Source organism: Massilia sp. Root335, assembly GCF_001425685.1.
Lineage (GTDB): Bacteria > Pseudomonadota > Gammaproteobacteria > Burkholderiales > Burkholderiaceae_D > Telluria > Telluria luteola.
In genome coordinates this window covers 169,892-227,562 of the sequence record NZ_LMCY01000044.1, presented here as the reverse complement: position 1 = coordinate 227,562, position 57,671 = coordinate 169,892, and the positions used below count along the sequence as shown (strand labels likewise).

48 protein-coding genes and 1 pseudogene (2 of these 49 running past the window's edge) are annotated in these 57,671 nt (G+C 68.1%); 30 read left to right on the top strand and 19 right to left on the bottom strand.

The window, feature by feature from the left end:
• The 4 genes from ASC93_RS23435 to ASC93_RS23420 all read left to right on the top strand — a co-directional run.
• Window positions 1-567, top strand: partial view of a homoserine O-acetyltransferase gene (locus ASC93_RS23435; protein ID WP_082548287.1) — the final stretch only. Its footprint begins 576 nt before the window's first position; only the last 567 of its 1,143 coding nucleotides appear in the window; the start codon falls outside the window, past its left edge; its stop codon occupies window positions 565-567.
• Window positions 564-1,184: a methionine biosynthesis protein MetW gene (metW, locus tag ASC93_RS23430; RefSeq protein WP_056448166.1), complete on the top strand. Its 621-nt coding sequence runs from the start codon at window positions 564-566 to the stop codon at window positions 1,182-1,184. The genes ASC93_RS23435 and metW overlap by 4 nt, the downstream gene beginning before the upstream one ends.
• Before the next feature lie 87 nt (window positions 1,185-1,271).
• Complete coding sequence (locus tag ASC93_RS23425; RefSeq protein WP_056448163.1) at window positions 1,272-2,201, top strand: M48 family metallopeptidase; 930 nt, start codon at window positions 1,272-1,274, stop codon at window positions 2,199-2,201.
• 7 nt (window positions 2,202-2,208) lie between these two features.
• Window positions 2,209-3,150: an RluA family pseudouridine synthase gene (locus ASC93_RS23420; protein ID WP_056448161.1), complete on the top strand. Its 942-nt coding sequence runs from the start codon at window positions 2,209-2,211 to the stop codon at window positions 3,148-3,150.
• A gap of 226 nt (window positions 3,151-3,376) precedes the next feature.
• Here ASC93_RS23420 and ASC93_RS23415 read toward each other — a convergent pair whose 3' ends face one another.
• Both ASC93_RS23415 and ASC93_RS23410 read right to left on the bottom strand, forming a co-directional pair.
• On the bottom strand, window positions 3,377-8,209 hold the full coding sequence (locus ASC93_RS23415) for an Ig-like domain-containing protein (RefSeq protein WP_056448159.1): 4,833 nt from the start codon (window positions 8,207-8,209) through the stop codon (window positions 3,377-3,379).
• A gap of 159 nt (window positions 8,210-8,368) precedes the next feature.
• Window positions 8,369-9,139 (bottom strand): exodeoxyribonuclease III, encoded by a 771-nt coding sequence (locus ASC93_RS23410; RefSeq protein WP_056448157.1) that lies wholly within the window; start codon window positions 9,137-9,139, stop codon window positions 8,369-8,371.
• A 225-nt stretch (window positions 9,140-9,364) separates the two neighbouring features.
• Between ASC93_RS23410 and ASC93_RS23405 the strand changes: the two genes are divergently transcribed.
• The 7 genes and pseudogenes from ASC93_RS23405 (at window position 9,365) to ASC93_RS23380 (ending at window position 17,322) form a co-directional block, all read left to right on the top strand.
• Window positions 9,365-11,917, top strand: a complete 2,553-nt coding sequence (locus ASC93_RS23405; RefSeq protein WP_229412844.1) for an ATP-binding protein — start codon at window positions 9,365-9,367, stop codon at window positions 11,915-11,917.
• Window positions 11,918-12,048: 131 nt separating this feature from the next.
• Window positions 12,049-13,116 (top strand): annotated as a pseudogene (locus tag ASC93_RS32385) (MEDS domain-containing protein); the annotation flags it as partial.
• A 240-nt stretch (window positions 13,117-13,356) separates the two neighbouring features.
• Window positions 13,357-14,013 carry an orotate phosphoribosyltransferase gene (gene pyrE / locus ASC93_RS32380; RefSeq protein WP_056448283.1) on the top strand — a complete coding sequence of 219 codons (657 nt, stop codon included), beginning with the start codon at window positions 13,357-13,359 and terminating at the stop codon, window positions 14,011-14,013.
• A gap of 45 nt (window positions 14,014-14,058) precedes the next feature.
• Entirely contained in the window at window positions 14,059-14,298 is a 240-nt protein-coding gene (locus ASC93_RS23395) for a hypothetical protein (protein WP_056448155.1), read from the top strand.
• Window positions 14,295-15,047: a prolipoprotein diacylglyceryl transferase gene (locus ASC93_RS23390; protein ID WP_056448152.1), complete on the top strand. Its 753-nt coding sequence runs from the start codon at window positions 14,295-14,297 to the stop codon at window positions 15,045-15,047. The genes ASC93_RS23395 and ASC93_RS23390 overlap by 4 nt, the downstream gene beginning before the upstream one ends.
• Entirely contained in the window at window positions 15,044-15,847 is an 804-nt protein-coding gene (locus ASC93_RS23385) for a hypothetical protein (RefSeq protein ID WP_056448151.1), read from the top strand. Before ASC93_RS23390 ends, ASC93_RS23385 begins: the two co-directional genes overlap by 4 nt.
• Complete coding sequence (locus ASC93_RS23380) at window positions 15,844-17,322, top strand: radical SAM protein (protein WP_056448149.1); 1,479 nt, start codon at window positions 15,844-15,846, stop codon at window positions 17,320-17,322. The genes ASC93_RS23385 and ASC93_RS23380 overlap by 4 nt, the downstream gene beginning before the upstream one ends.
• Here ASC93_RS23380 and ASC93_RS23375 read toward each other — a convergent pair.
• The gene (locus tag ASC93_RS23375; protein WP_056448147.1) at window positions 17,282-19,219 is read right to left on the bottom strand and encodes an SPFH domain-containing protein; all 1,938 of its coding nucleotides are present in this window, start codon (window positions 19,217-19,219) and stop codon (window positions 17,282-17,284) included. The genes ASC93_RS23380 and ASC93_RS23375 overlap by 41 nt on opposite strands.
• A 100-nt stretch (window positions 19,220-19,319) precedes the next feature.
• Window positions 19,320-19,970 carry a glutathione S-transferase family protein gene (locus ASC93_RS23370; protein ID WP_056448145.1) on the bottom strand — a complete coding sequence of 217 codons (651 nt, stop codon included), beginning with the start codon at window positions 19,968-19,970 and terminating at the stop codon, window positions 19,320-19,322.
• A 106-nt stretch (window positions 19,971-20,076) separates the two neighbouring features.
• Between ASC93_RS23370 and ASC93_RS23365 the strand changes: the two genes are divergently transcribed.
• The 5 genes from ASC93_RS23365 (at window position 20,077) to ASC93_RS23345 (ending at window position 24,688) form a co-directional block, all read left to right on the top strand.
• Entirely contained in the window at window positions 20,077-20,727 is a 651-nt protein-coding gene (locus ASC93_RS23365; RefSeq protein ID WP_056448142.1) for a TetR/AcrR family transcriptional regulator, read from the top strand.
• Between the two features lie 131 nt (window positions 20,728-20,858).
• Window positions 20,859-21,554, top strand: coding sequence for a YIP1 family protein (locus tag ASC93_RS23360; RefSeq protein ID WP_056448139.1), 696 nt, complete (start codon window positions 20,859-20,861; stop codon window positions 21,552-21,554).
• A gap of 4 nt (window positions 21,555-21,558) precedes the next feature.
• On the top strand, window positions 21,559-22,782 hold the full coding sequence (locus ASC93_RS23355; RefSeq protein WP_056448135.1) for an efflux RND transporter periplasmic adaptor subunit: 1,224 nt from the start codon (window positions 21,559-21,561) through the stop codon (window positions 22,780-22,782).
• The gene (locus ASC93_RS23350) at window positions 22,779-23,471 is read left to right on the top strand and encodes an ABC transporter ATP-binding protein (protein WP_200958390.1); all 693 of its coding nucleotides are present in this window, start codon (window positions 22,779-22,781) and stop codon (window positions 23,469-23,471) included. Before ASC93_RS23355 ends, ASC93_RS23350 begins: the two co-directional genes overlap by 4 nt.
• Window positions 23,468-24,688: an ABC transporter permease gene (locus ASC93_RS23345; protein WP_056448133.1), complete on the top strand. Its 1,221-nt coding sequence runs from the start codon at window positions 23,468-23,470 to the stop codon at window positions 24,686-24,688. The genes ASC93_RS23350 and ASC93_RS23345 overlap by 4 nt, the downstream gene beginning before the upstream one ends.
• An 82-nt stretch (window positions 24,689-24,770) precedes the next feature.
• Here the strand turns inward: ASC93_RS23345 and gatB are convergent, their stop codons facing one another.
• From gatB to gatC, 3 genes are all read right to left on the bottom strand, one after another.
• Window positions 24,771-26,231, bottom strand: a complete 1,461-nt coding sequence (gatB, locus tag ASC93_RS23340) for an Asp-tRNA(Asn)/Glu-tRNA(Gln) amidotransferase subunit GatB (protein ID WP_056448130.1) — start codon at window positions 26,229-26,231, stop codon at window positions 24,771-24,773.
• A 128-nt stretch (window positions 26,232-26,359) separates the two neighbouring features.
• Window positions 26,360-27,835 carry an Asp-tRNA(Asn)/Glu-tRNA(Gln) amidotransferase subunit GatA gene (gene gatA / locus ASC93_RS23335; protein ID WP_056448277.1) on the bottom strand — a complete coding sequence of 492 codons (1,476 nt, stop codon included), beginning with the start codon at window positions 27,833-27,835 and terminating at the stop codon, window positions 26,360-26,362.
• Window positions 27,836-27,860: 25 nt separating this feature from the next.
• Window positions 27,861-28,160: an Asp-tRNA(Asn)/Glu-tRNA(Gln) amidotransferase subunit GatC gene (gene gatC, locus ASC93_RS23330; RefSeq protein WP_056448127.1), complete on the bottom strand. Its 300-nt coding sequence runs from the start codon at window positions 28,158-28,160 to the stop codon at window positions 27,861-27,863.
• Between the two features lie 307 nt (window positions 28,161-28,467).
• Here gatC and ASC93_RS23325 point away from each other — a divergent pair, with 307 nt between their 5' ends.
• The 8 genes from ASC93_RS23325 to lpxD all read left to right on the top strand — a co-directional run bounded on the left by ASC93_RS23325 (window position 28,468) and on the right by lpxD (window position 40,427).
• Window positions 28,468-29,511, top strand: a complete 1,044-nt coding sequence (locus ASC93_RS23325) for a rod shape-determining protein (RefSeq protein ID WP_025511657.1) — start codon at window positions 28,468-28,470, stop codon at window positions 29,509-29,511.
• 152 nt (window positions 29,512-29,663) lie between these two features.
• Window positions 29,664-30,986: a rod shape-determining protein MreC gene (gene mreC, locus ASC93_RS23320; RefSeq protein WP_056448124.1), complete on the top strand. Its 1,323-nt coding sequence runs from the start codon at window positions 29,664-29,666 to the stop codon at window positions 30,984-30,986.
• Entirely contained in the window at window positions 30,986-31,507 is a 522-nt protein-coding gene (mreD, locus tag ASC93_RS23315) for a rod shape-determining protein MreD (RefSeq protein ID WP_056448121.1), read from the top strand. The genes mreC and mreD overlap by 1 nt, the downstream gene beginning before the upstream one ends.
• 22 nt (window positions 31,508-31,529) lie before the next feature.
• Complete coding sequence (mrdA, locus tag ASC93_RS23310) at window positions 31,530-33,515, top strand: penicillin-binding protein 2 (protein WP_056448118.1); 1,986 nt, start codon at window positions 31,530-31,532, stop codon at window positions 33,513-33,515.
• A gap of 3 nt (window positions 33,516-33,518) precedes the next feature.
• Complete coding sequence (gene rodA, locus ASC93_RS23305; RefSeq protein ID WP_056448115.1) at window positions 33,519-34,634, top strand: rod shape-determining protein RodA; 1,116 nt, start codon at window positions 33,519-33,521, stop codon at window positions 34,632-34,634.
• A gap of 145 nt (window positions 34,635-34,779) precedes the next feature.
• Window positions 34,780-35,670 (top strand): septal ring lytic transglycosylase RlpA family protein, encoded by an 891-nt coding sequence (locus ASC93_RS23300; protein ID WP_229412843.1) that lies wholly within the window; start codon window positions 34,780-34,782, stop codon window positions 35,668-35,670.
• A gap of 412 nt (window positions 35,671-36,082) precedes the next feature.
• Complete coding sequence (locus ASC93_RS23295) at window positions 36,083-39,178, top strand: TonB-dependent receptor (RefSeq protein WP_056448112.1); 3,096 nt, start codon at window positions 36,083-36,085, stop codon at window positions 39,176-39,178.
• Between the two features lie 187 nt (window positions 39,179-39,365).
• Window positions 39,366-40,427 (top strand): UDP-3-O-(3-hydroxymyristoyl)glucosamine N-acyltransferase, encoded by a 1,062-nt coding sequence (gene lpxD, locus ASC93_RS23290; protein WP_056448108.1) that lies wholly within the window; start codon window positions 39,366-39,368, stop codon window positions 40,425-40,427.
• Window positions 40,428-40,439: 12 nt separating this feature from the next.
• On the opposite strand, the gene ASC93_RS23285 is transcribed toward lpxD, so the two are convergent.
• The 5 genes from ASC93_RS23285 to ASC93_RS23265 are packed head-to-tail and all read right to left on the bottom strand — an operon-like array spanning window position 40,440 to window position 44,422.
• On the bottom strand, window positions 40,440-41,471 hold the full coding sequence (locus ASC93_RS23285) for an alcohol dehydrogenase (RefSeq protein ID WP_056448105.1): 1,032 nt from the start codon (window positions 41,469-41,471) through the stop codon (window positions 40,440-40,442).
• 5 nt (window positions 41,472-41,476) lie between these two features.
• Window positions 41,477-42,601 carry an FAD-dependent oxidoreductase gene (locus tag ASC93_RS23280; RefSeq protein WP_056448102.1) on the bottom strand — a complete coding sequence of 375 codons (1,125 nt, stop codon included), beginning with the start codon at window positions 42,599-42,601 and terminating at the stop codon, window positions 41,477-41,479.
• Window positions 42,589-43,272 carry a cupin domain-containing protein gene (locus ASC93_RS23275; RefSeq protein ID WP_056448099.1) on the bottom strand — a complete coding sequence of 228 codons (684 nt, stop codon included), beginning with the start codon at window positions 43,270-43,272 and terminating at the stop codon, window positions 42,589-42,591. The genes ASC93_RS23280 and ASC93_RS23275 overlap by 13 nt, the downstream gene beginning before the upstream one ends.
• Before the next feature lie 5 nt (window positions 43,273-43,277).
• Window positions 43,278-43,622, bottom strand: coding sequence for a carboxymuconolactone decarboxylase family protein (locus ASC93_RS23270; protein ID WP_056448096.1), 345 nt, complete (start codon window positions 43,620-43,622; stop codon window positions 43,278-43,280).
• 26 nt (window positions 43,623-43,648) lie between these two features.
• Window positions 43,649-44,422, bottom strand: coding sequence for an SDR family NAD(P)-dependent oxidoreductase (locus ASC93_RS23265; RefSeq protein ID WP_056448092.1), 774 nt, complete (start codon window positions 44,420-44,422; stop codon window positions 43,649-43,651).
• 137 nt (window positions 44,423-44,559) lie between these two features.
• Between ASC93_RS23265 and gcvA the strand changes: the two genes are divergently transcribed.
• Window positions 44,560-45,498: a transcriptional regulator GcvA gene (gcvA, locus tag ASC93_RS23260; RefSeq protein ID WP_056448089.1), complete on the top strand. Its 939-nt coding sequence runs from the start codon at window positions 44,560-44,562 to the stop codon at window positions 45,496-45,498.
• 132 nt (window positions 45,499-45,630) lie between these two features.
• On the opposite strand, the gene ASC93_RS23255 is transcribed toward gcvA, so the two are convergent.
• The 7 genes from ASC93_RS23255 to argS are packed head-to-tail and all read right to left on the bottom strand — an operon-like array spanning window position 45,631 to window position 51,895.
• Complete coding sequence (locus tag ASC93_RS23255; RefSeq protein ID WP_056448087.1) at window positions 45,631-46,422, bottom strand: SPOR domain-containing protein; 792 nt, start codon at window positions 46,420-46,422, stop codon at window positions 45,631-45,633.
• Between the two features lie 10 nt (window positions 46,423-46,432).
• The gene (locus ASC93_RS23250) at window positions 46,433-47,203 is read right to left on the bottom strand and encodes a type III pantothenate kinase (protein ID WP_056448084.1); all 771 of its coding nucleotides are present in this window, start codon (window positions 47,201-47,203) and stop codon (window positions 46,433-46,435) included.
• Window positions 47,204-47,219: 16 nt separating this feature from the next.
• Entirely contained in the window at window positions 47,220-47,984 is a 765-nt protein-coding gene (locus tag ASC93_RS23245; protein ID WP_056448081.1) for a biotin--[acetyl-CoA-carboxylase] ligase, read from the bottom strand.
• Window positions 47,981-48,775, bottom strand: coding sequence for an SDR family oxidoreductase (locus ASC93_RS23240; RefSeq protein WP_056448078.1), 795 nt, complete (start codon window positions 48,773-48,775; stop codon window positions 47,981-47,983). Before ASC93_RS23240 ends, ASC93_RS23245 begins: the two co-directional genes overlap by 4 nt.
• The gene (locus ASC93_RS23235) at window positions 48,772-49,449 is read right to left on the bottom strand and encodes a thiol:disulfide interchange protein DsbA/DsbL (RefSeq protein ID WP_056448075.1); all 678 of its coding nucleotides are present in this window, start codon (window positions 49,447-49,449) and stop codon (window positions 48,772-48,774) included. Before ASC93_RS23235 ends, ASC93_RS23240 begins: the two co-directional genes overlap by 4 nt.
• A 15-nt stretch (window positions 49,450-49,464) precedes the next feature.
• Window positions 49,465-50,157, bottom strand: a complete 693-nt coding sequence (locus ASC93_RS23230) for an SPOR domain-containing protein (protein WP_056448072.1) — start codon at window positions 50,155-50,157, stop codon at window positions 49,465-49,467.
• Window positions 50,158-50,182: 25 nt separating this feature from the next.
• On the bottom strand, window positions 50,183-51,895 hold the full coding sequence (gene argS / locus ASC93_RS23225; RefSeq protein ID WP_056448069.1) for an arginine--tRNA ligase: 1,713 nt from the start codon (window positions 51,893-51,895) through the stop codon (window positions 50,183-50,185).
• Window positions 51,896-52,454: 559 nt separating this feature from the next.
• Here argS and rsmB point away from each other — a divergent pair.
• The 5 genes from rsmB to ASC93_RS23200 all read left to right on the top strand — a co-directional run.
• On the top strand, window positions 52,455-53,750 hold the full coding sequence (rsmB, locus tag ASC93_RS23220; RefSeq protein WP_229412848.1) for a 16S rRNA (cytosine(967)-C(5))-methyltransferase RsmB: 1,296 nt from the start codon (window positions 52,455-52,457) through the stop codon (window positions 53,748-53,750).
• A gap of 37 nt (window positions 53,751-53,787) precedes the next feature.
• Window positions 53,788-54,351: a DUF4390 domain-containing protein gene (locus ASC93_RS23215; RefSeq protein ID WP_056448066.1), complete on the top strand. Its 564-nt coding sequence runs from the start codon at window positions 53,788-53,790 to the stop codon at window positions 54,349-54,351.
• 3 nt (window positions 54,352-54,354) lie between these two features.
• Window positions 54,355-56,643 (top strand): ATP-binding protein, encoded by a 2,289-nt coding sequence (locus ASC93_RS23210; RefSeq protein ID WP_056448063.1) that lies wholly within the window; start codon window positions 54,355-54,357, stop codon window positions 56,641-56,643.
• A 92-nt stretch (window positions 56,644-56,735) separates the two neighbouring features.
• Complete coding sequence (locus ASC93_RS23205; RefSeq protein ID WP_056448059.1) at window positions 56,736-57,488, top strand: response regulator; 753 nt, start codon at window positions 56,736-56,738, stop codon at window positions 57,486-57,488.
• Window positions 57,478-57,671, top strand: the beginning of a protein-coding gene (locus ASC93_RS23200) for a hypothetical protein (RefSeq protein ID WP_056448056.1). It continues 211 nt past the right edge of the window; the window shows 194 of its 405 coding nt (coding positions 1-194); its start codon is at window positions 57,478-57,480; the stop codon falls past the right edge of the window. Before ASC93_RS23205 ends, ASC93_RS23200 begins: the two co-directional genes overlap by 11 nt.

Here is a 57,671-nt window from a genome sequence, read left to right as displayed (position 1 = left end):
CAGGCCATCCTCACCGATCCGGACTACCGCGGCGGCGACTTCTACGAACACGGCGTCGTGCCCAGGAACGGCCTGAAAGTGGCGCGCATGGTCGGCCACATCACCTACCTGTCGAACGACGACATGGCGGAAAAATTCGGCCGCAAGCTGCGCAACGCGGCCGAGCGCAACGAGTACAAATTCGACTTCGGCGTCGACTTCGAGATCGAATCGTACCTGCGCTACCAGGGCGATAAATTCTCGGAATACTTCGACGCCAACACTTACCTCCTGATCACGAAGGCGCTCGATTACTTCGACCCGGCGCGCGAACATGGCGGGGTGCTCGCCAAGGCGCTGGAAAACACGCGCGCCCAATACCTGATCGCCTCGTTCAGCACCGACTGGCGCTTCTCGCCGGAGCGCAGCCGCGAGATCGTCGAAGCGCTGCTGGCCAACCGCCGCAAGGTGACGTATGCCGAGATCGACGCGCCGCACGGCCACGACGCCTTCCTGCTGGAGGACGCGCGCTACATGAACATCGTGCGCGCCTACTACGAACGCATCTGGGCAGAGGAGGCCGCATGAAATTCGAAGACCTGAGCACCCTGCGCCCCGACCTGGCCTTCATCGCGCACTGGGTGGGCGACCGCGCGCACGTGCTGGACGTCGGCTGCGGCGACGGCGCCATGCTGCGCTACCTCGAACAGGCCAAGCGCTGCACCGGCTACGGCGTCGAGATCGCCGACGACAAGGTCCTGGAAAGCACGCAGCGCGGCATCAGCGTGATCCAGCACGACATGGAGCAGGGCCTCGGCCTGTTCGCGGACGATGCGTTCGACATGGTCCTGTGCCTGTCGTCGCTGCAGATGATGCAGCACGTGGAGGCGCGCCTGCGCGACATCGTCCGCGTGGGCAAGGAGGCGATCGTGTCGTTCCCGAACTTCGCCTACTGGCCGCACCGCGCCGCGCTGCTGAAAGGGCGCATGCCGGTGTCGCGCACGCTGCCTTACCAGTGGTTCGATACGCCGAACCTGCGCTACGCGACGATCTACGACTTCAAGGACCTGGCCGAGAAATGCGGCCTGGAAATGCTGGAATACGTCGCGCTGGCCGAGGGCAGGCCGGTGTCGTTCCTGCCGAACCTGCGCGGCAGCCTGGCCGTATTCCGCCTGCGCAAGCGCGATCTCGCCGGCAAGGCCTGAGCGTTTGCACTCGCATGCCCGCGTATCGTGTTGTACATACGTGCGTGTCGCGGGCATGATGTCGTCAGAACCCAGCAGGAGAACACCATGAATCCACTCTTCAAGCGCAGCGCGGCCGTGCTGTTTGCCGTGTGCGCCGCCACCCAGGGCGCGTACGCCGCGCGTCCCCAGGACGACCGCCCGAACCAGGGCCAGGTCGTGCAGGACGGCATCGCCGTCAAGCCGCTCAACCGCAACCGGATCGGCAGCGCATGGCGCGACATCGCCGCGCCCGAGGAAGCGGTCAACCAGCAGTCGGCCCAGCAATACCTGGCGCTGATGAGCAAGGCGAAGCAGGAGGGCGCGCTCGTGCCCGAATCCGATCCGCAGGTGCAGCGCCTGCGCGCGATCGCCAAACGCATCATCCCCAACACCATCCGCTGGAACCAGGACGCGCAGCAGTGGAAGTGGCAGGTCAACCTGCTGAAATCCGGTGAGGTAAACGCCTTCTGCATGCCGGGAGGGCGCATCGCCTTTTATACCGGCATCATCGACAAGCTGCGCCTGACGGACGACGAGATCGCGGCCGTGATGGGCCACGAGATCGCGCACGCGCTGCGCGAGCACGGGCGCGACCGCCAGAGCAAGGCGACGGCGACGGGCCTCTTCAGCCAGCTGGGCGGCACCGCGCTGTCGGCCTGGCTCGGCGTGGACGTGCGCGGCGCGGCGAATGCGCTCGGCCAGCTGGCCGTGCTGAAATTCTCGCGCGACGAGGAACGCGAGGCCGACCTCGTGGGCCTGGACATCGCCGCGCGCTCCGGCTACGACCCGCGCGCCGGCATCGCGCTGTGGAACAAGATGGCCGTCCTGAACCAGAGCGGCGCGCCGATCGAACTGCTGTCCACGCACCCGGGCGGCAGCGAACGCATCGAGCAGATCGAGAACCACATGAACGTCCTGCTGCCGCTGTACGCGCGCAGCAAGGGCGTGCCGCTCGACAGCCTGCCGCCGTACCGCAGCAACGTCGCACAGCGTTAGAGGACCGATGGCACGTTTCGTCAGGAAGGGCCACCAGGCCGCCGCCAATGCCGTCGTGCCGCTGCCGGTGAAGGACGGCGTGGCGCCCAGTTATCTGTGGATCACGGACACCCGCACCGGCGGCATGCTGGCCTTCCTGGAAGCGCGTTTTCCCGACGTCGCCGGCCCGTCCTGGGCCGAGCGCCTCGCGCGCGGCGACGTCGTCGACGGGCAGGGCGAGCGCCTCGGCGCCGACAGCCACGTGCGCCAGGGCATGCGCATCTGGTACTACCGCGAGCTGGAACACGAGACGCCGATCCCGTTCGAGGAATCGATCATCTTCCAGGACGAGCACCTGCTCGTCGTCGACAAGCCGCACTTCCTGCCGATGATCCCGACCGGACGCTTCCTGCGCGAGACGCTGCTCGTGCGCCTGAAGCAGGGATTCGACCTGCCGCACCTGACGCCGATCCACCGCCTCGACCGCGAGACGGCCGGCGTCGTCATCTTCTCGCACAACCTGGCCACGCGCGGGACGTACCAGTCGATGTTCCAGAAGCGCAGCATCCGCAAGGTGTACGAGGCGCTGGCGCCCGTGCTGGAAGGGCGGGCATTCCCGTTCACCTACCGGAGCCGCATGGTCGACGGCGACAAGTTCTTCGTGATGCGCGAAGAACCGGGCGAGCCGAATTCGGAGACGTTCGTCGAACTGCTGGAAACGCGCGGCGGCGTCGCGCGTTACCGGCTCCATCCGCACACCGGCCGCAAGCACCAGCTGCGCCTGCACATGGCGGCGCTGGGCGCGCCGATCCTGAACGATGCGTTTTATCCCGTCGCGCTGCCGTGCAAGGGCGACGATTTTTCCGCGCCGCTGCAACTGCTGGCGCGCGCCATCGCGTTCGACGACCCGCTCACGGGCGCGCCGCGCAGCTTCGCCAGCGCGCGCGCGCTGGACTGGCCGGCGCTGTAGAACCTGTCCGGCGGGCGCATGCATCCGCGTGGACGGGGGCCGCCCACCCTACTGTCCTGGTAGGGTGGGCACCCCGTGCCCACGCGGACGCGTGCGAAACCGGGTAGGATAGGCACCCCGCGCCCACGCGGACGCGTGCGAAACCGGGTAGGGTGGGCACCCCGTGCCCACGCGGACGCGTGCGAAAACGGGATACCCCCGAACCGGGACAGGTTCCCTGCGCCCGTCAGGCCAATCCGACCGAGAAGCTCGAGGTGCCGATGATGGCGACGTTGCCCGCCACGTCCTGGATCGCGTTGTCCGCCACCGCCAGGTGAAAGCTGCCGTTCAGCGTGCCGAGGTTGAGTTCCAGCGTGTTCTGCACACCCTGCGCGTTCGTCGTGATGTCCCAGTTGGTCAGGTCCCACGCATGGTGCGATTTGCCGACGTTGAGGCCGTCGAGCACGTCGATCGCGCTGTTCTTCACGAATACGACGTGTTCGCTGAATTCCAGGCTGTGCCAGTTCGCCGACGATTTCGTGTACGACTGGCTCACGGTGATGGTCGGCGCCGTCGTGTCGACGGTGATCGACAGCGGCGCCGAAGCGGCGCTCCGGTTGCCGGCCGCATCCACCTGGCGCGCGGTGAGCGTGTGTACGCCGTCCGCGAGCGCCTGGCTGGCGCCGGGCGTGAACGACCAGGCGCCGTCGGTGCCGACGTCGGCGTTGCCCAGCAGCGTGTCGCCGTCGTACACCTCGACCTTGCCGCCGGCCTCGAACGCGGTGCCGGCCAGGGTGGGCGTCGTGTCCATCGTGATGCCGTCGCTGGCCGAGACGCCGGTGTCGCTGCCTGCGGCCAGCAGCGGCGTGCCGGGCGCGTAGGGGGCGACGGCGTCGATCGTGAACGTGTACGGCGCCGACAGCTCGCGCGGCGTCACGTTGTTGTTGGCGTCGGCCAGTTCCAGCGTGATCGTGTGCTGGCCGTTCGCCAGGTCCCAGCCCGGCGCGAAATGCCAGGCGCCGTCGCCGCCGGCGGTGGTCGAGCCGAGCACCGTGCTGCCGTCCCACACGGTCACCGTCGTGCCGGCGGCCACGGTGCCCGTGAACCCGGGCCTGGTGAGGCTCGTGATGTTGTCGGTGGCGGACAGGCCGTTGTCGACGTCCGCGTCCAGTCTCGTCATCGCGATCGCCGCGTCGGCGACGGTGACCGCCAGCGGTTGCGACGGTGCGCTGGCATTGTTCGCGTTGTCATACTGGATGGCCGTCAGCGAATAGATGCCGTCGGTGCCCAGCACGACGGAATCGATGGCCCAGTTGCCGCTGCCGTCGGCCTGGCCGCTGCCGGCCAGGTGGTCGCCCGCGTACAGGTCGATCCTGGCCCACGCTTCGGCGCCGCTGCCGGTGATGGTGGGCGCCATGATGCTCGTGACGTCGTCGCCCACGGTGCCCGTGTCCGACCCGGCGGCCAGGTGCGGCGCGGGCGGGGCGTCGGGCGCATGCGCATCGATCTGGATGGAGTGGCCGTAGCCGTCGCCGTCGAGCAGGTACCCGAACGTGATGTGCGCCTGGTCGAGCAGGTGGCCCGCATCGTCGGCGAAATGGCCGGCCAGGTCGGCCCTGTTGGCGATGTCGAGACCGGCGACATCCTGGTCGCCGGCCGCCACCTTGTATTCGAACACGGCGGAGCGCCGGTCCGCGCTGGTGTTCACGAACGTGGCCGTGGCGCCGTTGTCGAGAAGGAGGACGGGCGTGCCGTCGCCGGCCACGTTGACCGGTTCGCTGAACGTCACGCTGATGTCGATGGTCGAGCCGATGCCGTACACGCCGCCGCTGCCTGCCGCCAGGCCGGTCGCCGACGGCGGCGTCACGTCGACGTAGGTGCCGGCCGTGTGGAACACGATGCTTTCGTACGCCACCTGATTGCCGGCCAGGTCGGTCAGCGAGTAGGGCAGGTAGAGGGTATAGTCGTTGCCCGAACCGAGGTGCAGCTCGTCGGCGGTGAGCGTGATGGTCTTGTGGTCGCTCGAGAAGTCGCCGTCCGCCAGGTCGAGATAGGTGCTGGCGCCGTCGTGGTCGTACAGCTGCAGGCCGTCGTAGGCGCCCTCGCCGTTCGTCCAGTACACGGCCTTGTCGAACGTGAGGACGAGGTTGCCCGCCACGTCGAACGCGGCGTTGCCGTCGGGGGAGCCGGTCAGGCGCGGGTTCGTCATGTCGACCGTGATCTGCTTCGATACCGTCACGCTGGCGTGGCCGTCGGCATCGACGATGCTCGCGGTGTACGTGTGCACGCCCGCCGGCATATAGGCTTCGCTCGCGTAGTACCACGCCGTCACGCCGCCGCTCGGCGTGCCGACGTGCAGGCCGTACGGGTCGACTTCCTGGCCGTCGTAGGTGACCCGCAGGTGCTGGGTGTCGGTCAGCGAGCCGACGAAATAGCCCTCGACGTATTCGTTGCCGGCATTCGTCACGCCATCGTCGGCGAACGGGCCGGCGTCGTTGACGTGGATGCCGGACACATACCCGGCCACCGCCGTATCGAACGTGTAGTTGCCCGAGCTGGCCGTGCCGCTGCCCGCATTGCCGAGCGTGTCGTGCACCTGGGCCAGGTCCACGCTGACGACGTTGGTGCCGTCGACGACGCCGGCGTCGGCCGCGGACAAGGTCGCGTACCAGGTCAGGTTGTCGGCCGAGTGGTGCAGGTCGGCGAGCGTGGCGTGCGGCGCGCTGATGGCGGCGGCGTCCAGTGCCGCCACCGGTGCCGAGAAGTGGATCGTGACGGCGACGCTGGCGCCGTTGACCAGCGCGGCGCCATCCAGGTCGACCGTGGCGCCGACGGGCTCCATGTTCAGGCCGTAATGCGACACCGACGTCGCGGTGCCCGTGCCCGCGTTGCCGGCCGCGTCGTGCACCTGGGTCAGGTCCACCGCGAGCGCGTTGTCGATGCTGCTCGTCGCGCCGGCGGCGGCCGTGAGCATGCCGGTCCACGTCCTGCCGCCGTCGAGCGTCGCGAGCCCGCTCACGTCGGCATGCGGGGCCTGCAGCGCGGCCGCCGTCAGGCCGCTCACGCTTTCCGAGAACGTGATCGTGAAGCCGATGCCGTGCGCCTGGCCGATCGTGGTGTCGTCGAACAGGATGTCCATCACGGTGGGCGGCGTGACGTCGACCGCGGACGTCGTGATGATGCCGCTGCCCGTGTTGCCGAGGGCATCGTGCACCTGCGCGAGGTCGAGGCTGGCGGTATTGCCGCCGTTATCGCCCTGCGGCGTCACCGTCGCCGTCCACGTCAGCCAGTCGGACGAGTGCTGCAGGTTGCCGAGCGTCGCGTCGGGCGCCTGCAGGGCGGCCGCCGTCAGGTCCGTCACGGCTTCGTTGAAGCGGATCGTCAGGTCGCTGCCGGCCAATGTCAGCGTGGCGGCCGGGCCTTGCGTGTCGACCGTGTACGCCGTGCCGGTTCCGGTGCCGTTGCCGCTGTTGCCGGCCAAATCGACAACCTTCGTCAGGTCGACGCTGACGGCATTGTCGGCCCAGGTGCCGCTGCCGTTGGGGGTGAGCGTCGCCGTCCAGGTCTTGCCGCCGTCGTTCGACCTGAGGTCGGCGACGTTCGCGTGCGGCGCGCTGATCGCGGCCAGCGGCAGGTCCTGCAGGCTTTCCGCGAACGTGAACGTGGCGTGGATGCTCCGCGCGCCGCCGAGGACGGCGCCGTCGAGGGCGATGGCGACCGTGTCCGGGGCCTGCGTGTCGACGGCGTAGTTGCCGGAAAACGTGCTGCCGCTGCCGGCATTGCCCGCCGCGTCATGGATCTGGGCGAGGTCGAGGCTGACCGCGTTGGTCGTGTCGGTGACGCCGGCCTGCGGGGTGAGCGTGGCCGTCCACGTCAGGTAATCGGACGAGTGCTGCAGGTTGCCGAGCGTCGCGCCCGGGGCATGCAGGGCGGCCGGCGTCAGGTCCGTCACGGCTTCGCTGAAATGCAGCGTCAGGCCGATGGTGCCGCCCGTGTGCAGGACGCCGCCGCTCAGTTCCAGCTTGGCGGTCGGCCCCTGGGTGTCGACCGTGTAGCTGCCCGAGGCGGCGGTGCCGCTGCCCGCGTTGCCGGCCAGGTCGCGCACCTGGGTCAGGTCGACGGCGAGGACGTTGTCGCCCGCGGTCGTGGCGGCATTGCCGCTCAGCGTGGCGAGCCAGGTCGTGCCGCCGTCGGAGGTGTGCAGGTTCGAGACCGTCGCGTGGCCGGCGCTCAGGGCGGCCGGCGTGAGGCCGGTGACGGCTTCGGAAAAATGGATCGTTGCGACGGCGTCGTGGCCGGACGCGAGCAGCGTGCCGTCCAGCGCGACGCTGGCCGTCGGCGCCTGGGTGTCGACCGCGTAGGTGGCCAGGGTGCCCGTGCCGCTGCCGTGGTAGCCGGACGTACCGACCAGCTGGCTCATGTCCAGGGTCAGGACGTTGCCGGCGGCCGTGGTGGCGCCCGCCGGCGCCCCCAGGTGCACCACCCAGGTGATGCCGCCGTCGGCCGTCGTGGCGCCGGTGACGGCCGCGTGCGGCGCGTCGAGGGCGCCCAGCGGCAGGTTCGTCACGGCTTCCGAGAACTTCAGCGTGACGGCGATGCTGCCGTCCGCCTTGAGGATGCCGCCGTCCGAACCGGCGGCGACGAGCGTCGGGCCGGCGGCCGGCGTGGGGAACGACAGCAGCGATGTGGAACGCACGCCCCCGAACGCCACGTGGTCGCTCGACTGCAGCGCGTCCGCGCCCATCACGACGCTGTACTTGTGGCCGGGCAGCAGGTTCGTGACGTGCAGCGTGACCTCGGCCCCGTCGATGACGAGGCTGGACGCGGCTATCGTGTGGGTGTCGGTCGCGCCGACCACGCGCATCGTGGGCAGGCCGGTCGCGCGGTCGATCACGGTCTGCACGGCGCCGTCCGTGACGATGATCGTGCCGTTGCCGGCCGCCATCGCCGTGTTGAAATCCATGACGATGCTCATGTCGCGCGCCGTGCCGAGTGCCTTGATGCCGGGTTGCAGGATCGGCGGCGTGAGGCTCGCGGTGGCGGGGGCGGTGGTGGTCGGGGCGGTGGGCTGAGTGGTCATGATCGTTCGCGGACAGTTTTTGGCGCCGTGGAAAAAGATTCCGTACGGAAAGCTTAGCGGACGATCATATCAACAAACCACCTCCTAATCTTCGGAAAGTGTGTAAGTTGATGTTTTTACGACATTCTCAGCGATAAATCCCCCCCGCCGGGGGGTAAATCAGAGGGCGTAATCGATGATCAGCGGCGCGTGATCCGAAAACCGCTCGTCCTTGTAGATCGAGACCGCGTGCGCCGTGGCGGCGATGCCCGGGGTGGCGACGTGGTAATCGATGCGCCAGCCCACGTTCTTCGCCCACGCCTGGCCGCGGTTGCTCCACCACGTGTACTGCTCGGGGCGCTGGTCGATGCCGCGATGGACGTCCACCAGCCCGAGTTCGTCGAAGATGCGCGTCATCCAGGCGCGTTCTTCCGGCAGGAAGCCCGAATTCTTCTGGTTGCCCTTCCAGTTCTTGAGGTCGATTTCCTTGTGCGCGATGTTCCAGTCGCCGCAGATCACGATCTCGCGGCCTTCGGCCTTTAGCTCCTGCAGGTGCGGCAGAAACACTTCCATGAAGCGGAACTTGGCTTCCTGGCGCTCCGGCGACGACGAGCCGGACGGGCAGTACACGGAAATGACGGTCAGATTGCCCACGTCGGCGCGGGTATAGCGGCCTTCGTTGTCGAATTCGACGCAGCCGAAGCCCGTTTTGACGGCGTCCGGCCTGGTGCGGCTGTAGACGCCCGTGCCAGAGTAACCCTTCTTCTCGGCATAGTGGAAATGGCCGTGGTAGCCGTGCGGCGCGAGGAATTCCTCGGTCATGTCGGCCTGCTGGGCTTTCAGCTCCTGGACGCAGATGAAGTCGGCTTCCTGGCCGGCGATCCAGTTGAAGAAACCTTTTTTGTGGGCGGAACGGATGCCGTTCAAATTGGCGGAAATAATTCTTGGCATGGATAGAAACGAAAGGGCGTTGGGCCGGGGCGCAGCCGCGATGCGGCGCACACGATAAGGCGCCAGTGTAGCGTGTTTTGACATGTATCAACACATTCATGCCGGATGTTACCGCTGACAACATGGGGTGCCGCGCGATAGAAATGTTAAGAAAATCACACAACATGTTAAGCTCCAATGCTGTGCCCGATGTGCGGGCACGTTCACTGTGCACAAGGAGCCAGCGTGCTGATCAGATCCGATGATCTGCTGTCGGGCAAACACGGCAGGAGCGGACATTTCGTGAGGTTTTACGACGACGGCGACGTCATGCTGGACGAAGTCGCGACGTTCCTCGGCCAGGCCGTGCGCACCGACGGCAAGGGCATCGTGATCGCCACGCAGGACCACATCGACGTGCTGCGCCGGCGCCTCGGCCCGGCGGCCGTGCGGGTGTCATGGGTGGATGCCGACGCCGCGCTGGCGCAGTTCATGGTCGACGGCTGGCCGGACCCGGCACGCTTCGAGGCCGCGGTCGGGACCGCGGTCGCCGCGGCCTGCGCCGGCGGCGCCACCGTGCATGCGTTCGGCGAAATGGTGGCGCTGCTGTGCGCGCGCGGCTGCCACGATGCCGCGCTCGAACTCGAGGCGCTGTGGAACGAACTGGCGCAGCAGCACGTGTTCTCGCTGTTCTGCGCCTATCCCTGGGATGCGTTCCCGACGCCCGACCTGGCGCAAGCCTTCCGCCAGGTGTGCGCACAGCACGACCATGCCTGCGCCGACACGGCGCTGGTCCTGCCGGCCGAGGGCGACGCCGATATCGGCCGCCTGCGGCTCGAGCAGGAGGTGCGGGCGCTGCGCGCCGAAGTGGCACGGTACAAGGACAACGAACAGGCGCTGCGCCGCAGCGAGCGCGAACTCGCGGACTTCGTCGAGAACGCGGTCGAGGGCCTGCACCGCGTCGGCGCCGACGGCACCATCCTGTGGGCGAACCGCGCGGAACTGCAGATGCTCGGCTACGGCTGGGAGGAGTACGTCGGCCGCAACATCACCGAATTCCACGCCGACCGGCCGGCCATCGACGACATCATCGCCCGGCTGGGGCGCGGCGAAACGCTGTACGACCATCCGGCGCGGCTGCGCTGCAAGGACGGCTCGATCAAGCACGTGCTGATCCACTCGAACGCCAGCTTCGAGGACGGCCGGCTGCGCTACACCCGCTGCTTCACGCGCGACGCCACCGAGCGGCGCGAACGCGACATCGCGCTCGAGCAGCGCGACCGCATGCTGCTCGACGCCCCGGTGGCGGCGGCCCTGCTGATGGGCCCGGACTTCGTCGTCCGCCTGGCCAACCGCTGCTACCGCGAGCTGGCCGGCCGCGACGTCATCGAAGGACAGCCGTTGCTGCAGGCGTTTCCGGAGCTGCGCGGCAGCGAGATCCACCACCTGCTCGACCAGGCCCACGGCAACGGCCGGGCGGCGCGCGCGGAAGAGCTGCGCGTGCTGCTGCGCGACGCCGCCGGCCGTGAGCGCGAACGCTTCCTCAAGTTCAGCGTCGAGCCGCTGGCGGTGGAGGAGGGCGAGGAGCGCGGCATGGTCGTGGTTGCCGTCGACGTCACCGAGCACGTGCGCACTCGCCAGGAGATCGAGCAGGCCCACGCCGAGCGCGCCGAGCTGCTGGCCGAATTGACGGCCGCCAGCCGCGCCAAGGACGAATTCCTGGCCATGCTCGGCCACGAGCTGCGCAACCCGTTGTCGCCGATCGTCAGCGCGCTGGAGCTGATCCGCATGCGCGGCGAGACCGGTTCCGTGCGCGAGCGCGAGATCATCGAGCGCCAGGTCCAGCACCTGGTGCGGCTGGTGGACGACCTGCTGGACGTGTCGCGCGTCACCCGCGGCAAGGTGGAGCTGAAGTGCGAACGCGTCGAGCTCGCCCAGCCGCTGGGCAAGGCCGTCGAGATGGCGCGGCCGCTGCTGGAGCAGCACCACCACCGCCTCGACGTCGAGATCGAACCGGGACTGGCCTGGGAAGGCGATCCGATGCGCCTGGCCCAGGTGGTGTCGAACCTGTTGACCAATGCCGCGCGCTACACGCCGGCCGGCGGCCATGTCGTGCTGCGCGCGCGCGGCGAGGACGACGCACGCGTGCGCATCGACGTGCGCGACACCGGCATCGGCATGAGCCCGGAACTGCGCACCCAGGTGTTCGACCTGTTCTTCCAGGGGAAGCGCGACATCGACCGCGCCGAGGGCGGCCTGGGCATCGGGCTGGCGCTCGTCAAGAACATCGTCGAGCTGCATGGCGGCCGCGTGGAAGCGCACAGCGCCGGGCCGGGCATGGGCAGCGAGTTCGTCGTGCTGCTGCCCCGGCGCACGCCGGCGGCAAGCGCGGCGCCGGACGGGCCGCGCCTGCTGCCCGCGCCGGCGGCCAAGCGGCGCCGCGTCATGCTGGTGGACGACAACGTCGACGGCGCCGACACCTTGGCGCGCCTGCTCGCCGCGCACGGCCACGAGGTGAAGGTCTTCAACGAACCGGTGGCCGCGCTGGCCGCCGTACCGGGCTTCCTGCCCGACCTGGCCGTGCTGGACATCGGCCTGCCGGTCCTCGACGGCTACGAAGTGGCGCGCCGCCTGCGTCCGCTGCTGGACGGCCACCCGTGCCGCCTCGTCGCGCTGACCGGCTACGGCCTGGCCGCGGACCGCGCGCGCAGCGCCGCGGCCGGATTCGATGCGCACCTCGTGAAACCGGTCAATCCCGATCTGGTGGTGCGGCTGGCGGGGGGAAGCGGCACCGTCTGAGTGGCGGTGTTGTGCCGGTGGGAAACTTCGCGAAGTTCGGGCGTAACGTGTTTTGATCCAAATCAACACCATTACGACCTGCCCGAATGTTGTCGTTTTGCTCGCTAGAATGACATCCTTGTAATGTTTCTATGCGCGGCGTCAACGCATCCTTCCACCCACCAGAGACCCAAGTGCTGATCAAGACCGATGACCTGTTGTCCGGCAAACATGGCAAGACGGGGCATTTCGTCCGTTTTTACGACGACAGCGACACGCTGCTCGACGAAGTCGCGTCTTTCATCGAGCGGGGATTGCGGGCGCGGGGCCGGGGCGTCGTGATCGCCACCGGCGCGCACACCGACGCGCTGCGCCGGCGCCTGGACGAGCTGGCGGCCGCCGAAGGGCGGGCGGCGCCGCCGTCCTGGGACATCGTGTGGCTCGACGCCGAAACGACGCTGGCACGCCTGATGGCGGGCGGCTGGCCGGACCGGACCCGCTTCGAGTACGAGGTCGGCCGCATCGTGGCCGAAGCGTGCGCCGGCGGCGCGCCCGTGCACGTGTTCGGCGACATGATGGCGCTGCTGTGCGCGCGCGGCCGCTACGATGCGGCCCTGCATCTGGAGCGGCTGTGGAACGAGCTGGCGCGCAAGGTCGATTTTTCGCTGTTCTGTGCGTATCCGTGGGGCCTGTTCCCGACGGCCGACGTGGCGCACGTGTTCCGGCAGGTGTGCGCGGAGCACAACCATGCGTGCGCGGACGCCGCCGCCCCGCTGCCGCCCGGGCAGAGCGTCGACATCAACCTGGTCAGGCTGGAGCAGAAGGTGCATGCGCTGCAGACGGAGGCGGCACGCCGCCGGCAGGCGGAAAAAGACCTGCTCCGGCGCGAGCGCGAGTTCGCCGACATCGTGGAAAACGCGGCCGAGGGCCTGCACCAGATCGGCGCCGACGGCACCATCCTGTGGGCCAACAAGGCCGAGCTGCAGATGCTCGGCTACCGCTGGGAAGAATACGTCGGGCACCACGTCGCCCGCTTTCACGCCGATGCATCCGTCGCCGAGGGCATGCTGGCCAGGCTCGCGGCCGGCGAAACGGTGCTCGACGAGCCGGCGCGCCTGCGCTGCAAGGACGGCTCGATCCGGCACGTGGTCGTCCGCTCGAACGCCTGCTTCGAGGACGGCAGCCTGCGCTACACCCGCTGCTTCACGCGCGACGTCACCGATCAGGCGCGCAGCCTGGACGAGATCGCGCGCGCCAAGGCCCGCCACGCGGAACTGGCGGCCGCGCTGGAGGCGGCTGGCCGCGCCGAGGAGGCATTCCTCGCCATGCTCGGCCGGTCGCTGCGGGCCCCGCGCACCGAACGGCGGCTGCGGCGCATCGCGCGGCTGGTCGAGAGCCGGCTTCGCGGGCGCGCACGGGGCGGATTACAATACCGGTTTTCACAGTTCGAGGGTCGTGTCGTGGACAATCTGCGCCAACAGTTCATTGCGTTTTCAGTCGAAGCCGAAGTCTTGAAGTTCGGCCAATTCATCACCAAGGCGGGCCGCCAGTCGCCGTACTTCTTCAACGCCGGCCTGTTCCACGACGGCGCCACGCTCGGCAAGCTGGCCGAGTTCTACGCCCAGACGCTGCTCGATTCCGGCCTCGAGTTCGACATGCTGTTCGGCCCCGCCTACAAGGGCATCACCCTGGCCTCCGCGACGGCCGTGGCGCTGGCGGCAAAAGGCCGCAACACGTCGTTCGCCTACAACCGCAAGGAAGCCAAGGACCACGGCGAGGGCGGCACCATCGTCGGCGCCAGGCTGGCCGGCCGGGTCGTCATCATCGACGACGTGATCTCGGCGGGAACGTCGGTGCGCGAATCGGTCGCGATGATCCGCGCCGCCGGCGCCGAGCCGGCCGCCGTGCTGATCGCGCTCGACCGCATGGAACGGGGCGGCAAGGACGGCGTGCTGTCGCCGCTGTCGGCCGTGCAGGAAGTCAGCCAGGCCTACGGCATCCCCGTCATCTCGATCGCCAGCCTCACCGACCTGTTCGGCTACCTGGAGGCCGATCCGAAGCTGGCCCAGTACAAGGACGCCGTCGCGGCGTATCGCCACCAATACGGCGTGGCCTGATCCCCCGTAATGTGATGTAATGGCGGCAACTATTCCGGAGCTGCCATGAACAATATCGCCCGCGGCATTCTGACCCTCATCCTCTGCGTCGTGCTCGTGGGCTTCGGCGTCTGCGGCGCCTACGGCACGTTCGGGGGCCTGTTCGAACTGGTCCGCGGCGCGGGCGAGGCCGGGGGCTTCGCGCCCATGCTCATCGGCTTCGGGCTCGTCGGCCTCGGCATCGCCTGGGTATGCTGGAAGGCCGTCGCCGGTCTCTGGCGGACGCGCCCGCCCGGCACCGAATGACCGGTCCCGTCCTCCCCGCCGCGACGGCGCAGCTGGTCCACCTCGTGTTCGAATGGCTGGCCCTGGCCGGAGGCGTGCAGCTGTACCGCTGGCAGCGCCGCCGCGCGCATCAGCCCGCGCTGCTGCAGCCGGGCTCCTTCGCCGTCGTCGTCGGCTGCATCCTCGGCGCCGCCATCGGCAACAAGCTCGTGTTCTGGATCGAGATGCCGCACCTGTGGCACGGGCTCGATCCGGACTGGCGCCTGATCGCGTCGGGCCAGTCGATCGTCGGCGGGCTGCTGGGCGGCCTGCTCGGCGTGGAGATCGCCAAGAAGGCCGCGGGCCTCCGCGGGTCGACGGGCGACCAGTTCATCCTGCCCCTGATCGTCGGGACCATCGTCGGCCGCATCGGCTGCTTCCTGGCCGGCCTGCACGACGGCACCTACGGCGTGCCCACGAGCGTGCCGTGGGGCGTCGATTTCGGCGACGGCATCCCGCGCCATCCCACGCAGGTCTACGACATGCTGTTCGTGCTGGCCGTGGGCGCCTTGCTGTGGCGCGCGCGCCTGCCGCTCGCGCGCAGTCCGGGGCTCGCGTTCAAGCTGTACCTGTCGTCCTACCTGGCCTGGCGCCTGTTCGTGGACGGCATCAAGCCGGTGGCCTATGCGTATGCGTTCGGCCTGTCCGGCATCCAGTGGGTGTGCGTGCTGGCGCTGGCGTGCTACCTGCCGTTCGTGTTCTTTCAATCCCGGGAGCTTGCCCGCACATGACGTTTTTATCCGATTCCCGCGCGCGCGGCGGGATGCTGATCCTCGCCCTCGCATTCATCGGCGGCACCGGCTGCGTCGCCATCGACGCGGTCAACAAGAACCGCTACGAGCGCCAGCAGCGCGACGCGGAGGAGGCACGCCAGCGTCGCATCGCCGAGCTGGCGCCGGCAGCCGCGGCGGGCGATCCGGCGGCGCGCACCGCGCTCGCCTATGCGCTGGTGTCGGCGTCGGACCGAAGGCAGGACGACGCGCCGCGCGCGCTGGCCCTGCTGGAGCAGGCCGCCGCACAGGACTACGGCATGGCCCAGGCGATGCTGGGCGAGATCCTGACCGGGTCGGCGGTATTGCTGCACGTGCCCCGACGTTTTCCGCCCGATCCACGCGAGCTTACGCGCGGCATCGCGCTGCTGCAGCGTGCGGCCACGAAGGCTTGCTCGTACCGGCCCGGGCCGGGAATGTACTACGTCGAGCCGGCGCAGAGGGCAGGGCAGATGCTCGGCGTCGCCGGCCTGCCCGACGAATCCCTGCTCTGGCGGGCGCGCGGCATCCTGCATTGCGGCGGTGCGAACGCCGGGTATCTTGCGTCGCAGGCCGAGTCCAAATACATCAAGCCTGTGGAGCGCACCGAGACGCTGGCGCTGCTGACGTTGACCGGCGACGCGAAGGCCATCGCCGAAGCCACGGCCGCGCTGCCGGCGGACACGGTCGCCGCCGCCGGGCGCCTGGCCGCCGACCTGCGCCGCCAGGTCGCCGCGTCCGAACGGGACTACCCGGCGCCGCCGCGCAAGGAACTGCCATGAGCCGCAAATCCCGCCCCTACCTGTTCTACGACACGACGACCTCCGTGTGCTCGACCTGTTTGCACCCGGCCGAAGCGAAGATCGTGTTCAAGGACGACAAGGTCTACATGGACAAGTGGTGCGGCGCGCACGGCCTTGAACGCGTGCTCGTCAGCGACGACGTCGCCTACTACCGGCTGTGCCGCGAAGTCTTCGTCAAGCACCCGGAGATGCCGCAACAGTTCAACACGAAGATGGAATACGGCTGCCCGTACGATTGCGGCCTGTGCCCCGACCACATGCAGCACTCGTGCCTGTCCGTCGTCGAGATCACGGACAACTGCAACCTGAACTGCCCCGTGTGCTATGCGGAGAGCGGCACGCACCGCGAACGGCATCGCCCGCTGGAAGACGTCATCCGCATGCTCGACGCCGTCGTCGCCAACGAGGGCGAGGCCGACGTGATGCAGTTGTCCGGCGGCGAACCCACGCTGCACCCGCGGTTCTGGGACATCCTCGATGCCGCGAAGGCGCGCCCTATCAAGCACGTGATGGTCAACACGAACGGCATCGTGCTCGCGCAGGACAAGGCTTTCGTGCGGCGCCTGGCCGGCTATGCGCCCGGCGTCGAGGTCTACCTGCAATTCGATTCGCTGCGCGCGGAAGTCCACCGCGAATTGCGCGGCGCGGACCTCACGCGCATCCGCCGCCAGGCGCTCGACAACCTCAATGAAGCCGGCCTGTCGACGACGCTCGTCGTCACGCTCAAGAAGGGCCTGAACGACGGCGAGATCGGCGACATCATCGACTTCGCGCTGCAGCAGCCGTGCGTGCGCGGCGTGACCCTGCAGCCGATCCAGGACGCCGGCCGCGTCGAAGGGTACGACCCGCGCCTGCACCGCCTGACGGTGTCCGAGATCCGCCGCCGCATCGCCGAGCAGAGCCGCCTGTTCACGCTGGAAGACGTCGTGCCGGTGCCCTGCAACCCGGACACGCTGGCGATGGCCTATGCGATCAAGACGGAGCAGGGCACCGTGCCGCTCACGCGCTGGCTCGATCCGCAGGCGCTCGTCGAAGGCAGCGGCAACACGATCGTGTTCGAGCGCGATGCGGGGATGCGCAACGTCGTGAAGGACCAGGTATTCAAACTGTTCTCGACGAACCACTCGCCGGAATCGCAGGCCAACTGCCTGTCCGAGCTGATGTGCTGCCTGCCCTTGATCAGCGCGCCGTCCGCGCTCCGTTACGACAACGTGTTCCGCGTGCTGATCGTGCAGTTCATGGACGCGTATTCGCTGGACGTGCGCGCGCTGAAGAAATCGTGCATCCACTTCGCGCTGCCGGACGGCCGCCTCGTCCCGTTCGAGAGCTACAACCTGCTGTACCGCGACGGGCGCAGGCTGGAATCAATCCGCGCCGGCATCGCGTCCGACTTCGCGCGCCGGCGCGAGAGGCCTACGATACCGCTGGTGCCGGCGCCGCCATCTGCTGCTTGACGGCCAGCGCCAGGAAGGCGTCGAGCGCCGTGCCGCGGCCGTCGCTCGCGCCCACCTGGATCGACGGCACGAGCGCCACCTGGCCCCGCTCGATCGCTTCGGCGAAGCGCAGCAGGACGGTCTGCTGGAACTGGAGTTCCGGCCCACCGTAGGCCGCCACGTTCAGTTCCGTCGCCTTGGCCTGCGCCTGGCCGACGGCTTCCAGCTGGAACGCTTCCGCTTCGGCCAGGCGGCGCTTGGCGTCGGCGGCGCCGGCCGCGTTCTGGCGCGCTTCCTCGGCCGCCTTGATGGCCTTCTGCACGGCGGCGCTGCCCTGGTTCTCGGCGATGCGCACCGCGAGTTCCGATTCCGTGATCGACGTCTGCTGCTTGGCGCGCGCCTCCGCTTCGCGCAGGATGCGTTCCTGCTGCGCGGCCGCTTCCTTGGTGCGGTAGGTCTCCAGCTGCTCGCGCGAGACCTGCCGTTCGCGCAGCTGGCGCAGGATCGTCTCGATCTGCGTGTCGCCTTCCTTGGCGCGCGGCGTGCCGATCAGGACTTCGTTCAGGGTCAGGTTATAGCCCTCGAAGTTGCGGCGCATTTCCGCCATCGCGCGTTCCTGGATGTCCGAGCGTTCCTGCAGCAGCTCGATGAGCGTCTTGCGCTGGCCGACGTTTTTAAAATATGCGGCGACCATCGGATCGAGGGTCTGCTCGACCAGCTTGCGGATGTCGCCGAAGCGCTGGATCACGAGCGGCGCCATCTTGTAGTCGATGTTGACGACGACCGACAGCGGCAGGTCCGGCTCGAACGCATCCTTCGTGATCAGCGAGACTTCGGACAGATGCTTGTCCAGCTCATGCGAGCCGATGGCGCCGGCCTGCCATTTCAGGATGAAGTTCGTCGTCGGCACTTCGATCACGCGCTTCGCGTACGGGTTCAGCGCGTACTTGCCGGGCAGGAGGGGCGTCGCCTGCACGCCTTTCTCGTCGGTGGCCACGAGCTCGCCGTGGCGGTAGTCGTCGCCTGTCTGGTCCGTGCCGGCCTTGCCGGTGTACGACACGACGACGCCGACGAAGCCCACCGGCACCTCGGTCTTCGGCACGATCTCCCACGACGCGAAGCGCGCGTTCAGGTAATACGTGCCTTCGACGAGCACCTGCAGCTGGCGGCCCTTGTAGCCGCCGGCGTCGATGAACGTTTCCGGGTTCTGGTAATCGTGGTGGTAGCGCGCCGCGTCGGCCGGATCGGCGCCGACGATGGGGGCGACGATCGTCCCTTCCGGCAGCGACTGGCCCTCGTGCGTCGTGACGACCGCCAGCTTGTCCTCGCGGATCACGAGCGGGCGGAAACCGCCGCGGGCGACGAGGTCGTCGTGGACGGCGGCGAGGATGCCGCCGATCCCGCCCTTGGCATCGACGTTGGCGTCGCCCGGCAGCGCCAGTGCGTACACGCGGTCCTCGGCCAGCACGACGAATTGCGCGAGGTTGATGGCATACGTGCCCTCACGCAGGATCTTGCGCTGCAAGCCTTTCTGGCCGCCTTGCGCGAGGAACGCGGCGACGTCGGTGAAATCGGCGGCGACCTTGTTGCAGCCGAGGTTCTGGCTCGGCGCCATCGGCAGGCCGTCGCGCGCGAACACGTAGGCGAGGGTGCCCTGCTGGATGGTCACGAGGTTCTCGCGGTGCACCCGGTACTGGAACGGCGCGAAGAAGTGGAAGCCGCCGCGCAGCAAGTCCGGCTGGAAGCCCGCCTCGCCCTGCAGCGCGATGAAGCCGGCGCGCACGGAGCCCCGGCCCGACCATTTCTTTTCCACGACCCCGATCTTGTCGTTGGGGATGTAGACCACGCAGCTGCGCACGAACACCAGCATGGCGACGGCGAGCAGCCCCGCGGCAGCGACGGCGATGATCTCGAACATATGACGTCCTTTCGACGAATGATGACGAGATCAGCGTAGCGGGGCGGGCGTAAACGCGGTGTATAAAGATCGGGCGCGCCCGCAACGGTGGCGTAAAAACCTATGCCGCCATGGGCGCCGCCGCGAACTGCGCCACCTGGTCCGCCAGCGCCTTGCGGTACGCCGGACGGGCCGTGCAGCGGTCGCGCCAGGCAGCGAGGCGCGCGAAGCGCTCGACATAGCCCATGCCGTCGAGCAGGCGCACGACGGTCGTCATGAGGATGTCGGCCACGCTGAAATCGCCGGCCAGGTAATCGCGGCCGTCCAGCCACGCGTCCACCTGTCCCAGGCGCTTCAGCGCGATCTCTTCCAGCACCGGGCGCTGCGCGGCGGCCCAGGGCTGGTCCATGGAAAACGCGACGAGGTTGGCGAGGTTGCCCAGATACGGTTCGACCGAATTCAGGGCGGCGAACGTCCACATCGTGACGTTGGCGCGTTCGACCGGATCGCGCGGCAGCAGGACGGGATGACGCTCGCCCAGGTGCAGCAGGATCGCGCCGGATTCGAACAGCGTCAGGTCGCCGTCCTGCAGCACGGGCACCTGGCCGAACGGCTGCTCGCGGCGATACGCGGGCGAGTCCTTGTCCTCGAAGCCGATCAGGCGCATGTCGTAGGGTTGGCCGGCTTCCTCGAGGGCCCAGCGCACACGCAGGTCGCGCACGTGGCCGACGGCAAACGAAGGAACGGAACGGAAGGTGGTCAGGGTAGGCATCGGTCGTCTCCTTGGGGTGAATGACGAGAGCTTACGCCGGTCCAAAATATGTTCAAGAACATAATGTGGATGCGCGCATAATGCCGTTCTCGAAAGGAGATGCGAGATGCCCTACAGTAGCGAACACAAGGCCCAGACCCGCGAACGCATCGTGCATGCGGCGCGCCGGCTGTTCAACCGCCATGGCTTCGAACAGGTCTCGATCGACCGCGTGATGTCCGAGGCGGGCCTGACGCGCGGCGGCTTTTATCACCACTTCGACAGCAAGGACGAGCTGTATGCGGCGGCCGTCGCCAGCTTCAGCACCTGCAACCCGTTCCGGCCCGATCTCGAGGACACGCCGCCGCCCGAACCGCGCGAGCTGGCGCGCATGCTGGTCGACATCTACCTGAGCGACGAAGTGTTCGACAACATCGAGGCGCATTGTCCGCTGTATGCATTGCCGGGCGACGTGGCGCGCGCGGGACTGTCGCCGCAGAAGGCGTACACGCAGCTGATCCGCAACCTCGTGCAGGTGTACGCGGGCGCGCTCGCGCACGAACCCGACGGCGACCGGCGCGCGCAGGCGATCGTGGCGCTGTGCGTGGGCGGCATGGTGCTGGCGCGCACGACGGACGATGCCGTGCTGCGCGCATCGTTGCGGGCGACGGCGCGGGAGCAGGCGCTGGCGCTGCTGGAGGGGGATGTAAACGCCGCGTATAAAGATGCGCGCGCCGTGCAAGCACCGCGTAAACGACTGCGCGCCGCCCCAGAGTGAAGACGCGGTCTTTGCTGCCGCGTGGACGATTTTGTGATGACAATTGGTGAGTTTTCCGTGGCGCGAATCCCCTAGACTACTGGCAGCTGAGCAGCGGGCGCTGCCGGTGACAATAACTAGGGAGTCACAACATGGCCACGCAGGCATTCTTCGATATCGGTAACGTCATCCTCGCACCGTCGCCCACGTTTGCACGGTTGAAGGACAAGCCGCGCCCGTGGGTGCCGCTGCTGCTGCTCGTCGTGTTGACGCTGGGCGTCTCGTACTGGTACATCTCGACGCTCGATTTTTCCTGGTTCCGCGAGCACATGCTGGCGGCGCGCGGGTCCATCAAGCCGGAGGAGCGGGCCGCGCTGGAGCATTTCCTCACGCCGAAGACGATGATGTGGAGCTCCGGCGCCGGCGCCGTGCTGGGCGCACCGGTCCTGTGCGCCCTGGCGGCGCTGTACTACCTGTTGGCGGCCAAGGTGATGGGGACCGGCATCGGCTACGGCAAGTGGTTCGGCTTCGCCGTCTGGACCAGCATCCCGCGCCTGCTGGCGCTGCCGCTGTCGGCGCTGCAGATTGTGACGTCGGGCGGCCGCCTGGCGCCGGAAGACATGAACATGGTGTCGCTCAACTACCTGCTGCTGCACGTGCCGATGTCGAACCCCTGGTTCGGCTTTGCCACCAATCTCGACCTGACGTCGCTGTGGGCCATCGCGCTGGCCGCGATCGGCCTGAAGGCCTGGACGGGGCGTTCGACCGCGGCCTGCGTGACGGTCGCCGTGCTGCCGTATGCGCTCATCTACGGCATCTGGGCCGCGAAGATCGCCTTCATCGGGTAAGCGCATGAACAAGAAAGCGATAGGCGCGGCCGTGGTCGCGGCGTTCTTCCTCGTCCCGGTGGCGATCAAGTTCGCGGGCAAGCCGACGCGCCGCGAGGCCGAGCTGGCGGCCGTGCAGAAGCTGGCGATCCATCCGTCGATCCTCGCCACGGGCAACCTCGTGTTCCGCCAGGAGGTGCAGCTGTCGGCCGAGGTGATCGGCAAGGTGTCCGGCGTGCTGGTGAAGGAGGGCGACAAGGTCGAGCGCGGGCAGATCCTGCTTCGGCTCGATCCGACCGTGTACCAGGCCGAGGTGGCGCAGCAGGAAGCCAACCGGCGCAATGCGGCGATCGCCATCGAGCGCGCCCAGATCAATCTCGCCAACCAGCAGCGCAACCTGGACCGCACGGGCCAGTTGTACAAGGCGAAGTACATCGACATCTCGAAATACGACGACGCCGTGCACCAGATGGACCTGGCCAAGGTGGAGGTGCGAGCCAGCCGCGAATCGCTCGAACAGGCGAGCGCGCTGCTGTCGCAGTCGCGCGAGCACCTGGCCAAGACCGAGGTGCGCGCGCCCATCGACGGCACCGTGACGGCCGTGCCGATCAAGATCGGCGAGACCGCCGTCGCCAGCGCGACAGGCATCGCGGGATCGTCCCTGATGACGATCGCCGACGTCGGTTCGATCATGGCCGAAGTGAACGTGGACGAGGCGGACATCGCGCGCGTCGCGGTCGGCCAGCAGGCCAGGGTGTTCCCGGCCGCGTTCCCCGACCAGCCGGTGACGGGCAGCGTCGAGAGCGTGGCCATGGCGCCCCGGAACACGCTGGGCGCGCAGAGCCAGGGCCGCAGCTATGTCGTCAAGCTGCACCTGCCCGACACCAAGCTGGCGCTGCGCTCCGGAATGACGTGCCGGGTCGAGATCGTCGTCGGCAACGGCGCGGCGCGGGCCGCGGTGCCGATCCAGGCCGTGATGAGCGAGGAAATCCCGGGCGCCAAGGACAAGGTCAAGAACGCCAGTTACGTGTTCGTCGTCCAGGACGGGAAGGTGAAAAAGACCACGGTGGAGCTGGGGCTGTCCGACGACGCCAACCAGGAAGTGACGAAGGGCCTGGCGGCCGGCCAGACGATCGCCGTGGGCCCGGCGCGCCTGCTGCGCGAGCTGCACGACGGCGATGCGGTGACGGCGAAGAAGGCCGAGGTGAAGGTCGCCGACGTCAATCCCGCCGATGGAGCCCACCCGTGATCCGGCTGGAAGGCGTGACCCGGCAATACCAGATGGGCGACCAGACCGTGCACGCGCTGCAGGGCGTGGACCTGCACATCCGCGCCAACGAGTTCGTGGCGTTCATCGGCGCGTCCGGGTCCGGCAAGTCGACCATGATGAACATCGTCGGTTGCCTCGACCGCCCCAGCAGCGGCGCGTACTGGCTCAACGGGCGCGAGGTCGCGACCATGTCCGGCGACGAGCTGGCGCGCGTGCGCAACGAGGAGATCGGCTTCATCTTCCAGAGTTTTCATTTGCTGCCGCGCGCGAGTGCGCTCGACAACGTGGCGCAGCCGCTGATCTATCGCGGCATACCGCTGCGCGAGCGCCTGGCGCTGGCGGAACGGGCCTTGCAGCGCGTGGGCCTGGGCGAGCGCATTCACCACCGGCCCAACGAGCTGTCGGGCGGCCAGCGCCAGCGGGTCGCGATCGCCCGCGCGCTCGTGGGCAAGCCCTCGATCCTGCTGGCCGACGAGCCGACGGGGAACCTCGATTCGGCCACCAGCGAGGAGATCCTGGAACTGATCCGCGAACTGCACGCGGGCGGGCAGACGGTCGTCGTGGTGACGCACGAACCCGAGATCGCCGCACAATGCCGGCGCATCATCCGGTTGCGCGACGGCCGGATCGTGTCGGATACGGCAAACGATGCGGAGGACGCGGCATGAACCTGTTCCTCGAAAGCCTGCGCTCGGCGCTGGCGTCGATCCGCGCGCACCGGTTGCGCAGCTTCCTCACGTCGCTCGGGATCGTGATCGGCGTGGCGTCCGTGATCACGGTGATCTCGCTGATCCAGGGCTTGTCCAAGAGCGTCAGCGACCAGTTCGAGGGCCTGGGAGGCAACGGCCTGACGATCCGGCCGCACAACGAGTTCAAGGAGGTCATGCGCGGCAAGGTGAACTACCTGCATTTCGAGGACGTGGCCCAGCTGCACCTGCGCGTGGACGGCATCCGCAACCTGAGCCCCGTGTTCACGCCCGGCTTTTCCGAAGTGCGCTTCACGGGCCTGTCGGCCACGGCCCAGGTGTTCGCCACGACGGCCAGCTACCAGGAAGTGAATGGCCGCTACGCGCGCCTGGGCAGGTTTCTCAGCGAGTCCGACGACGCCAGCGCGCGCCGCGTGGCCGTGATCGGCGAGAAGCTCATCGACGACCTGCACCTGCCGCCCGACCCGGTCGGGCAATTCATCCTGTACGCGAACGAGTGGTTCAAGATCGTCGGCGTGATGGAAAAGCGGGGCGAGATCTTCGGCATGTCGCAGGATAACTACATGATCATCCCGTTCAAGACGGGGCAAAGCATCATCGGCAACAACACGCGTCCGCAACTGCAGATCACCGTCGCGGTGCGCGACCTGGGCCGGCTGGACGCGACCCGCACCCACATCCGCATGGTCATGCGCCAGGCTCACCGCCTGAAGGCCGAGGAGCCGGACGATTTCGAGATCGAATCGGCCGACCAGATCGCGAAGTCCTTCGACAAGTTGAGCAGCACGGTGACGCTGGTGATGAGCGGCGTGGTCGGCATCGCGCTGCTGGTGGGCGGCATCGGCATCATGAACATCATGCTGGTGTCGGTGAAGGAGCGCACCCGCGAGATCGGCATCTGCAAGGCGATCGGCGCGCGCAGCCGCGACATCCTGCTGCAATTCCTGATCGAGGCCGTCACCCTGTCGCTGCTGGGCGGGTTGCTGGGCCTCGTGATCGGCTACGCGCTGGGCGTGGCGATCGCCGCCATGATTCCCGATTTCCCGCCGGCCGTCGTGCCGTGGTGGGCGGTGGCGCTGTCGGTGCTGTTTTCGGGCTCGGTGGGGGTCGTGTTCGGCGTCGTGCCGGCCAGCCAGGCGGCGCGGCTCGACCCGATCGACGCGCTCCGCTATGAATGACACCGGGGTCAGAGCCCGGTTTTTGGCACGATCTCTGAGGCAATTACCCAAAACCGGGCTCTGACCCCGGTTTTACGTCAAGTCAGGCCGCCAGCTTCTTCTTCAGCAGTTCGGTGACCTGCGCCGGATTCGCCTTGCCCTTCGACGCCTTCATGCACTGGCCGATCAGCGCGTTGATCGCCGCTTCCTTGCCGGCCCTGTACTGCTCGACCGATTTCGCGTTGGCCGCGAGGACCTCGTCGACGATCGCTTCCAGCGCGCCCGTGTCCGAGATCTGCTTCAGGCCTTCGCGCTCGATGATGGCGTCGGCCAGATGCTCGTCCGCCGATTGCGCTTCCCACATCAGGCTGAACACCTTCTTGGCGGCGTTGTTCGAGATCGTGCCGTCGGCGATGCGTTTCAGCAGCAGCGCGAGTTGCGACGCTTCGACCGGCGAGTCCTCGATGGCGACGTCGGCACGGTTCAGCGCGGACGACACGTCGCCCATCAGCCAGTTCGCGGCCGCCTTGGCGTTCTCCTTGCCGGCCTTGGCGACGACGGCTTCGTAATACGTCGCCATCGCCTGCGACGACGTCAGGATCAGCGCGTCGTACTCGGGCAGGCCGTAGGCGCCGATGAAGCGCTCGCGCATCGCGGCCGGCAGTTCCGGCATGTCGGCTTGCACGCGGGCTATCCACTCCTGCGAGATCGCGAGCGGCGGCAGGTCGGGATCGGGGAAGTAGCGGTAGTCCTGCGCGTCTTCCTTGCTGCGCATCTGGCGCGTTTCCTTGCGGTCCGGGTCCCACAGGCGCGTGGCCTGCACGACCTTGCCGCCGTCCTCGATCAGCTCGATCTGGCGCCGCACTTCGTAATGCACGGCTTCTTCGATGAAGCGGAACGAATTCAGGTTCTTGATCTCGCAGCGGGTGCCGAATTCCTTCTGGCCGACGGGACGCACGGACACGTTGACGTCGCAGCGGAACGAGCCTTCCTGCATGTTGCCGTCGCAGACGCCGAGCCACATCACGAGGCCGTGCAGGGCCTTGGCATACGCGACGGCTTCGGCCGCGCTGCGGATTTCCGGCTCGGAGACGATCTCCAGCAGCGGCGTGCCGGCGCGGTTCAGGTCGATGCCGCTCATGCCGTGGTAGTCCTCGTGCAGCGACTTGCCGGCGTCTTCCTCGAGGTGGGCGCGGGTCAGGTTGACGGTCTTCGTCTCCAGCTTGCCGTCCTTCTCGAACGCGAACGTGAGGCTGCCGCCCTGCACGACCGGGTCTTCGAACTGGCTGATCTGGTAGCCCTTCGGCAGGTCGGGGTAGAAGTAGTTCTTGCGCGCGAAGACCGACTCCGGCGCGATCTTGCCGCCCACCGCGAGGCCGAAGCGGATGGCGCGTTCGACCGCGCCCTTGTTCATCACGGGCAGCACGCCCGGCAGCGCCAGGTCGACGGCGCTGGCCTGCGTGTTCGGCTCGGCGCCGAACTTGATCGAGCTGCCGCTGAAGATTTTGGAGTTGGTCGTGAGTTGGACGTGGTTCTCAAGACCGATGACGACTTCCCATTGCATAGTGTTCTCTCTTTGTCGTTACGTTCGCATGTGCCGCCGTGGGCTCGTCACGCGTCACGCGTGGGCTCGGGGAGCCCACCCTACGATGCATTCTTGCCGTAGGGTGGGCACCCCGTGCCCACCATGCATCAAACGCCTTCCGGGGCGCGCGTATGCCAATCCGTGGCTTGCTGGTACTGGTGCGCGATGTTCAGCAGCTTCGCCTCGGCAAAGTAATTGCCGATGATTTGCAGGCCCACCGGACGCTTCGCATTTTTCTCGCCCTGGCCAAAGCCGACCGGGATCGACATGCCGGGCAGGCCCGCCAGGCTGGTCGACAGCGTGAAGATGTCGGCCAGGTAGTTCGCCACCGGGTCGTTCGCCTTCGAGCCCAGGTCCCACGCGACGCTCGGGGCCACCGGGCCCATGATCACGTCGCACTTGTCGCGGAACGCGGCCTGGAAGTCGTCGGCGATCAGGCGGCGGATCTTCTGTGCCTGCACATAATAGGCGTCGTAGTAGCCGTGGCACAGCACGTACGTGCCGACCATGATGCGGCGCTGGACTTCCTTGCCGAAGCCCTGAGCACGCGTCTTCTTGTACATGTCCTGCAGGTCGGTGTACTCGGGGGCGCGGTAGCCGTAGCGCACGCCGTCGAAGCGCGACAGGTTGGACGACGCTTCCGCCGGCGCGATGATGTAGTAGACGGGGATCGACAGCGACGTCTTCGGCAGCGAGATCTCGACCAGCGTCGCGCCCAGCTTCACGAATTCGTCCAGCGCGGCGCGCACGGCCTGCTCGACGTCGCTGGCCAGGCCTTCGCCGAAGTATTCCTTGGGCACGCCGATGCGCAGGCCGGTCAAGGGCTGATTGAGGTCGCGCGCGAAGTCTTCGCGCGCGTTGCCTTGCTCGGCCGTGAGGCTCGTCGAGTCACGCTCGTCGAAGCCGACCATCTCGTTCAGCAGCAGCGCGCAGTCCTCGGCCGTGCGGGCCATCGGGCCGCCCTGGTCGAGCGACGAGGCGAACGCGATCATGCCGAAGCGCGACACGCGGCCGTACGTCGGCTTGATGCCGGTGATGCCGCAGAACGCGGCCGGCTGGCGGATCGAGCCGCCCGTGTCGGTGCCGGTCGCGGCGGGCGCCAGGCGCGCGGCGACCGCGGCGGCCGAGCCGCCCGACGAGCCGCCCGGCACGGCCGCGGCGTCCCACGGATTCCTGACGGCGCCGAACGCGGAGTTCTCGTTCGACGAGCCCATCGCGAATTCATCGCAGTTCAGCTTGCCCAAGGTGACCATGCCGGCGTCCGCGAATTTCGTCACGACGGTGGCGTCGAACGGACTCACGTAATTGCCCAGCATTTTCGACGCGGCGGTCGAGCGCCAGCCCTGCGTGACGAAGATGTCCTTGTGCGCGATGGGGATGCCGGTCAGCGGCCCGGCGTTGCCCGCTGCGATGCGGGTGTCGGCGGCCCTGGCCTGGGCCAGCGACAGGTCGGGATTCACGTCCAGGAAGGCGTTGTGGCTGCTCGCGGCGATGCGGTCGAGGTAGTGCTGCGCCAGCTCCGTCGCCGAGACTTGTTTCGTGTGCAGGAGCGCGGACAGCTCCTTGATGGTTTTTTGATGCATCATGATGGTCGGCGTTCGCTGCGGGTTATTCGATGACTTTCGGCACGAGGTACAGGCCGTCCTGGGTTGTCGGGGCCGGGGCCTGGTAGTCGTCGCGGTGGTTTTCTTCGGTCACCACGTCCTCGCGCAGGCGCAGCGGCAGGGCAAGCACGGCCGCCAGCGGTTGCGACAACGGCGCAACACCGCTGGTGTCGACGGCCTGCATCTGCTCGGCCAGGGCGAAGATCCCGTTCAGCTCGTTCAAGGCGATTTCGGCATGTGCCTCGTCCATATCGAGCTGAGCCAGATTGGCGATCCGTTTTACGTCTGAAAGTGTCAGGGACATGGCAAAAAGCGCGGTTCGGCACCGCGTTCAAAGATGAATGTGTAGATAATGAAATTTGGACAACGGCGCGCTAAAGCTGATAAAAGCTTTCTAATACCGTCCATCTCGCAGGCTGATATGGGCATGAAACCACCCGTTTTTCAGCGTTTAATCGGCAAATTATAAGGTAGAATGGCGGGCTAATGCGTTCTCCGGGCAAACCGGCCCTACTTCCACGCATGAAAAAGCCCGCGATGCGGATTCGGCGTTGCGGCGAAGATTCCCCGATTAATGTTAGGCGCACGTCGTTGCGCACATCAGGACACACATGTTTGGTTTTTTACGTAGCTATTTCTCGAACGACCTGGCCATCGACCTGGGTACCGCCAACACGCTGATCTATGTCCGTGGTCTGGGCATCGTACTGGACGAACCTTCGGTCGTCGCGATCCGCCAGGAGGGTGGTCCGAACGGCAAGAAGACGATCCAGGCAGTCGGCAAGGAAGCCAAGCAGATGCTCGGCAAGGTTCCCGGCAACATCGAAGCGATCCGTCCGATGAAGGATGGCGTGATTGCCGACTTCACCGTCACCGAGCAGATGCTCAAGCAGTTCATCCGCATGGTGCACGACTCGAAGTTCTTCCGGCCGTCGCCGCGCATCATCATCTGCGTGCCGTGCGGTTCGACGCAGGTCGAGCGCCGCGCGATCCGCGAATCGGCGCTGGGCGCCGGCGCGTCGCAGGTCTACCTGATCGAAGAGCCGATGGCGGCCGCGATCGGCGCCGGCCTGCCGGTGTCGGAGGCGACCGGTTCGATGGTCGTCGACATCGGCGGCGGCACCACCGAGGTCGGCATCATCTCGCTGGGCGGCATGGTCTATAAGGGTTCCGTGCGCGTGGGCGGCGACAAGTTCGACGAAGCCATCGTCAACTACATCCGCCGCAACTACGGCATGCTGATCGGCGAGCAGACCGCCGAGTCGATCAAGAAGGCCATCGGTTCCGCGTTCCCGGGCTCCGAAGTCAAGGAGATGGAAGTCAAGGGCCGCAACCTGTCGGAAGGCATCCCGCGTTCCTTCACCATCTCGTCCAACGAGATCCTGGAAGCGCTGACCGACCCGCTCAACAACATCGTCTCGGCCGTCAAGAACGCCCTCGAGCAGACCCCGCCGGAACTGGGCGCGGACATCGCCGAGAAGGGCATGATGCTGACCGGCGGCGGCGCGTTGCTGCGCGACCTCGATCGCCTGCTGATGGAAGAGACCGGCCTGCCGGTGCTGGTGGCCGAGGACCCGCTGACCTGCGTGGTGCGCGGCTCCGGCATGGCGCTCGAGCGCATGGACAAGCTGGGCTCGATCTTCTCGTACGAGTAACCCGGCAGTGGCAACGCGGACAGGGCGTGTGACCGTTCCGGCGATCCCGGGGCGGCACGCGCCGTCCGCGTCTGGCGCCGCCCGGCAGTCGCATCCTGGTGCCGGGCGTCTACATCGACGCGGGCGCAGCTAGCCCCGCATTATTGGAAGTCATGGAATACAGTCCTCCGCCGCTTTTCAAGCAAGGCGCCCCCGCAAGGGTCAAGGTGACCGTGTTCGCTCTGCTCTCGATCGCGCTGCTCGTGGTCGACGCCCGCCTGCATGCGCTCACCGCCGTGCGCCAGGTGGCGGCAACGGTCCTGTACCCGTTCCAGATGGCTGCCCTGATGCCGCGCGATGCGCTGGCGAACATGGGCACGTATTTTTCCTCGATCTCCGCCCTGCAGAAGGAAGTGCGCGACCTCAAGAGCCAGCAGGTCGCGATGGCCCAGGCCATGCAGCAGGCGCAGCTCCAGATGGCCGAGAATACCCAGCTGCGGCGCCTGATGGACGCGCGCGAACACCTGCCCGTGCGTTCGCAGATGAGCGAGATCCTGTATGACGCGCGCGACCCGTCCACGCGGCGCGTGGTGCTCGACCGCGGCACCCGCAACGGCGTCAAGCTCGGCCTGCCCGTGATCGACAACGCCGGCGTCGTCGGCCAGGTCACGCGCGTGTTCCCGTTCACGTCCGAAGTCACGCTGCTGACCGACAAGGAGCAGGCGATCCCCGTGCAGGTGCTGCGCAACGGCCTGCGCAGCGTGGCCTATGGCCGCGGCCAGTCGGGCCTGCTGGACCTGCGCTTCGTCGCGCCGAACGCCGACATCCAGGTCGGCGACGTGCTCGTGACGTCGGGCCTGGACGGCGTGTATCCGGCCGGCCTCGCGGTGGCCAAGGTGATCCAGGTCGAGAACGTGGTGCAGGGCGCCTTCGGCCGCGTCGTGTGCCAGCCGCTGGCGGGCATCGACCGCTACCGCCAATTGTTGATCGTGATGTCCGACCAGCCGCTGCCGCCGCGCCCGCCCGCGGAACCGGTCAAGGCCGCCACCAGCGCGGCGTCGAAAAAGAATCTGCCGCGCATGGAACCGGTGCCGCCGCTGCCGCTGCCTCCGCAGCCGCTGGCCCCGGCCGTCGCCCCGGCCGCGAATGCCGCAAATGCCGCGAACGGCGCGCGTCCGGCGGCGCCGCACGCGAACGCCGCCGCGCGTGCGCCCGCACCCGCACCCGCGCCCGCGCCCGCACGTGCGACCCCGGGGGCCGCGACGGGGGCACCGGCCGCCGGCACGCCGGCCGCCACGGCACCCGTTGCCCGCCCGCCGGCACCGCCCGCCGCCCGCACCGCGACCACGGCCGCACCGGCCGCGACGACGGTCGCGCGCCAGCCGGCCGCAGGCACCGGCGCCGCCGCGCGCCAGCCGGCCGCCGCCGCGCCGGCACAAGGCGCCGCCGCAGCGCCCGCCGCCAACGCCGCCGCGCGGCCGAAGGAGGGCAACTGATGCCGACGACGAACCGTCCGCACTACATCCTGCTGCCGGTCAGCCCGCTGTTCATCGCGTTCAGCCTGGTGTGCGCCTTCATGCTCAACCTGCTGCCCTGGGGCCGCTGGGTCGGCGCGCCGGACTTCGTCGCGCTGGTGCTCGTGTTCTGGGGCATCCACCAGCCGCGCAAGGTCGGCATCGGCATCGCGTTCTGCATGGGCCTCCTGATGGACGTGCACGACGCGACGCTGCTGGGCGAGAACGCCCTGGCGTACACGCTGCTGTCGTACCTGGCGATCATGATCCACCGTCGCGTGCTGTGGTTCCCGCTCGTCACGCAGGCGATGCACGTGTTCCCGCTCCTGCTGCTGACCCAGGCGATCCAGGTGATGGTGCGCTTCTTCGTCACGGGCCGCTTCCCCGGTGCGCTCGTGTTCATCGAGAGCGTCGTCGCCGTCGCGCTGTGGCCGGTGATTACGTGGCTGCTGCTGGCGCCGCAGCGCCGCGCGGTCGACAAGGACCATACGCGTCCGATCTGAAGAACCATTCACGCCATCCCGAATGACCGAGATCAAAGACAGCGATCGCGAGATCCACCTGTTCCGCATGCGCCTCACGGCGATCGCGCTGTTCGTCTTCATCTGCTTCGGCCTGCTGGTCGCACGCTTCGTCTGGCTGCAGGTCGTCAAGCACAGCCAGTACATGGCGCAGGCCGAGGACAATCGCATCGCGCTCGTGCCCATCGTGCCGAACCGCGGACTGATCCTGGACCGCCACGGCGTCGTCCTGGCCAGCAACTACTCCGCCTACACGCTCGAGATCACGCCGTCGAAGCTCGAAGCGAACCTGGATTCCGTCATCGACGAACTGTCCAAGCTCGTGACGATCGAACCGAAGGACCGCAAACGCTTCAAGCGGCTGATGGAAGAATCGAAGAATTTTTCCAGCGTCCCGATCCGCACGCGCCTGACGGACGACGAGGTGGCGCGCTTCACGGCGCAGCGCTTCCGCTTCCCCGGCGTGGAGGTGCAGGCGCGCCTGTTCCGCCAGTATCCGCTGGGCGAGGTGGCGTCGCACGTGCTGGGCTATATCGGCCGCATCAACCAGGCCGAGGCCAAGGTCATCGATGCCAGCGACGATGCCGCCAACTACAACGGCACGGACCACATCGGCAAGGAAGGCCTGGAAAAGAGCTACGAACACCAGCTGCACGGCCAGACCGGCTACGAGGAAGTGGAACGCTCGGCCGGCGGCCGCGCCATCCGCACGCTCTCGCGCACCCCGCCCACGCCGGGCACCAACCTGATCCTGTCGATCGACATCGAACTGCAGAAGGTCATCGAGCAGGCATTCGGCGATTACCGCGGCGCGCTCGTCGCCATCGAACCGTCGACGGGCGACGTGCTCGCGTACGTGTCGCGCCCCGGCTTCGACCCGAACCTGTTCGTCGACGGCATCGACTCGCAGAGCTGGAGCGAGCTGAATACGTCGCTCGACAAGCCGCTGATGAACCGCCCGCTGTCCGGCACGTACCCGCCCGGCTCGACGTTCAAGCCGTACATGGCGCTGGCGGCGCTCGAATACGGCCTGCGCCGTCCCGAGTACGGCATCAACGACCCGGGCTTCTTCATGCTGGGCGGCCACCGCTTCAACGACGACAAGAAGGGCGGCCACGGCTTCATCGACATGTACCGGTCGATCGCGGTGTCGTGCGACGTCTATTACTACCAGCTCGGCAACGAGATGGGGATCGACCGCATCCACGACTTCATGCAGCCGTTCGGCTTCGGCGAAAAGACGGGCATCGACCTCGAACACGAAAAGACCGGCATCCTGCCGTCGCAGCAATGGAAACGCGAGCGCTTCAAGCGCAACCGCGCGGCGCAGAAGTGGGTGGGCGGCGACACGATCTCGATCTCCATCGGCAACGGCTTCAACAGCTACACGCCGCTGCAGATGGCGCACGCCGTGGCCACGCTGGCCAACGACGGCGTCATCATGAAGCCGCACCTCGTCAAGATGCTCGAGGACGGCGGCAGCCACGCGCGCACGCTGACGGTGGCGAAGGCATCCGGCCGCATCCCGATCAAGCAGGAAAACATCGACATCGTCAAGCGCGCCATGGTCGGCGTGACGTCGGACGCGAAAGCGCCCGGCACGGCTGTTCTCCCGTTCCGCGGCGTCCCGTACACGGTCGCCGGCAAGACGGGTACGGCGCAGGTGGTGGGCCTGAAGGGGCAGAAGTACAATGCGGCGGCGACGCCGGAACGCCTGCGCGACAATGCGCTGTTCATTGCCTTCGCACCCGCCGACCATCCGCGCATCGCGCTCGCGCTCGTCGTGGAAAACGCCGGCTTCGGCGCGGCCGTGGCGGCGCCGATCGCGCGCAAGGCGCTCGATTACTACCTGCTCGGCAAGCGCCCGGGCGACGCCGACAAGCCGCCGCCCAAGCCCGCCGACCCGGTGCCGGCCGACGAAGACCAGGTGGCGCCCACGGCCGGCGCCGACTTCCAGCCGGGCGGCGAGACCCCCGGCAACAAGGACTGAATCATGGCGCACTTTCCCGAACGCCGCTCGCTTAGCCGGCGCCTCAAACCGTATTTCGCCGTGTTCGACCCGGCGCTGTCGCTGATCCTGTTCCTGCTGCTGTGCGTGGGACTCGTCACGCTGTCCTCGGCCGGCCACGACTTCCCCGGCCGCCTGGAAGGCCAGATGCGCAACATCGTCGCAGCCTTCGTGTTCATGTGGGCCGCCGCCATCGTGCCGCCGCAGACGCTGCTGCGCCTCGCGGTGCCCGTGTACACGTTCGGCGTCGCGCTGCTGCTGGCCGTGGCGGCCGTCGGCACCATCAAGAAGGGCGCGCGGCGCTGGCTGCACGTGGGCGTGGACATCCAGCCGTCCGAGATCATGAAGATCGCCACGCCGCTGATGCTGGCCTGGTATTTCCAGACACGGGCCGGGGCCCTCAAGTGGAAATCGTTCCTGGTGGCGGCGGTGCTGCTCGTGATCCCGTTCGGCCTCATCGCCAAGCAGCCCGACCTCGGCACGGCGCTGCTGGTGGGCGGCTCGGGCTTCTACGTGATCTTCCTGGCCGGCCTGTCGTGGAAGGCGCTCGGCGCGCTGTTCGCGGGCGGCTGCGCCGCGCTGCCCGTGGCGTGGTCGCTGATGCACGATTACCAGCGCGAGCGGATCATGACGCTGATCGACCCGACGTCCGATCCGCTCGGCAAGGGCTTCCACATCATCCAGTCGACCATCGCGATCGGCTCCGGCGGCGTGTCCGGCAAGGGGTATATGAAGGGCACGCAGGCGTATCTCGAGTTCATTCCCGAGCGCACCACCGACTTCATCTTTTCGGTATATTCCGAAGAGTTCGGTTTGATCGGTAATTTGGTACTGCTGTTCCTGTACCTGCTGCTGATCGGGCGCGCCATGATGATCGCGGCCAATGCGCCGAACCTGTTCACGCGCCTGCTGGCGGGGGCGGTCGCGATGATGTTCTTTACGTATGCTTTCGTCAATATGGGCATGGTCAGCGGCATCCTGCCGGTGGTCGGAGTTCCGCTTCCTTTCATGAGCTATGGCGGTACCGCGCTGATTACTTTGGGCCTTTGCAGTGGTATATTGATGAGTATTCAACGACACCGCAAACTGGTGCAGACCTGATATGCAAGAGAACGCGATGGCCGTTCCGAGGTTACTCCCAGCGGTCATTGCAGTGCTGGCAATGATGGCGGGATGCAGTACCACGGACCAGAACGGCGAACACAAAAGCCTGATTCCCCTGCCTTGGCGGCACAAGGTCACCCGCGTGGACCCCACGCTTCCCAACCTCCCCGCGGCCGGCTCCGGCCGCGGCGGCTACTACCAGGACGACGGCCCCGGCACGAATCCGCCGCCGGGCCTGATGGACACGCCGGACGCCGTCGTCAAGTACGAACCCTATGCCAGGTTCGCCAACAAGCCGTACTCCGTGTTCGGCCAGACCTACACGCCGCTCGTCAACGACGAACCGTTCACCCAGCGCGGCGTGGCCAGCTGGTATGGCGTGAAGTTCCACGGCCAGCGCACGTCGTCGGGCGAGCCCTACGACATGTACAAGATGACGGCCGCGCACCCGACCTTGCCGATTCCCTCTTACGCGCGCATCACGAACCTGGAGAACGGCAAGTCCGTCGTCGTGCGCATCAACGACCGCGGCCCGTTCCACTCCGACCGCATCGTCGACGTCTCGTACACGGCGGCCCTGAAACTGGGCCTGCTGGGCAAGGGCAGCCACGAAGTCCAGATCGAGCGCCTGTTCCCGGGCGACGAGATCCACCTCGCGTCCGCGCGCCGCGCCGCCGCGTCCGAGGCGCAGGCCCTGCCGCCGCCGGCCATCGCGGCCCTGATGCTGGAAGACCGCGCCGACACCGACAGCGCCGCCGTCGCGCCGGCGCCGGCGCCGGCCGCGGCGGCCGACCAGGCGGCGCCCAGGTCCGGCTTCTACCTGCAGCTGGGCGCCTACGGACGCGCGGGCAAGGCCGAGGAAGTGAGCGAAAAGCTCAAGCAATCCGGCGTCGACCTGGCAATCGAGGTCGTGCGCTCCGGCAGCCTCAACCGCCTGTACGGCGGTCCGTTCGAAACCCGCGCCCTGGCGCAGGAAGCGGCGCGCGCGCTGCCGGCGGGGCTCGGGCTGCGGCCCATCGTCGTGCGCCGCTGAGCGGGCAGGGCGGGACGTTCGTCAATTCCCATAGACATCTGATGTCTGACCAGAAACAGGGCATTTCCTCGACAATGCCGCCAATCGGTGTTGTCGATCCCTGCATTTTTGGCAATAAATGTCTCAAAACACCGGTTCCCTCCATGTTTTTCGTCGGATGTCAGACATCTGCAACGATTTTTTATTTGCTATACGCTACCATTTTTTGCCCGAGAAAATCAGTAAACGTCCGAATATTAAAAGACGGTCCTGCGTTAAATGCCATATAAACGCAAAGTTTGCCATGATGTTTGCGCATAACATTTTTGTTTGCGCAATTGACACTACTAACATTGTGCTCCTACACTGGGTTTGCCAACGATAAGGACGGCCTACCGGCACGTCCTGGCACAGAACAACACAGGAGACAGCAATGATCGAGAAGTCCGTACAGCGGCGCCGCCAGCGCCGGCAAGTCGTGCTTGGCCTGGGCGTACTCGCCGGCCTCATCCAGCAAGCCTATGCGCAGGAAGCCGCCGCACCGGCCCCGGACGCACCCGCGCAAGTCGCGCCGGCCGTCCAGGCCGATGTCAACGTCGTCAAGGTGACCGGCTACCGCGCCAGTCTGCTTTCGTCGGCCAAGGACAAGAAGGAAGCCATCGGCTTCCAGGACACCATCAGCGCCGAAGACATCGGCAAGTTCCCCGACAAGAACATTGCCGAATCGCTGAGCCGCGTGCCGGGCGTGCAGATCGCGCGCGACGTGACGGGCGAGGGCACGAACATCCAGATCCGCGGCCTCGGCTCGAGCTTCACCAAGATCCTGCTGAACAATGCGCAGATCGCGGTGGCGTCGTCCGGCCCGATCGACGGCGCCAACACGAACCGCGAGGTCGACCTCGATCTGCTGCCGACCGACCTGTTCACCAAACTGACCGTCAGCAAGAGCCCGACGGCCGACCTGATCGAAGGCGGCGCCGCCGGCGTCGTGAACATGCGCAGCGCGCGTCCGTTCGACAATCCCGGTACGCACGTCTCGTACGGCGTCACCGCGCAGAAGCAGCAGATCGCCGACGGCGTCGGCGGCCGCGGCTCCCTCGTGGCCAGCAAGACCTGGGGCGACACGTTCGGTATCCTGGCCGGCTTCACCGTCAACCGCCAGAAATCGCGCACGACCGGCTACGAGACCGTCGGCCTGACCAACCCGAACCTGACGGCCGCGCAGAGCGCCTCGCCGACCCGCAACAGCACGGGCGGCGGCAACTGGACCATTCCGGCCACCGTACCGGCCGGCGCCGGCGCGGGCCTCGTGGCGGGCACCCCGATCGACCAGGCATTCCTGCTGTCGCACAACCCGGGCCTGACGATCGACCAGATCGACAACGCCCTCTTGCCGCGCCTGGGCCGCTTCATGGATTACTTCGGCACGCGCGACAAGGGCTCGGCCATCCTCAGCGCCGAATGGCGTCCGCTGGCAAACCTGCACTTCTACGTCGACACGCTGTACAGCAAGAAGGACGACGACATGCAGCGCATCGCCTACACTTGGGCGGTCCGCAACGGCGCGTCGATCCCGCTGAACATGCAGGTCGATAACACCAACTGCACCATCGGCTGCACGGTCACGTCGGGCACGTATTCCAACGCGAGCTACTTCATCGAGTTCGGCCCGCGCCGCGACCGTACCGACCTGAAAGGCATCAACCCGGGCATGGAGTGGAAGATCACCCCGACCCTGAAACTGGATGCGCAGGCCAACGCCACCAAGTCGACGTTCTCGCACGAAGCGCCGACCGTCATGCCGATCACGGCCGCCGGCAGCGGCCTCGTCGCCACCTTCAACAACAACGGCGGCGGCGTGCCGAGCATCACGTTCAACCAGGACGTCAACGACCCGGCGAACTTCGTCTGGGCCGGCGGCCGCGTCAACATCCAGAACGAGCTGCGCGAGACGAGCACGAAGGGCTTCCACACCGATCTGACCTGGGGCGATTCGAAGCTGAGCCTCAAGGCCGGTCTCGCCTACGACGACATCGACCGCCGCATCCGCGGCCAGGACAACTCGGCCGCGTGGCAGGCTGCCGTCTGCGGCAACAACCCGAGCGTGTTCCTGCAGGGCCCGAACGGCGCCCCGGCCTGCGACGGCGCCAGCACGCCGGGCGCCAGCGCCGCCGCGCTGTACCCGGGCTACGGCACCGGCTATACGGCCGGCCAGACGGCACCGCTGGTGTACCAGGGTTCGCTGATCCCGCTGAACAAGCTGTCGACCTACCTGGTGCCCGGCCCGAACGGCCGCGTGGTCGTCGACTGGGATCGCTTCCGCAAGGATTCGAACTACGACGCCTACAATTCGACCGCGCCGGATTCCACGAGCTCGTCGACGGGCGCCAGCTCGGGCTATGTGCGCGAGAAAACCACCGGCTTCTACACCGAGATCAATGGCGAGACCACGCTGGGCAGCTTCCCGGTGCGCTACAACGCCGGCGTACGCTATGTCCGCACGAAGCAGGACGTCGGCTCCCTGAACTCGTTCAGCGACCCGCGCAACGCCACCCTGACGCAGAACGGCTCGAAGTATCCGAACCAGACCGAGTGGGTCTACCAGGACACGACGTACAACAACACGCTGCCGTCGGCCACCGCCGCCATCACGCTGCGCAAGGACGTTGTGGCCCGCGTCGCGCTGTCGAAAAGCATGACCCGCGCGAACCCGAACTCGCTGCGTCCGGGCATCAACTTCAGCGGCACGTCGGCCGACGTCGGCACGATCGGCAGCCCGGAACTGAAACCCTACCTGTCGAACAATATCGACCTGGGCATCGACTGGTACACCGGACGTGAAGGCTACGTGAGCCTGACCGTGTTCCAGAAAAAGGTGAAGGGCTTCACCGTCATCGACAACCTGACGATGCCGTTCTCCGCCCTGGCCGCCTACGGCATCACCTACAACAACCTGATCCCGACCCAGCAGGTGGCGATCAACTCGCGCGGCGGTCCGGACGTGGCGACCGTGGTGATGAGCCAGGAGCGTAACGCCGGCGGCATCCTGACCGTGCGCGGCCTGGAAATCGGCTGGGTCCAGCCGCTCGACAAGCTGCTGCCGATCAGGGGCTTCGGCTTCAGCGAGACGGCCACGCTGATCAACCAGAGCGCGAGCGGCGAGGGCACCAACGGTTTCGTCGCCCTGAACGTACCGAAGAAGAGCAACAACTTCGGCTTCTACTACGAGAACCACGGCTACATGGCGCGCATCTCGCACCAGTACCAGCAGGGCAGCCAGTCCGCCAACGCGAACCAGAGCGGCGTGACGCTGGCGGCACTGTACGGCCGCTCGTACAAGCAGGCCGACTTCTCGTCCAGCGTGGACCTGGAAGAAGTGCTGGGCCGCGACAACTGGCCGACGATCACGTTCGACATCGTCAACCTGAACAAGGCCAAGCGCGAAGGCTACTTCCAGTTCCCGAACGCGGCGTTCAGCTCGTATGATCCGGGCCGCACGTTCCAGCTGGGCCTCCGCGGCAAGTTCTGATCACGCAGTACCCATTACGTCCCCTGTCCCCGCTTTCGACCGGCATGCTGTGCGCCGGTTGCAAGCGGGGCTTTTTCTTTTGCGGTAGCTCACACCGCTTCCTTGTTCTCCCTGCGATCCGGAACCGCCGGGCCGGCGCATCGGTCGAACCGCAATCACACGTAACGATGCGACAGGAGGCGAGGGCATGGGCACACGACTCATGGAGCTGGTCGAACGCTTCGGCGGCCGGCTGGAAGGCGATCCGCAGATCGAAGTCACGCGCATCGCCCCGCTGGACCGCGCGGGCGCCACGGACATCAGCTTTCTCAGCAACAGCCGGCTGCGGGCCGCGGCCGCGCACAGCCGGGCGGCGGCGCTGATTCTATCGCCGCTCGACGAGCCGGACGTCGCCGCCGCGTACGACGGCGCACGCATCGTCACGAACAACCCGTACGCCTATTTCGCGCGCACCGCGCAATACCTGTGCGGGTCCGCCGCCGCGCCCGCGCCTGGCATCCACCCGTCGGCCGTCGTGCACGCGAGCGCGCGCGTGGACCCGGCCGCGTACGTCGGCGCGCACGTCACGGTGGAGGCGGGCGCCGTCATCGGGCCCGGCGCCGTGATCGACGCCGGCTGCTACATCGGGCGCGACGCGTCGGTGGGCGAAAGTACGCACTTCTTCGCCAACGTGACCTTCCACGCGCGCTGCGTCATCGGCGCGCGCGGCATCGTCCACTCGGGCGCCGTGATCGGCGGCGACGGCTTCGGCTTCGCCGTGGACGGCGGCATCTACATCAAGATCCCGCAGACGGGGCGCGTGGTGATCGGCGACGACGTCGACATCGGCTCGAACACGGCGATCGACCGCGGCGCGCTGGACGACACCGTGATCGAAGACGGCGTGAAGCTCGACAACCTGATCCAGATCGGCCACAACTGCCGCATCGGCGCGCACACGGCAATGGCGGGCTGCGTCGGCGTGGCGGGCAGCGCCAACATCGGCAGCCACTGCACGTTCGGCGGCGCCGCGATGATCAACGGCCACATCGACATCGCCGACAACGTCCACGTCACGGCCGGCACGCTGGTGCCGAACTCGATCGCCGAACCGGGCCGCTACACGGGCTTTTATCCGATCGCGCCGAACGCGGAATGGGAACGCAGCGCGGCGCTCGTGCGCAACCTGTCGGCCATGCGCGACAAGGTCAGGGCGCTCGAGCGGGCCATGAAAGTGCTGGGCGGGGAGCCGGTGGGGCGATCGGGGTAGGCGCCCGCACGGTCACCGGCCCGCGCCCGCCATGGTCAGGACCATGCGGAACCTGGCGGCGCCGGACCGCATCTTTTGGTAGGCTTCGTTGGCCCGCTCGAACGGCATCACCTCGATCATCGGACGAATGCCGGCCAGCACGCTGAACGCGAGGGTCTTTTCGTTTTCGTAGGGCGTGCCCGTCAACGATCCGACGATCTCACGCTCACCGACCACCAGCTGGCCGGATGAGACCGGCAACGGATCCTTGCCGGCACCGAGCAACACCAGCCGTCCACGCGGCGCCAGGCCGCCGGCCAGCGCGGCAACGGTGGCGGGATCGCCGATGGCGGCGACGATCGCCTGCGCACCGCCCATCTCTCGCAGCCGCGCGGCGGCGTCCTCCACATCGGTGTCGATGTAGCGGTGGGCGCCCAGGGCCAACGCATCGGCGGCGATGTCGCTGCCGCGCCCGACCGCGATCACCCGGAAACCCATATGGCGCGCGTACTGCACCGCCATATGCCCGAGGCCGCCGATGCCGAGGATGGCGACGGTGTCGCCGGCTTGCGCGCCGCTCTTCTTCAACGCGTTGAATGTGGCGATGCCTGCGCACAGGATGGGCGCCGCGTCTTCGGCGTCGAGCTCGTCCGGAATGGCGACCAGCGCGGTTGCCCGCGCCACCATCATTTCCGCGTAGCCGCCGTCACGCGTCGCGCCGACGAAAGGCTGGTTCTGGCACAGCGTGAACCGGCCCTGGCGGCACGGGGCGCACTCGTTGCAGTGACCGCCAAGCCGGCCGACGCCGACACGCTGGCCCCTTTTCCAGATCGATGGCGCGTGCGCGCCCAGGGCGGCGATACGCCCGACGACTTCGTGGCCCGGTACGCGCGGCGGCTGCAGGGCCGGATCGGCGCCTTCGATGTCGGCGACGTCCGCACCGCACATGCCGCAGGCTTCGATCCGGATGAGGACTTCGCCGACGCCGGGTGACGGTATCGGCCGCTCCACGAGTTCCAGGATGCCTGGGCGGGTGACTTGCATGGCGCGATAGGTGGAGTTCATGATCGTTATTCCAAATAATGAAGGGTGTCGTTGGTCAAAGGATCGAGCAATGCGCGCACGCCCACGCTCGCGGCATCGACGGCACCGGCCAGATAGCCCGGAAACCGGGACGACCACTCGCTGGCGATCCCGGTCAGGCGTCCTTCCCAGGGGCCGGCCGGGGCCGTGGCGTCAGGCGCCCCCGCGTGCCCGCCGGTGGCATGCGCATCCATGGCGGTCGACGTGTACGGATCGGATGCCCAGTCCTTCAGGAACTCGGCCGTGGGCGCGGCCGCTTGCGGTCCGAACAGGCGGCCGAGCTGCGCGCGGCAGTGCGCCCGCAAGACGTCGTCCGGCACACGCTTGCGCACGGCGGCCGGCACACCGAAAAAGCCGAACAGCGCGGCGCTGCCGCCAGGCATGGACGCGTCGTGGATGTCGCCCAGCGGACCGGCCATGCTGCGGGCCGCGCCGGACAACCCCAGGTCGCGCCAGAACGGCGCCGCGTACACGGCGACGTATTTCGCGTGCGGCGCCATCCAGGTGTCCGTCGCACGCCACTGCCGGGCGAGCGATGACGGCAGGGCCGGCGCAAAATCGATGCCGCTTTCCGCCAGGCGCGGCGGCACCGCCAGCAGCACATGGCCGGCGCGCCAGGTCGTCGCATGACCCGTCGCGTCTTCGCTGTCGATCTCCACGCCGGGCCCGGCACGACGCATGCGCCGCACCGCCTGACCGGTGACGATGCGCGTCTCGTCCACGCGTCGCCGCAGCGCGTCGACGAGCGCGCCCATCCCGCCGGCCAGGCGCATCGACGCCGGCGAACTGGCATGGCCGCGCGTGCGCAGGGGCGCTTCGTTGTGCGTGCGTTCGACCAGCATGTCGCCGGCCTCGTGTTGCCGGAAGCGCACGAGGCCGAGGTCGCTCACCAGGCGATCCAGCTGGCTCTGGCAGCCCGGCCAGAACCAGGCGGGGCCCAGGTCGAAACGGTCGACCGGGCCGGCGGCGCCAGGCGTCGACACGATGCGGCCACCGACGACGTCGCGCGCGTCGATGACCACGTAATCGGTCATGCCGTGTTGCGCGAGCAGGGCGGCCGCGTACAAGCCGCTCAGGCCGCCGCCGACGATCGCCACCTTTACCGTTCGCATACGTGTTCCTTTTCCGCCATGCCGCGCAGATGGCCGGTCTTGACATACAGCGTTGCGCCGTCCGGGCCGGCCGCGATGGCCGGACGGTCGCCGGGTGGCAGCCGGAGCCAGCTGCCGCATTCGTACGCCGCGTCCGCCACGCGCGCCGCGCCGGCGATCACGAAGACTTCGGCGCCGTCGTCGAAGCGCGCCGGCAGGCGTTGTCCGGCCGCCAGCCGGTGCACGCACACCACTTCGGTCGCGCTGGAGAACAACGGGCATGTATCGCCGTCCGCGCCGTGCCGCCATGACGACGGGTTGTTGACGTCGATGCGGACCGGTGCGGTCTCCGCGGGCTCCATCTGGCAGAGCTTGACGAAGATGACGGCGCCCTCGGGACTGGAAGGCCGGTGCGCGGAACCGGGCGGATTGCGCAGATACCAGCCAGCCGGATAACGCTCGCCGTCCTCGCAGAATGCGCCGGACAACACCAGGATCTCCTCGCCGCCGGGGTGCCGGTGGCGAGGAAAACAGGCGCCCGGCGCATAACGCACGATGCTGGTGGCCCGGGCTGCTTCGCCGCCCAGGCGGTCCAGCATCACGCGTTCGACGCCGCCTTGCGGGGAACGGACCCAGCGATACTCGCCGGGCGCGACCGCCGCGGGGCGCGAGAAGTCTGCATTGACGCGCATGTGCGTCACTTGCCGGACAGCTGGGCGTGCGCTTCGAGCACGCGCGCCGAGTAGGTCAGTGCGGCGCCCGCGTTCAGCGCGATCGCGACGCCCAGCGCTTCCGAAATTTCTTCCAGGGTGGCGCCGTGTTCGACGGCCTTCTGGGTGTGCACGGCAATGCACCCGTCGCAGCGCGTCGTGACGGCGACAGCCAGGGCGATCAGTTCATGTATCCTGGGCGCCAGGTGGCCGGTCCTGGCGGCGGCGCCGTCGATGGCCATCAGGCCGCGTACGACGTCCGGGCTTTGTCTGGCATAGTCGCCCACGCGTTCCAGCAGGGCGTTTCGGTAGGTATTCCAGTCGTGCATCATGATTCGGACTCCCGTGTGATAGCGATTTAGTTGCGGCCGGCCATGACGCCGCCGTCGACGTCCCAGATCGCGCCCGTCACCCAGTCCGCCTTGTCCGACAGCAGGAAGGCGATGACCTCGGCAACGTCCTGCGGCGTACCGACGCGGCCGATCGGGTGGAAGCCGTTGAATCCCTGGAGCGTGCTGTGCACGTCGGCTTTCGGGATGAAGCCTTCATAGATCGGGGTCTGCACGACCGCCGGCGACACGGCGTTGACGCGGATGCGGCTCGGCGCGAGTTCCATCGCCAGGTGCTGGGTCAGCGCATGCAGGCCGGCCTTGGCCATGGAATAGGCGGACGACGGCGTCGCCGCGATCGCCTGTTTGGCCCACATCGAGCCGATGTTGACGATCGCGCCCGGCCGCTCGCCGGCGACCAGGTTGGCCGCGACCTTCTGCGTGATGAAGAAGAGGGCCTTGTTCAGCTTCATGTACTGGTCGTAATCCGCCTCCTCGTGCGCCAGGAACGGTTTCGGGAAAAACACGCCGGCGGCATTGACCAGCAGGTCGATGTCCGCGTGGTGCGCATCGATCGTTGCGAGCAGTTGCGCGAGACCGTCTTCGCGCGCCAGGTCGGCGGTGAGTGCCGTCACCTGGCCCAGCGCGGCAAGTTCCCGGCGCGCGTCCTCGGTCTTGTCCGGCCGATTGCCGACGATGACGACGCTGCCGCCCTCCGCGACGACCGTCCGGGCCGCCGCGAACCCCATCCCGCTGGTGCCGCCGACGACCAGCAGTTTCCTGCCTTTGAATTGAGTGCTCATGGTATTTACCTTTCCAGTGTTTGCCGAGCTCGCTGCTCGGAGAAGATTTGCTTTGCGACGGAAAGGAGTGTGCGTCTGAAAGAGCTCATCGACAAATGAGATAAACTGTGCGGCACTGATAGAAAAAGTTTAGTGCCATGAAAGCGCCCGTCCATCTCAACGCCTTGCGTGCCTTCGAAGCGAGCGCGCGTCACCAGAGCTTTTCGGCCGCGGCGGCCGAACTCAACGTCACGCCGGCCGCCGTCGGGCAACTCGTCCGCATGCTGGAGGACTGGCTCGGCATGCCCCTGTTTCATCGCACGGCCAGCGGACGTGCCCGCCTCGTGACGACCGAGGCGGCCGAACGGGCGCTGCCGGACATCCGGGCCGGGTTCGACCGGCTTGCCCTCGGGCTGGAACGGCTCAAGGAAGGATCGACCCACGGCGTGCTCACCGTGACGGTCAGCCCCGCATTCGCGGCCAAATGGCTGCTGCCGCGCATCGACCGGTTCCAGGCCGCGTGGCCCGACACGGACGTGCGGCTGGAGACCAGTCTCAAGCCCGTCGACTTCGTCGCGCAGCGCATCGACATCGGTGTCCGTTATGGCCTGGGCAGGTGGGCGGGCGTGCACGCGGACAAGCTGATGGACGAGGAAATCTATCCGGTCTGCGCGCCGGCACTGCTGCGCCGGAAGCGACGTGCGCCGCAGCCGGCGGACCTGATGCACGAGACGCTCATCCACGATTTATCGATGGATGGACATGCCGAATTTCCGACCTGGGATGCGTGGTTGCGCACGGCCGGGGTAACGGGCGTGGCCACGGCGCGCGGCATGAAAATCAACAACTCCGCCGCCGTCCTGCAAGCTGCGCTCGAGGGGCATGGCATCGCGCTCGCGCGCAGCGTGATGGCGCGTGACGATCTCCTGTCCGGACGGCTGATCCGCCTGTTCCCCGAGATTACGTTCGCCTCACCGCTGGCCTACTACGTGGTGTTCCGGCCCGATTGCGCGGCGCTGCCGCGGCTCGTCGCATTTCGCGACTGGCTGCACCGGGAGGCGGCGCGCGATCAGGACGCGCCCGATCGCAACGCCTGACGTCCGCGCTGAAATCGATGTGGTGGCGCGCCATGATGTCCTTGACCAGCGGGATCAGGGTATCGATCTGCTTTTCGGGAAAGGCGCCCAGGTCCGAGGCGAACGATCAACGCTTGCTGGCGCGACGCCGGCTCAGTTGCAACTCTTGACGTCGGCGCCGTCGTAGCGTTCCGCGTAGCCTTCGATGCGCTTGCGGGTCGCGGCGTCGAGGCTGCGCACGCGATAGACGTAGTGCGTGGTCTGCGGTCCGCGCGGGGCGATGCGCGCCGTGTGCACGCCCTGTTTGCCCAGTTGGGCGAGCATGGCCTGGGCGCTGCTTTCGGTCTTGAACACGCCGAGCGAGATCGCGTACTTGAGCGGGGAATCGGCCTGCATGATGTAGAAATTGGTCACGCCCAGGTTGCGCAGCTCCGCGGCCTTCTTGTCGGCCGCTTCCTTGCTGCCCTGGGACGGGATGTGCACGAGCCAGCTGGTCACGTCCTGGGCCTGGACGGCCTGGCGCGACTGGCGGTCGCCGAGGTCGAGCGCGGCCAGGCGCGCGTCGAAACGGCGCGCGTCGCCCGCGTCGAGCGGGCCGATTTCCGTGCAGGCGAAGGCGGGCGCGGGGGCGGCCGCGGCAGCGGCCGCAGCAGCGGGCGTGGTGGCTGGCGCTTTCGCGGCGGTTGCGGCGGCTGCAGGCGCGCTCGTCGCCGCGCTTGCCGCTGCCGCGCCATCGGCCTCGTCGCCACCCGGCGGCGGCGCGGCGGCCTTCGCGGCGGCTTCGGCCTGTTCGCGCGTCAGCAGCGTCATCTTGGCCGTGTTGAACTGGCGCTTGAGGCGCGCCGGTTCGTGTTCATTGCTCTTGCCGGTGCCGAACAGGCCCTGGGCATACGCGAACAGGGCGGCGTTCAGGAACAGCAGGGACCAGAAGGCGAGTCGTAGCACGAGCGTGTCCTCAAGCAGATGCGGGGTCGGGGTCGGAAGCGAGCAGCGGTGCGGCCGCATGCAGGCCCACCAGCACGATATTATCCAGCATCCAGTGGGGAACGGACAGCAGCGGGGCCACGCTGGCCGCCGCGCCGCCGGAGACGATGCACAGATCGGCCGGCAGGGCGGCGCAGGCGCGTTCGATCGCGCCCGCCTGCGCGGCCAGGCAGCCGGACAGGATGGCGTCGCTCGTGTGGTCGGCGAACGTCGGGGGCGCGGCATACGCGCCGGCACCGGGCGCCACCTGCGGCAACTGGGCCGTGCCGCGCGCCAGCGCGCCCAGCATCAGGCCCAGGCCCGGCAGGATCATCCCACCGACGAAGTCGCCGGCGGCAGTCACGGCGTCGACCGTCGTCGCGGTGCCGCACGTGGCCACGACGAGGGCCTGGCCGGGGGCGAGGCAACGTGCGCCGAGCGCGGCGGCGAAGCGATCGCTGCCCAGTTGCGCCGGATTGCGGTAGCGGTTGCGCAGGCCGTTCAATTCGGCGCGCGACGTGAACCAGTCCGGCGCGGCCGGCAGCAGCGGGGCGAGGAGCGCCGTCAGCTGCGCCTGCATCGCGTGGCCCGCCACGTTCGAGACGACGGCGCGCGTGAGCCCGTGGCCGGCCCAGGCGGCCTGCAGGCGGTCGAGTTCCGCGTGCGGCACGGCGCCGTGCGCGGTCCAGTCGCCAGGCAGCGCATCGAGCGCCGCGATGGCCCATTTGATTCTCGTGTTTCCCGCGTCGACGAGCAGCAGCATGGTGGTCTCCCGAAGATCAATCCCTGGTGCGCAGCGACACGTCGCCCGCGACGATCGCGATGCGCCCGCCCGCCGTGTCGAGCAGCAGGCGGCCCGTGTCGTCCACGCCGGCGGCAAGGCCCTCGTGCTGGATCTCGCCCCGGTCGAGCAGGACGACCGGCCGCCCCTGCCACGCGTGCAGCACATTCCAGCGCGCGGCGAACGCGGCAAAGCCCTGGCGCGCAAACAGGGACAGCGCGTCGGCCAGGCCGTCGAGCAGCGCGGCCAGCAGTGCGTCGCGGTCCATGCGCGCGAGCCACGGCATCGCGGCGACGCTGCGTCCGATCTTTTCTTCGAGTGCGTCCGGCATCACGAGGTTCAAGCCGATGCCGACGATGGTCCAGGCCGCGCCGTCCGGCAGCGCCTGGGTCTCGACGAGGATGCCGGCCAGCTTGTCGCCATCCTTGAGCACGTCGTTCGGCCATTTCAGCTGCACCGGCTGGCCGAGGCGGCCCAGCGTTTCCGCCAGCGCGACCCCGATCGCGAGCGGCAGGCCGGCCAGGCCGCGCAGGCCGTCGGCGAAGCGCCAGGCCAGCGAGAACGTCAGCGAGTTCCCCGGCTCGGACAGCCAGCTGCGGCCCGCGCGGCCGCGCCCGGCCGTTTGGTGTTCCGCGACCAGCAGCACCGGCGCCGCCAGCTGCGGCGCGCGCGCCAGCAGGTCGGCGTTCGTCGATCCGGTTTGCGCGACCACCTCGACGGCGACGCCGGCGCGTGACAGTTGCACGATGCGCTCGGCGTTCATGGCGCCACCTTGCCCGCCTTCTGCGGCGCATGCACGAACAGGGCGTCGAACAGGACGTTGGGCAGCAGGCGCAGGAGTTTCGCCACGATTCCCATCGGCCAGGGGATCACGCGGTAGCTGCGGCCCGCGTCGATGGCGCGCGCGGCCGCGGCCGCGAAACGGTCGGCGGGCATCAGGAAGGGCATCGGAAAACGGTTCAGGCGGGTCATCGGCGTATCGACGTAGCCGGGCGCGATGGTCACGACCCGGATACCGTGGGGTTGGAGTTCGAGGCGGAGCGATTCCGCATACGTGTGCACGGCCGACTTCGACGCGCAATAGGCGCCCGCGCCTTTCATGCCGCGGATGCCCGCCACGCTGCCGATCGCGACGAGGCGGCGCGTACCCGTGCCTTGCTTCATCGGCGCGATGAACGGTGCGAAGGTGGCGACGGTGGCCGTGACGTTGATGGCGAAGATCTCGGCGAACCGGGACAGATCGCCCGGCCGCTCGGTCAGCGTGCCGGCCGAGACGCCGGCGCCGGCGATCACGATGTCGGCGCCGCCTTCGCGCGCGATGAAGTCGGATGCGGCGCCCGCCAGGGCCGCGTGGTCCGTCACGTCGACGGCGTAGATGTGGTGGTCGCTGGATGAGGGCAGCGTGGCGGCGAGCTCGCGCAGGGCATCGCCGCGGCGGCCGAGCAGGCCGAGGACCGCGCCGCGCGCCGCATACTCGCGTGCCAGGGCCGCGCCGATGCCGCTGGATGCGCCGGTGACGAACACGCGCAGCCGGCGGCCCCGCGCCGCGGTCATCGCTTGTCCGCTTTCGCTTTCGTGACGAGGAAGTCCATCACCTGCAAGGCCGTCTGCTGTTGCTGGGCTTCCGTGGTGCCCTCGGGCGCGCCCGCGCCCGCGTGCGAGGGCGACGTGACGAAGCGGCCGTCGATGACGACGAGCGGCCAGCGGTCGACGCCGTACGCATCCATCATCGCGGCCGCGCGGCGCAGCTTCGCCTGGATGCCGAAGGAGCGGTAGGTGTCGATGAACTTCGCGCGGTCGATGCCGTTTTGCGCCGCCCAGTCGAACACCTGCTCGTCGCTGGACAGGCGCAGGTGCTGCTGGTGCATGGCGTCGAACACCTTCTGGTGGTACTGGCTCAGGAGGCCCATCGCGTCCAGCGTGTAGAACAGGCGCTGCTGCGGCAGCACGCTGGCGTCGCGCGGCACGTGCACGCGCTTGAACACGATGTCGTCGCCCTCTTTCTTGACCCATGATTCCAGCGCCGGTTCGAAGGCGTAGCAGTGCGGGCAGTAGTAGGCGAAGAACTCGATGACTTCGATTTTTTTACCGGTGTCGGTCGGCTGCGGCGAGGGGAGCACGAGGTATTGCGCGCCCGCTTGCGGGTCGGCGGCCAGCGCCGACGCGGCATGCAAGCCGGCCGCGAGGCCGAGGAGGGCGGTGCAGAACAGGCGGCGCGGCAGGCGCATGCGGGTCTCCCGGGATCAGCGCTGGTTGCGCACGATGTCGACGACGACGCCGCTGTCGAGCAGTTTGGCGCGCGCCTTGTTCATGGTTTCGACCTGGTTGTACGGGCCCAGGCGCACGCGGTGCAGCACGCCGCTGTCGCTCGCGCGGTCGCTGATCGTCGCCTCGAAGCCGAGCAACGCCAGCTTGGCGCGCGTCGCTTCGGCGTCCGGCAAGCCGCGGAACGCGCCGGCCTGCAGGTAGTACACATATTCGCCGGTGGCGCCCGTGGCGCCGGCGGCGGCCGGTGCGGCCGAGGCGACGCGCGTCTCGGGTTTCGGTTCCGGCCGGGCCGGTGCCGTCTCCTTCATCGCGGCGATCGCCTGGCCCAGCGGATCGGGCTCGGCCGGCCTGGTCTCGGCGGGGGCGGCGGTGCCGCCGTTCGCCCGCGCGGCCGCCTTTTCCGAAATCTCCTTGTTCGCCTCGCGCGCGGCGTCGCGGTTGGCGTACATCGGCTTGTTCGGATCCTGGGCCTGGCCCGGCGCCGGATCGGCCGGGCGGCCGGCCTTGACCGTCTTGTCGGTGAACGGCGAGGCGCCCTTGGTGATCGTGAGCGCGACCGCGACCGCGATACCCAGGCCGACGATCAGGCCGATGATGAGGCCAGTGAGCGTGCTGCCCCGCTGGCGCGCGAAGGATTGGAGCTGTCGATTACGGAATACGGCGGTCATGTAGTGCGGGTCTAGGTTGGAACGCTTACATCTTCTCCGGCGCCGAGACGCCGATCAGGGCCAGGCCGTTGCGCAGCACCTGGCGGATGGCGGCCGCCAGCGCGAGGCGCGCAAGCTTCGTCGGCTCGTCGTCGTCGAGCAGCCATTTGTGGGCGAAGTAATAGCTATGCAGTTCGCCGGCCAGGTCGCGCAGGTAGAACGCGACCTGGTGCGGGCCCAGCTCGACGAGCGCGCGCTGCAGCATCTCGGGATAGTCCGCCAGCTTGGCCAGCAGGCCGGATTCGTGCGAATTCGTCAGCGGCGACAGGTCGGCGTTCGCCAGCCGGGCGACGTCGCCGCCCCAGTTCGCGAGGGCCGAGCAGATGCGCGCGTGGGCGTACTGCACGTAGTAGACGGGGTTCTCGTCGTTGGTCGCGAGGGCGACGTCGACGTCGAACACGAACTCCGTGTCGGCCTTGCGCGAGATGAGGAAGAAGCGCACGGCGTCGCGGCCGCGGGTCACGTCGCCGTTGCCCGACCATTCGATCAGGTCGCGCACGGTCACGTACGAACCGGCGCGCTTGGAGATCTTGACCTCTTCGCCGTTCTTCATGACGGTGACCATCTTGTGCAGCACGTAGTCGGGATAGCCTCGCGGGATGCCGATGTTCACCGCCTGCAGGCCGGCGCGCACGCGGGCGATGGTGCCGTGGTGGTCGCTGCCCTGGATGTTGATGGCCTGGTCGAAGCCGCGCTTGAACTTCTGGATGTGGTACGCCACGTCCGGCACGAAGTACGTGTACGTGCCGTCCGACTTGCGCATCACGCGGTCCTTGTCGTCGCCGTAGTCCGTCGTCTTGAGCCACAGCGCGCCGTCCTGTTCGTAGGTCACGCCGGCGTCGACCAGGGCCTGCACGGCCGCCTCGACCTTGCCGTCCGTGTACAGCGAGGACTCGAGGTAGTAATTGTCGAACTTGACGCCGAACGCCTGCAGGTCCTGGTCCTGCTCGTTGCGCAGGTAGGTGACGGCGAAGCGGCGGATCGATTCGATGTCGTTCGTGTCGCCGCTGGCGGTGGCCGGCTGGCCGTCGCTGGCCGACACGGTCTTTTTGGCGAGGAAGTCGTCGGCGATGTCCTGGATGTAGTCGCCGTTGTAGGCCGACTCCGGCCATTCGGTGTCGCCCGGCTTGAGGCCGCGCGCCCGCGCCTGGACCGAGTTGGCCAGGGTCAGGATCTGCACGCCGGCGTCGTTGTAATAGAACTCGCGCGTGACCTGGTGGCCCTGCGATTCGAACAGCGCCGACATCGCGTCGCCCAGCGCCGCCTGGCGGCCGTGGCCGACGTGCAGGGGGCCGGTCGGGTTGGCCGACACGAATTCGATGATCACGTGGCGCTCGTTGCCGGACTCGCCGCGGCCGAACGCGTCGCCCTCGCGCAGGACGGTGGCGACGACGGACTGCTTGGCGCTCGCGGCCACGCGCAGGTTGATGAAACCGGGGCCGGCCACGTCGGCCGCTTCGATCAGGCCCGCCGCCTTCGGCTCGGCCAGCAGCGCGGCGACGAGGCGGGTGGCCAGCTCGCGCGGGTTGGTCTTGAGCGGCTTTGCCAGTTGCATGGCGATGTTGCAGGCGATGTCGCCGTGCGACGGATCGCGCGGGCGTTCGAGAACGACGTTGGGCGCGAGGTCGCTGCCCGCAACGATGGGGGCCAGCGCGGCCTGGAACAGGGCGACGATCTCTTGTTTTTGTTGGGCGAGCATGAACTGTGGTCGAAAATATAATGGTCGGTGCGGCACGGTGGCATGGCCACGGGCAGGCTAAGCAATCATTATACTGGTTTGACGCAACGCGCAATACCACCCAAGGGCGCCGGCGCAAGCCTCGCTTAAGCCTGCGCAACGCGTAACCGTTACAATGTGCGTCTTTATGCATTGATCGATTGCCATGACCGAAAAGCGCCCGACGCTCACCCTCAAACCCAAGGCCGGCGGCCGCACCGGCGGCAAGAAGGCCGGTCCGGTCCGGCCGGGTGGCCCGCAGGCGGGGAAAGGGACCGGTCCGCGCAGCCCCAAGGCCGGCCCCGCCGCGACCGGCGGACGCGATCCGGGCCGCGACCAGCGGCGCGAAGGCGCGCGCGACAGCGCGCCGCGCGGCCCTGGCGGTGCGCCGCCGCGCGCTGTGGAGAATCGCCCGCCGCGCGTCGAACCGGCGCCGCGCGATGTCGCCGTTGCGCCGCCGCGTCCGCAGGAAGAGCCGGGCCCGCGCCTGCGCCACAGCCACGAGGTCAAGGTCCATGCCCAGCTCGATTACCGGCCCGACCTGCGCGACGATTCCCTTGCGTTCGCCCTGCTGGGCGCGGCGAGCGGCCTGGCGCGCGTGCGCGCCGGCATGGCGCTGCCGCAGGCGCTGGCCGACGTGTTCCAGGCCTGGGACGCGCCGCCGCAGGCGCGCGGCGCCATGCAGGACATCGCCTACCGCGCCATGCGCCAGCTGGGGCGCAGCGGCACCCTGTTGGGGCTGATGACGAGCAAGGCGCCCGAGCCGCCGATGCTGGCCGGCCTGCTGGAGTGCGCGCTGGCGCTGCTCGATCCGCCCGCGGGCACCGAGCCGCCGTACGACGCCTTCACGGTCGTCGACCAGGCCGTCCGCGCGGCCGCCGCGCATCCGGATTTCGCGCACGCCAAGGCGATGGTGAACGCCGTGCTGCGCCGCTTCCTGCGCGAGCGCGAGGACGTGGTGGCCAGCGCCCTGCGCGAGCCCGTCGCGCAGTGGAATTACCCGCAATGGTGGATCGACGCCGTGCGCATCGCGTATCCGGGCGACTGGCAGGAGATCCTCATGGCCGGCAACCGCCAGCCGCCGCTGACCCTGCGCGTGAATCGCCGCAAGACCGACGTCGACACGTACCTGAAGCTGCTGGCCGCGGCCGGCATGGACGCGGAGCAGGTCGGGCCGAGCGCCGTGCGCCTGGCGCAGGCGGTGGGCGTGACGCAGATCCCCGGCTTTGCCGACGGCCTCGTCTCGGTGCAGGATGCGGGCGCCCAGCTGGCCGCGCCGCTGCTCGACGTGCGTGACGGCATGCGCGTGCTGGACGCGTGCGCGGCCCCCGGCGGCAAGAGCGGCCACATCCTGGAAACGGCCGACGTCGACCTGACGGCGCTGGATGTCGACGCGCGCCGCCTCGTCCGCGTCGACCAGAACCTGCAGCGCCTCGGCCTGCATGCGACCGTCAAGGCGGGCGCGGCCGAAGCCACGGATTGGTGGGACGGCGGCCTGTACGATCGCATCCTCGCCGACGTGCCGTGCACGGCCTCCGGCATCGTGCGCCGCCACCCGGATATCCGCTGGTTGCGCCGCAAGAGTGACACCCACCAACTTGCAACACTTTCCACCAAAATACTCGACAATCTTTGGCAGATGCTGCGGCCCGATGGTAAATTGCTGTTCGTGACATGTTCGCTCTGGCCGCAGGAATCGGAAGCGCAGGCCGCCGCCTTCGCGGCGCGCCACGATGCGGTCCGTCTCGATGCGCCGGGCCAACTGCTTCCTCGAAGTGGCGCCGGGCAGGATCATGACGGTCTGTTCTACGCCCTGTTCCACAAGGCCGGAGCGTGAGTAACCCCGACAACGCTTTTTAAGGCTCTGGCCCCTAGTGACTGTACGATTTTTCCTCCTCCTCGCCTGCCAGCTGTTTCTGGCATTGACATGCGCGACTGCGCAGGCGGCCGAAGGGATCGAAATCACCCGCGCCAGTATCGAGGCTTCCGACGACGGCTACCGCCTGTCGGCCGCCTATTCGTTCGACCTGACGCCCGGCCTCGAGCAGGCCATCGAGCACGGCGTGGCGCTGTCGTTCACCACCGAGATCGAGCTCACCCGGCCGCGCTGGTGGTGGACCGACGACCATGCCGTGTCCTCGCGCCGCACGATCAAGCTGAACTACGACGTGCTGCTGCGGGTCTATCACGTCTCCGCCCCCGGCAGCATCCAGCAGAATTTCGATACCCTCGACGACGCGCTGCGGGCGATCCGCCTCCCGGCCCGCTGGCTGATCGCCCCCAAGGGCGCACTCAAGCCGGGCGAGGTCTACAACGTCACGCTGCGCATGTTCATGGACCGCGAATTCCTGTTGAAGCCGCTTCAGATCGACGCCTTCAACAATTCCGACTGGCGCCTGGCCTCGCACAAGAAGACGTTCACCTACCGTGCGGAGTAAGCCGTGATCAAGGCCCTGCGCTACGGCCTGGTGATCGGCAGCGCGATCGCCTCGATCCTGCTGTTCCTGCTCGCTTCCGCGTCCAGCAACACGGGCTTCTTCGCCCATGACTTCACCTGGCTGCTGGGCCTGATCCTCGGCGTGGCCGGCGCGCTGTTCATCCTCGTGCTGGTCGCGTTCTGGCGCCTGTATTCGCGCTACAAGGCCGGCAAGTTCGGTTCGCGCCTGATGCTCCGCCTGATGGTCCTGTTCGGCGGCATCGGCATCCTGCCCGGGCTCGTCGTCTTCATGGTCTCGGTGCAGTTCGTCTCGCACTCGATCGAGTCGTGGTTCGACGTCAAGATCGAGGCCGCGCTCGACTCGGGCCTGAACCTGTCGCGCGCCGCCCTCGACGAAGCCCTGGTCAACCTGGGCGTCAACGCCGGCACCGTGGCCGCCACGCTGGCCGGGCAGGGCGAGCGCGATGCGCAGGCCATCCTCGTGCGTGCGCTCGACGAGGGCAACGGGATGCGCAGCGCGCTCCTGATCGATGCCGCCGGCAGGCTCGTGGCCGGCGCCACCGAGGACCGCCGCGCCGTGCTGGCCGCCGACCTGCCCACCCCGCAGATGCTCAAGCAGGCCGCGATGCCGGGCGGTTACGCGCGTGCGGAAGGCGGCATCGACGACGACTTCCGCGAGGCGCGCGGCGAGCCGCCCAGCGGCCTCGACGCCGCCACCGGCCTGCGCCTGCGCGTGGTGGTGGCCGTGCCCGAGCCGCCCGGCATGGCGCCGCACTACCTGCAATTGACGCAAGGCGTGCCCGTCAACCTGGCGTCCAACGCCGCCGTCCTGTCCACCGCGTATCGCGAATACCAGGAGCGCTACGCCGCGCGCACGGGCTTGCGCAAGATGTACATCGGCACGCTCACGCTGACCCTGCTGCTGGCGATCTTCTCGGCCATCGGCGCCGCATTCCTCATCGCCGGCAACCTGGCCCAGCCGCTGCTCGTGCTGGCCGAGGGCACGCGCGCCGTGGCCGAGGGCGACCTGTCGCCGCGCCCGATCGTCGAGACGAACGACGAACTGGGCACGCTCACGCAATCGTTCAACGCGATGACGGGCCAGCTGTTCGAGGCCCGCTCCGCCGTCGAGCGCAACCGCGCCGCGCTGGAAAGCGCCAAGGTCCACCTGGAATCCGTGCTGGCCAATATGTCGGCGGGCGTGATCGTGATGAACGGCGACGGCGTCGTCGTCAACTCCAACGATGCCGTGCACCGCATCCTGCAGGTCGACGTGGCCTCGCTGGCGGGCCGCCCGCTGGACCAGATCGACGGGCTGGAAGTCTTCGCCGGCGCCGTCACGCGGGCCTTCTCGGCGCAGAGCGCGCAGTCCGCCGCGGGCCGCGGGAAAGGGCGCGCGCACTGGCAGCAGCAGATCGAGATCCCGCGCCGTCCCGGCACCGACGACGACCACGACATCACGCTGCTGGCGCGCGGCTCGCGCCTGCCGGTGGGGGCGGGCAGCGGCTTCATCGTCGTGTTCGACGACATCTCCGACGTGATTTCGGCCCAGCGCTCGGTGGCCTGGGGCGAGGTGGCGCGCCGCCTCGCGCACGAGATCAAGAACCCGCTCACGCCGATCCAGCTGTCGGCCGAACGCCTGCAGATGAAGCTGATCGACCGCGTCGATGCGGACGCCGCCGCGCTCCTCAACAAGGCCACCGACACCATCGTCAGCCAGGTGTCCGCGATGAAGCGCATGGTCGACGATTTCCGCGACTATGCGCGCACGCCCCCGGCCGTGCTGTCGGCGCTGGACCTGAACGACCTGATCGAAGAAATCCTGAACCTGTATTTATCCGAGGACGGCTCGGACGTGATCCATCCGTCCCTGCAGCCGGGCCTGCCGCGGGTGATGGGCGACACGACCCAGCTGCGCCAGGTGATCCACAACCTGCTGCAGAACGCGCAGGACGCGCTGGCCGACCGCACCACGCACGACGACCCGCCGCGCATCGACATCGTCACGGAGGCCATCCACTACGTCGGCGCCGACGGCGGGACGGGCACCGCGGTGCGCCTGGCGATCGTCGACAACGGCCCCGGATTCGCGCCGAAGATCCTGTCGCGCGCGTTCGAACCGTACGTCACGTCGAAAGCGCGCGGCACCGGCCTGGGCCTGCCGATGGTCAAGAAGATCATCGACGAACACGGCGGCCGGATCGACATCGCCAACCGCGCCGACGGAAGTGGCGCTTCGGTATCGATTTTGCTGTTAAAGTTAGCGCCAGAGGCGAACTTGGCCGAAGCGTGAATCGCGCATAGAATCTTGGCTGTATAAGGGGGCCCGGCAGCGGTTGGCCGGCGTCTCCATGGAGAGAGTCAGATCAAAAAAGGCATAACAAGATGGCGAACATACTCGTAGTTGACGATGAAATGGGCATCCGCGAGCTGCTCTCGGAAATCCTTGGCGACGAGGGACACGCGGTCCAGCTGGCGGAAAACGCCCAGCAGGCCCGCCAGGCGCGCCAGCAGGGCGCCCCCGACCTGGTGCTGCTCGACATCTGGATGCCCGATACCGACGGCGTCACGCTGCTCAAGGAATGGCAGCGCGACGGCCTGTTGACGATGCCGGTCATCATGATGTCCGGCCACGCCACGATCGACACCGCCGTGGAAGCGACCCGCATCGGCGCCCTGAACTTCCTGGAAAAACCGATCGCCCTGCAAAAGCTGCTGAAAGCCGTGCAGCAGGGCCTGCAGCGCGGCCAGGAAGTGGCGCGCGCGCCGGCCATCGCGCCGCGTCCGATGGCCTCCGCCGCATCGGTCTCGTCCCCCCTGCCGGAACCGAGCGCCGCGGTGCAACCGATGTACGCGCCGCAGCCGCAGGGCGGGGCGATGGGCGCGTCGATGGGCATGGCCCGCCCCGTCAGCAATGGCGAGGCGCACGCTCACGGCTATACGCTGTCGTTCGACCTGCCGCTGCGCGAAGCGCGCGACGCCTTCGAGCGTATGTACTTCGAGCACCACCTGGGCCGCGAAGGCGGCTCGATGACGCGCGTGGCCGAAAAGACGGGACTGGAACGTACCCACCTGTACCGCAAGCTCAAGCAGCTCGGGGTCGAACCGGGCAAGCTGGGCAAGAAGAGTGCCCAGTGATCCCGCCGGTGCGACGGCCGCGGATGATGCGCGTGTCGTCGTCACCCTCGTCACGGGCCTGAGCGCCCGGGCGCGCGAAGCGGCGATCGCCGCTCACCTTTCCGATATGCATGACGAAGGCGCGCAGGCCATCATTCTCGAAGGCCTCGCGTCCGGCGTGTCTCCCCTCGATGATCTCGCTCC

Excerpts from the sequence above, each read along its gene's own strand:
- metW (WP_056448166.1), top strand. The coding sequence starts at position 564 with ATGAAATTCGAAGACCTGAGCACCCTGCGCCCCGACCTGGCCTTCATC.
- ASC93_RS23425 (WP_056448163.1), top strand. The coding sequence starts at position 1,272 with ATGAATCCACTCTTCAAGCGCAGCGCGGCCGTGCTGTTTGCCGTGTGC.
- ASC93_RS23420 (WP_056448161.1), top strand. The coding sequence starts at position 2,209 with ATGGCACGTTTCGTCAGGAAGGGCCACCAGGCCGCCGCCAATGCCGTC.
- ASC93_RS23415 (WP_056448159.1), bottom strand. The coding sequence starts at position 8,209 with ATGACCACTCAGCCCACCGCCCCGACCACCACCGCCCCCGCCACCGCG.
- ASC93_RS23410 (WP_056448157.1), bottom strand. The coding sequence starts at position 9,139 with ATGCCAAGAATTATTTCCGCCAATTTGAACGGCATCCGTTCCGCCCAC.
- ASC93_RS23395 (WP_056448155.1), top strand. The coding sequence starts at position 14,059 with ATGAACAATATCGCCCGCGGCATTCTGACCCTCATCCTCTGCGTCGTG.
- ASC93_RS23390 (WP_056448152.1), top strand. The coding sequence starts at position 14,295 with ATGACCGGTCCCGTCCTCCCCGCCGCGACGGCGCAGCTGGTCCACCTC.
- ASC93_RS23385 (WP_056448151.1), top strand. The coding sequence starts at position 15,044 with ATGACGTTTTTATCCGATTCCCGCGCGCGCGGCGGGATGCTGATCCTC.
- ASC93_RS23380 (WP_056448149.1), top strand. The coding sequence starts at position 15,844 with ATGAGCCGCAAATCCCGCCCCTACCTGTTCTACGACACGACGACCTCC.
- ASC93_RS23375 (WP_056448147.1), bottom strand. The coding sequence starts at position 19,219 with ATGTTCGAGATCATCGCCGTCGCTGCCGCGGGGCTGCTCGCCGTCGCC.
- ASC93_RS23370 (WP_056448145.1), bottom strand. The coding sequence starts at position 19,970 with ATGCCTACCCTGACCACCTTCCGTTCCGTTCCTTCGTTTGCCGTCGGC.
- ASC93_RS23365 (WP_056448142.1), top strand. The coding sequence starts at position 20,077 with ATGCCCTACAGTAGCGAACACAAGGCCCAGACCCGCGAACGCATCGTG.
- ASC93_RS23360 (WP_056448139.1), top strand. The coding sequence starts at position 20,859 with ATGGCCACGCAGGCATTCTTCGATATCGGTAACGTCATCCTCGCACCG.
- ASC93_RS23355 (WP_056448135.1), top strand. The coding sequence starts at position 21,559 with ATGAACAAGAAAGCGATAGGCGCGGCCGTGGTCGCGGCGTTCTTCCTC.
- ASC93_RS23345 (WP_056448133.1), top strand. The coding sequence starts at position 23,468 with ATGAACCTGTTCCTCGAAAGCCTGCGCTCGGCGCTGGCGTCGATCCGC.
- gatB (WP_056448130.1), bottom strand. The coding sequence starts at position 26,231 with ATGCAATGGGAAGTCGTCATCGGTCTTGAGAACCACGTCCAACTCACG.
- gatA (WP_056448277.1), bottom strand. The coding sequence starts at position 27,835 with ATGCATCAAAAAACCATCAAGGAGCTGTCCGCGCTCCTGCACACGAAA.
- gatC (WP_056448127.1), bottom strand. The coding sequence starts at position 28,160 with ATGTCCCTGACACTTTCAGACGTAAAACGGATCGCCAATCTGGCTCAG.
- ASC93_RS23325 (WP_025511657.1), top strand. The coding sequence starts at position 28,468 with ATGTTTGGTTTTTTACGTAGCTATTTCTCGAACGACCTGGCCATCGAC.
- mreC (WP_056448124.1), top strand. The coding sequence starts at position 29,664 with ATGGAATACAGTCCTCCGCCGCTTTTCAAGCAAGGCGCCCCCGCAAGG.
- mreD (WP_056448121.1), top strand. The coding sequence starts at position 30,986 with ATGCCGACGACGAACCGTCCGCACTACATCCTGCTGCCGGTCAGCCCG.
- mrdA (WP_056448118.1), top strand. The coding sequence starts at position 31,530 with ATGACCGAGATCAAAGACAGCGATCGCGAGATCCACCTGTTCCGCATG.
- rodA (WP_056448115.1), top strand. The coding sequence starts at position 33,519 with ATGGCGCACTTTCCCGAACGCCGCTCGCTTAGCCGGCGCCTCAAACCG.
- ASC93_RS23295 (WP_056448112.1), top strand. The coding sequence starts at position 36,083 with ATGATCGAGAAGTCCGTACAGCGGCGCCGCCAGCGCCGGCAAGTCGTG.
- lpxD (WP_056448108.1), top strand. The coding sequence starts at position 39,366 with ATGGGCACACGACTCATGGAGCTGGTCGAACGCTTCGGCGGCCGGCTG.
- ASC93_RS23285 (WP_056448105.1), bottom strand. The coding sequence starts at position 41,471 with ATGAACTCCACCTATCGCGCCATGCAAGTCACCCGCCCAGGCATCCTG.
- ASC93_RS23280 (WP_056448102.1), bottom strand. The coding sequence starts at position 42,601 with ATGCGAACGGTAAAGGTGGCGATCGTCGGCGGCGGCCTGAGCGGCTTG.
- ASC93_RS23275 (WP_056448099.1), bottom strand. The coding sequence starts at position 43,272 with ATGCGCGTCAATGCAGACTTCTCGCGCCCCGCGGCGGTCGCGCCCGGC.
- ASC93_RS23270 (WP_056448096.1), bottom strand. The coding sequence starts at position 43,622 with ATGATGCACGACTGGAATACCTACCGAAACGCCCTGCTGGAACGCGTG.
- ASC93_RS23265 (WP_056448092.1), bottom strand. The coding sequence starts at position 44,422 with ATGAGCACTCAATTCAAAGGCAGGAAACTGCTGGTCGTCGGCGGCACC.
- gcvA (WP_056448089.1), top strand. The coding sequence starts at position 44,560 with ATGAAAGCGCCCGTCCATCTCAACGCCTTGCGTGCCTTCGAAGCGAGC.
- ASC93_RS23250 (WP_056448084.1), bottom strand. The coding sequence starts at position 47,203 with ATGCTGCTGCTCGTCGACGCGGGAAACACGAGAATCAAATGGGCCATC.
- ASC93_RS23245 (WP_056448081.1), bottom strand. The coding sequence starts at position 47,984 with ATGAACGCCGAGCGCATCGTGCAACTGTCACGCGCCGGCGTCGCCGTC.
- ASC93_RS23240 (WP_056448078.1), bottom strand. The coding sequence starts at position 48,775 with ATGACCGCGGCGCGGGGCCGCCGGCTGCGCGTGTTCGTCACCGGCGCA.
- ASC93_RS23235 (WP_056448075.1), bottom strand. The coding sequence starts at position 49,449 with ATGCGCCTGCCGCGCCGCCTGTTCTGCACCGCCCTCCTCGGCCTCGCG.
- ASC93_RS23230 (WP_056448072.1), bottom strand. The coding sequence starts at position 50,157 with ATGACCGCCGTATTCCGTAATCGACAGCTCCAATCCTTCGCGCGCCAG.
- argS (WP_056448069.1), bottom strand. The coding sequence starts at position 51,895 with ATGCTCGCCCAACAAAAACAAGAGATCGTCGCCCTGTTCCAGGCCGCG.
- ASC93_RS23205 (WP_056448059.1), top strand. The coding sequence starts at position 56,736 with ATGGCGAACATACTCGTAGTTGACGATGAAATGGGCATCCGCGAGCTG.